This window comes from Ferrovibrio sp. GW821-FHT12E11 (assembly GCF_058806975.1).
The window spans coordinates 3,452,367-3,507,836 of sequence record NZ_JBXAQG010000001.1 but is presented as its reverse complement, the minus strand read 5'-3'; the positions used below and the strand labels follow the sequence as shown (position 1 = coordinate 3,507,836).

58 protein-coding genes (2 of these 58 running past the window's edge) are annotated in these 55,470 nt (G+C 62.9%); 32 read left to right on the top strand and 26 right to left on the bottom strand.

The genetic code is table 11. The annotated features are described in order from the left end of the window. Both AC1ROT_RS17435 and AC1ROT_RS17430 read left to right on the top strand, forming a co-directional pair. Positions 1-663, top strand: the 3' portion of a protein-coding gene (locus AC1ROT_RS17435) for an SDR family oxidoreductase (RefSeq protein WP_493000507.1). 18 nt of this gene lie to the left of the window's left edge; the window shows 663 of its 681 coding nt (coding positions 19-681); its start codon lies off the left edge, out of view; its stop codon occupies positions 661-663. Then, the gene (locus AC1ROT_RS17430; RefSeq protein WP_493000506.1) at positions 657-1,412 is read left to right on the top strand and encodes an SDR family oxidoreductase; all 756 of its coding nucleotides are present in this window, start codon (positions 657-659) and stop codon (positions 1,410-1,412) included. The genes AC1ROT_RS17435 and AC1ROT_RS17430 overlap by 7 nt, the downstream gene beginning before the upstream one ends. Before the next feature lie 6 nt (positions 1,413-1,418). Here AC1ROT_RS17430 and AC1ROT_RS17425 read toward each other — a convergent pair whose 3' ends face one another. Genes AC1ROT_RS17425 through AC1ROT_RS17400 form a run of 6 tightly spaced genes read right to left on the bottom strand, consistent with a single transcriptional unit; the run spans position 1,419 to position 8,219 of the window. Next, positions 1,419-2,060, bottom strand: a complete 642-nt coding sequence (locus AC1ROT_RS17425) for a class I SAM-dependent methyltransferase (RefSeq protein ID WP_492971289.1) — start codon at positions 2,058-2,060, stop codon at positions 1,419-1,421. A gap of 4 nt (positions 2,061-2,064) precedes the next feature. Further along, positions 2,065-2,523: a GNAT family N-acetyltransferase gene (locus AC1ROT_RS17420; RefSeq protein WP_493000504.1), complete on the bottom strand. Its 459-nt coding sequence runs from the start codon at positions 2,521-2,523 to the stop codon at positions 2,065-2,067. Next, positions 2,520-5,234, bottom strand: coding sequence for a methionine synthase (gene metH, locus AC1ROT_RS17415; protein WP_493000503.1), 2,715 nt, complete (start codon positions 5,232-5,234; stop codon positions 2,520-2,522). Before metH ends, AC1ROT_RS17420 begins: the two co-directional genes overlap by 4 nt. Next, positions 5,231-6,313: a homocysteine S-methyltransferase family protein gene (locus AC1ROT_RS17410; RefSeq protein WP_492971292.1), complete on the bottom strand. Its 1,083-nt coding sequence runs from the start codon at positions 6,311-6,313 to the stop codon at positions 5,231-5,233. Before AC1ROT_RS17410 ends, metH begins: the two co-directional genes overlap by 4 nt. Beyond that, positions 6,313-7,227 (bottom strand): methylenetetrahydrofolate reductase [NAD(P)H], encoded by a 915-nt coding sequence (metF, locus tag AC1ROT_RS17405; protein WP_493000501.1) that lies wholly within the window; start codon positions 7,225-7,227, stop codon positions 6,313-6,315. The genes AC1ROT_RS17410 and metF overlap by 1 nt, the downstream gene beginning before the upstream one ends. Beyond that, positions 7,224-8,219 (bottom strand): ArsR/SmtB family transcription factor, encoded by a 996-nt coding sequence (locus AC1ROT_RS17400; RefSeq protein ID WP_493000500.1) that lies wholly within the window; start codon positions 8,217-8,219, stop codon positions 7,224-7,226. The genes metF and AC1ROT_RS17400 overlap by 4 nt, the downstream gene beginning before the upstream one ends. 163 nt (positions 8,220-8,382) lie before the next feature. Here AC1ROT_RS17400 and AC1ROT_RS17395 point away from each other — a divergent pair, with 163 nt between their 5' ends. Next, on the top strand, positions 8,383-9,000 hold the full coding sequence (locus AC1ROT_RS17395; RefSeq protein WP_493000498.1) for an MlaC/ttg2D family ABC transporter substrate-binding protein: 618 nt from the start codon (positions 8,383-8,385) through the stop codon (positions 8,998-9,000). Between the two features lie 73 nt (positions 9,001-9,073). Here AC1ROT_RS17395 and phoB read toward each other — a convergent pair whose 3' ends face one another. The 8 genes from phoB to hutG form a co-directional block, all read right to left on the bottom strand. Next, positions 9,074-9,796, bottom strand: coding sequence for a phosphate regulon transcriptional regulator PhoB (gene phoB, locus AC1ROT_RS17390; RefSeq protein ID WP_492971296.1), 723 nt, complete (start codon positions 9,794-9,796; stop codon positions 9,074-9,076). After that, entirely contained in the window at positions 9,793-10,512 is a 720-nt protein-coding gene (gene phoU / locus AC1ROT_RS17385) for a phosphate signaling complex protein PhoU (protein WP_493000496.1), read from the bottom strand. The genes phoB and phoU overlap by 4 nt, the downstream gene beginning before the upstream one ends. 20 nt (positions 10,513-10,532) lie before the next feature. Continuing rightward, positions 10,533-11,330, bottom strand: coding sequence for a phosphate ABC transporter ATP-binding protein PstB (gene pstB, locus AC1ROT_RS17380; RefSeq protein WP_493000495.1), 798 nt, complete (start codon positions 11,328-11,330; stop codon positions 10,533-10,535). A gap of 48 nt (positions 11,331-11,378) precedes the next feature. Then, positions 11,379-12,713, bottom strand: coding sequence for a phosphate ABC transporter permease PstA (gene pstA / locus AC1ROT_RS17375; RefSeq protein WP_493000494.1), 1,335 nt, complete (start codon positions 12,711-12,713; stop codon positions 11,379-11,381). Continuing rightward, entirely contained in the window at positions 12,706-14,088 is a 1,383-nt protein-coding gene (pstC, locus tag AC1ROT_RS17370; RefSeq protein ID WP_493000493.1) for a phosphate ABC transporter permease subunit PstC, read from the bottom strand. Before pstC ends, pstA begins: the two co-directional genes overlap by 8 nt. A gap of 92 nt (positions 14,089-14,180) precedes the next feature. Continuing rightward, a complete protein-coding gene (locus AC1ROT_RS17365; protein WP_492971301.1) occupies positions 14,181-15,224 on the bottom strand; it encodes a PstS family phosphate ABC transporter substrate-binding protein in 1,044 nt (347 codons plus the stop codon). A 149-nt stretch (positions 15,225-15,373) separates the two neighbouring features. Next, the gene (locus AC1ROT_RS17360; RefSeq protein WP_493000491.1) at positions 15,374-16,792 is read right to left on the bottom strand and encodes an ATP-binding protein; all 1,419 of its coding nucleotides are present in this window, start codon (positions 16,790-16,792) and stop codon (positions 15,374-15,376) included. Continuing rightward, entirely contained in the window at positions 16,789-17,595 is an 807-nt protein-coding gene (gene hutG, locus AC1ROT_RS17355) for an N-formylglutamate deformylase (RefSeq protein WP_493000490.1), read from the bottom strand. Before hutG ends, AC1ROT_RS17360 begins: the two co-directional genes overlap by 4 nt. A 160-nt stretch (positions 17,596-17,755) precedes the next feature. Between hutG and AC1ROT_RS17350 the strand changes: the two genes are divergently transcribed. From AC1ROT_RS17350 to soxZ, 3 genes are all read left to right on the top strand, one after another. Next, on the top strand, positions 17,756-18,406 hold the full coding sequence (locus tag AC1ROT_RS17350; protein WP_492971304.1) for a TerC family protein: 651 nt from the start codon (positions 17,756-17,758) through the stop codon (positions 18,404-18,406). A gap of 88 nt (positions 18,407-18,494) precedes the next feature. Then, positions 18,495-18,953 carry a thiosulfate oxidation carrier protein SoxY gene (locus AC1ROT_RS17345; protein WP_493000488.1) on the top strand — a complete coding sequence of 153 codons (459 nt, stop codon included), beginning with the start codon at positions 18,495-18,497 and terminating at the stop codon, positions 18,951-18,953. Between the two features lie 2 nt (positions 18,954-18,955). Continuing rightward, positions 18,956-19,285, top strand: a complete 330-nt coding sequence (gene soxZ, locus AC1ROT_RS17340) for a thiosulfate oxidation carrier complex protein SoxZ (RefSeq protein ID WP_493000486.1) — start codon at positions 18,956-18,958, stop codon at positions 19,283-19,285. Here soxZ and AC1ROT_RS17335 read toward each other — a convergent pair whose 3' ends face one another. Beyond that, the gene (locus AC1ROT_RS17335; RefSeq protein ID WP_493000485.1) at positions 19,286-20,278 is read right to left on the bottom strand and encodes a response regulator transcription factor; all 993 of its coding nucleotides are present in this window, start codon (positions 20,276-20,278) and stop codon (positions 19,286-19,288) included. Positions 20,279-20,334: 56 nt separating this feature from the next. Continuing rightward, complete coding sequence (gene hrpB / locus AC1ROT_RS17330) at positions 20,335-22,869, bottom strand: ATP-dependent helicase HrpB (protein ID WP_493000483.1); 2,535 nt, start codon at positions 22,867-22,869, stop codon at positions 20,335-20,337. A 54-nt stretch (positions 22,870-22,923) separates the two neighbouring features. Here hrpB and AC1ROT_RS17325 point away from each other — a divergent pair, with 54 nt between their 5' ends. The 6 genes from AC1ROT_RS17325 to AC1ROT_RS17300 all read left to right on the top strand — a co-directional run bounded on the left by AC1ROT_RS17325 (position 22,924) and on the right by AC1ROT_RS17300 (position 28,645). Beyond that, positions 22,924-23,871, top strand: a complete 948-nt coding sequence (locus AC1ROT_RS17325; protein ID WP_492971309.1) for a DMT family transporter — start codon at positions 22,924-22,926, stop codon at positions 23,869-23,871. 136 nt (positions 23,872-24,007) lie between these two features. Then, complete coding sequence (locus AC1ROT_RS17320; protein ID WP_493000482.1) at positions 24,008-24,763, top strand: ABC transporter ATP-binding protein; 756 nt, start codon at positions 24,008-24,010, stop codon at positions 24,761-24,763. Further along, complete coding sequence (locus AC1ROT_RS17315) at positions 24,756-25,466, top strand: ABC transporter ATP-binding protein (RefSeq protein ID WP_492971311.1); 711 nt, start codon at positions 24,756-24,758, stop codon at positions 25,464-25,466. Before AC1ROT_RS17320 ends, AC1ROT_RS17315 begins: the two co-directional genes overlap by 8 nt. A 27-nt stretch (positions 25,467-25,493) precedes the next feature. Next, on the top strand, positions 25,494-26,705 hold the full coding sequence (locus AC1ROT_RS17310) for an ABC transporter substrate-binding protein (protein WP_492971312.1): 1,212 nt from the start codon (positions 25,494-25,496) through the stop codon (positions 26,703-26,705). Positions 26,706-26,769: 64 nt separating this feature from the next. After that, positions 26,770-27,651: a branched-chain amino acid ABC transporter permease gene (locus AC1ROT_RS17305; protein ID WP_492971313.1), complete on the top strand. Its 882-nt coding sequence runs from the start codon at positions 26,770-26,772 to the stop codon at positions 27,649-27,651. 10 nt (positions 27,652-27,661) lie between these two features. Continuing rightward, the gene (locus AC1ROT_RS17300) at positions 27,662-28,645 is read left to right on the top strand and encodes a branched-chain amino acid ABC transporter permease (protein ID WP_493000481.1); all 984 of its coding nucleotides are present in this window, start codon (positions 27,662-27,664) and stop codon (positions 28,643-28,645) included. 66 nt (positions 28,646-28,711) lie between these two features. Here AC1ROT_RS17300 and rfbA read toward each other — a convergent pair whose 3' ends face one another. Next, positions 28,712-29,581 carry a glucose-1-phosphate thymidylyltransferase RfbA gene (gene rfbA, locus AC1ROT_RS17295; RefSeq protein ID WP_493000479.1) on the bottom strand — a complete coding sequence of 290 codons (870 nt, stop codon included), beginning with the start codon at positions 29,579-29,581 and terminating at the stop codon, positions 28,712-28,714. After that, a complete protein-coding gene (rfbB, locus tag AC1ROT_RS17290; protein ID WP_493000477.1) occupies positions 29,578-30,648 on the bottom strand; it encodes a dTDP-glucose 4,6-dehydratase in 1,071 nt (356 codons plus the stop codon). The genes rfbA and rfbB overlap by 4 nt, the downstream gene beginning before the upstream one ends. A gap of 123 nt (positions 30,649-30,771) precedes the next feature. Here rfbB and uvrB point away from each other — a divergent pair, with 123 nt between their 5' ends. The 8 genes from uvrB to AC1ROT_RS17250 all read left to right on the top strand — a co-directional run bounded on the left by uvrB (position 30,772) and on the right by AC1ROT_RS17250 (position 38,562). Then, positions 30,772-33,009, top strand: coding sequence for an excinuclease ABC subunit UvrB (gene uvrB, locus AC1ROT_RS17285; RefSeq protein WP_493000475.1), 2,238 nt, complete (start codon positions 30,772-30,774; stop codon positions 33,007-33,009). Further along, positions 33,009-33,800: an SDR family oxidoreductase gene (locus AC1ROT_RS17280; protein WP_493000473.1), complete on the top strand. Its 792-nt coding sequence runs from the start codon at positions 33,009-33,011 to the stop codon at positions 33,798-33,800. Before uvrB ends, AC1ROT_RS17280 begins: the two co-directional genes overlap by 1 nt. A gap of 1 nt (position 33,801) precedes the next feature. Beyond that, complete coding sequence (gene folB, locus AC1ROT_RS17275) at positions 33,802-34,230, top strand: dihydroneopterin aldolase (RefSeq protein ID WP_492971319.1); 429 nt, start codon at positions 33,802-33,804, stop codon at positions 34,228-34,230. A gap of 321 nt (positions 34,231-34,551) precedes the next feature. Continuing rightward, positions 34,552-36,459, top strand: coding sequence for an excinuclease ABC subunit UvrC (gene uvrC / locus AC1ROT_RS17270; protein WP_493000471.1), 1,908 nt, complete (start codon positions 34,552-34,554; stop codon positions 36,457-36,459). Between the two features lie 63 nt (positions 36,460-36,522). Next, positions 36,523-37,104 carry a CDP-diacylglycerol--glycerol-3-phosphate 3-phosphatidyltransferase gene (gene pgsA, locus AC1ROT_RS17265; RefSeq protein WP_492971321.1) on the top strand — a complete coding sequence of 194 codons (582 nt, stop codon included), beginning with the start codon at positions 36,523-36,525 and terminating at the stop codon, positions 37,102-37,104. Position 37,105: 1 nt separating this feature from the next. Next, on the top strand, positions 37,106-37,357 hold the full coding sequence (gene moaD / locus AC1ROT_RS17260) for a molybdopterin converting factor subunit 1 (RefSeq protein ID WP_492971322.1): 252 nt from the start codon (positions 37,106-37,108) through the stop codon (positions 37,355-37,357). Positions 37,358-37,361: 4 nt separating this feature from the next. Further along, positions 37,362-37,826 (top strand): molybdenum cofactor biosynthesis protein MoaE, encoded by a 465-nt coding sequence (locus AC1ROT_RS17255; RefSeq protein ID WP_493000469.1) that lies wholly within the window; start codon positions 37,362-37,364, stop codon positions 37,824-37,826. A gap of 169 nt (positions 37,827-37,995) precedes the next feature. Further along, the gene (locus AC1ROT_RS17250; RefSeq protein ID WP_493000466.1) at positions 37,996-38,562 is read left to right on the top strand and encodes a PAS domain-containing protein; all 567 of its coding nucleotides are present in this window, start codon (positions 37,996-37,998) and stop codon (positions 38,560-38,562) included. 73 nt (positions 38,563-38,635) lie between these two features. Here the strand turns inward: AC1ROT_RS17250 and AC1ROT_RS17245 are convergent, their stop codons facing one another. Beyond that, on the bottom strand, positions 38,636-39,520 hold the full coding sequence (locus tag AC1ROT_RS17245; protein WP_493000464.1) for a branched-chain amino acid aminotransferase: 885 nt from the start codon (positions 39,518-39,520) through the stop codon (positions 38,636-38,638). Between the two features lie 175 nt (positions 39,521-39,695). Here AC1ROT_RS17245 and AC1ROT_RS17240 point away from each other — a divergent pair, with 175 nt between their 5' ends. The 3 genes from AC1ROT_RS17240 to AC1ROT_RS17230 are packed head-to-tail and all read left to right on the top strand — an operon-like array spanning position 39,696 to position 42,218. Beyond that, positions 39,696-40,190: a MarR family winged helix-turn-helix transcriptional regulator gene (locus AC1ROT_RS17240; RefSeq protein ID WP_492971326.1), complete on the top strand. Its 495-nt coding sequence runs from the start codon at positions 39,696-39,698 to the stop codon at positions 40,188-40,190. Positions 40,191-40,204: 14 nt separating this feature from the next. Beyond that, positions 40,205-40,888: a response regulator gene (locus AC1ROT_RS17235; RefSeq protein WP_493000463.1), complete on the top strand. Its 684-nt coding sequence runs from the start codon at positions 40,205-40,207 to the stop codon at positions 40,886-40,888. Between the two features lie 16 nt (positions 40,889-40,904). Beyond that, positions 40,905-42,218 (top strand): ATP-binding protein, encoded by a 1,314-nt coding sequence (locus AC1ROT_RS17230; RefSeq protein ID WP_493000462.1) that lies wholly within the window; start codon positions 40,905-40,907, stop codon positions 42,216-42,218. Between the two features lie 11 nt (positions 42,219-42,229). Here the strand turns inward: AC1ROT_RS17230 and AC1ROT_RS17225 are convergent, their stop codons facing one another. The 5 genes from AC1ROT_RS17225 to proC all read right to left on the bottom strand — a co-directional run bounded on the left by AC1ROT_RS17225 (position 42,230) and on the right by proC (position 45,193). After that, the gene (locus AC1ROT_RS17225; RefSeq protein ID WP_493000460.1) at positions 42,230-42,664 is read right to left on the bottom strand and encodes a DUF2914 domain-containing protein; all 435 of its coding nucleotides are present in this window, start codon (positions 42,662-42,664) and stop codon (positions 42,230-42,232) included. A 44-nt stretch (positions 42,665-42,708) separates the two neighbouring features. After that, on the bottom strand, positions 42,709-43,047 hold the full coding sequence (locus AC1ROT_RS17220) for a tRNA-binding protein (RefSeq protein ID WP_493000458.1): 339 nt from the start codon (positions 43,045-43,047) through the stop codon (positions 42,709-42,711). An 87-nt stretch (positions 43,048-43,134) separates the two neighbouring features. Then, positions 43,135-43,560 (bottom strand): phasin family protein, encoded by a 426-nt coding sequence (locus AC1ROT_RS17215; RefSeq protein ID WP_492971331.1) that lies wholly within the window; start codon positions 43,558-43,560, stop codon positions 43,135-43,137. A 116-nt stretch (positions 43,561-43,676) separates the two neighbouring features. Further along, complete coding sequence (locus AC1ROT_RS17210) at positions 43,677-44,333, bottom strand: TetR family transcriptional regulator (RefSeq protein ID WP_493000456.1); 657 nt, start codon at positions 44,331-44,333, stop codon at positions 43,677-43,679. Positions 44,334-44,389: 56 nt separating this feature from the next. Continuing rightward, positions 44,390-45,193 carry a pyrroline-5-carboxylate reductase gene (gene proC / locus AC1ROT_RS17205; protein WP_493000453.1) on the bottom strand — a complete coding sequence of 268 codons (804 nt, stop codon included), beginning with the start codon at positions 45,191-45,193 and terminating at the stop codon, positions 44,390-44,392. 129 nt (positions 45,194-45,322) lie between these two features. Between proC and AC1ROT_RS17200 the strand changes: the two genes are divergently transcribed. Then, complete coding sequence (locus tag AC1ROT_RS17200) at positions 45,323-46,837, top strand: glycosyltransferase family 39 protein (protein WP_493000451.1); 1,515 nt, start codon at positions 45,323-45,325, stop codon at positions 46,835-46,837. Positions 46,838-46,870: 33 nt separating this feature from the next. Here AC1ROT_RS17200 and AC1ROT_RS17195 read toward each other — a convergent pair whose 3' ends face one another. Further along, complete coding sequence (locus AC1ROT_RS17195; RefSeq protein WP_492971335.1) at positions 46,871-47,374, bottom strand: type III secretion system chaperone family protein; 504 nt, start codon at positions 47,372-47,374, stop codon at positions 46,871-46,873. 278 nt (positions 47,375-47,652) lie between these two features. Further along, the gene (locus AC1ROT_RS17190) at positions 47,653-47,919 is read right to left on the bottom strand and encodes an accessory factor UbiK family protein (RefSeq protein ID WP_492971336.1); all 267 of its coding nucleotides are present in this window, start codon (positions 47,917-47,919) and stop codon (positions 47,653-47,655) included. A 192-nt stretch (positions 47,920-48,111) separates the two neighbouring features. Here AC1ROT_RS17190 and lysS point away from each other — a divergent pair, with 192 nt between their 5' ends. The 8 genes from lysS to pth form a co-directional block, all read left to right on the top strand. Continuing rightward, positions 48,112-49,632, top strand: a complete 1,521-nt coding sequence (lysS, locus tag AC1ROT_RS17185; RefSeq protein WP_493000449.1) for a lysine--tRNA ligase — start codon at positions 48,112-48,114, stop codon at positions 49,630-49,632. Next, on the top strand, positions 49,632-50,435 hold the full coding sequence (gene lgt, locus AC1ROT_RS17180) for a prolipoprotein diacylglyceryl transferase (protein WP_493000447.1): 804 nt from the start codon (positions 49,632-49,634) through the stop codon (positions 50,433-50,435). The genes lysS and lgt overlap by 1 nt, the downstream gene beginning before the upstream one ends. Continuing rightward, positions 50,432-51,520, top strand: coding sequence for a class I SAM-dependent methyltransferase (locus AC1ROT_RS17175; protein WP_493000445.1), 1,089 nt, complete (start codon positions 50,432-50,434; stop codon positions 51,518-51,520). The genes lgt and AC1ROT_RS17175 overlap by 4 nt, the downstream gene beginning before the upstream one ends. After that, positions 51,517-52,308 (top strand): peptidoglycan editing factor PgeF, encoded by a 792-nt coding sequence (gene pgeF, locus AC1ROT_RS17170; protein WP_493000443.1) that lies wholly within the window; start codon positions 51,517-51,519, stop codon positions 52,306-52,308. Before AC1ROT_RS17175 ends, pgeF begins: the two co-directional genes overlap by 4 nt. A 63-nt stretch (positions 52,309-52,371) precedes the next feature. Then, positions 52,372-53,247, top strand: a complete 876-nt coding sequence (locus AC1ROT_RS17165) for a hypothetical protein (protein ID WP_493000441.1) — start codon at positions 52,372-52,374, stop codon at positions 53,245-53,247. A gap of 97 nt (positions 53,248-53,344) precedes the next feature. Next, a complete protein-coding gene (locus tag AC1ROT_RS17160; RefSeq protein WP_492971342.1) occupies positions 53,345-54,277 on the top strand; it encodes a ribose-phosphate pyrophosphokinase in 933 nt (310 codons plus the stop codon). A gap of 93 nt (positions 54,278-54,370) precedes the next feature. After that, a complete protein-coding gene (locus AC1ROT_RS17155) occupies positions 54,371-55,084 on the top strand; it encodes a 50S ribosomal protein L25/general stress protein Ctc (RefSeq protein WP_493000439.1) in 714 nt (237 codons plus the stop codon). A 73-nt stretch (positions 55,085-55,157) separates the two neighbouring features. After that, positions 55,158-55,470 carry the 5' portion of an aminoacyl-tRNA hydrolase gene (gene pth / locus AC1ROT_RS17150; protein WP_493000437.1) on the top strand. The gene runs 341 nt beyond the window's last position, so the window shows 313 of its 654 coding nt (coding positions 1-313); it begins with the start codon at positions 55,158-55,160; its stop codon lies beyond the right edge, outside the window.

The window sequence follows — 55,470 nt, the reverse complement described above, 5'->3', positions numbered from 1 at the left end:
ACCGGCGCCAATCGTGGCATCGGCCTGGAACTGACCAAGCGTTACGCAGCAGCCGGCTGGACGGTGATCGCCGCCTGCCGCGATCCGCAGGCCGCGACTGCGCTGAAAGCCGTGCCGGGCGTGACCGTCGAGGCGCTGGATGTCACCGATTACAAGGCGGTGGATGCGCTGGCGCAGAAATACGCCGGCACCGCCATCGACCTGCTGCTCAACAATGCCGGCATCTACGGCCATCGCGACGGCGCGCTGACGGTGAGCGACTTCGACACCTACCTTCAGGTGCTGCAGGTCAACAGCGTGGCGCCGATGAAAACTGCGCTGGCTTTCCTGCCGCATCTGAAAGCCGCGAAAGGCAGCGCGAAAATCGCCACGATTTCCAGCCGCATGGGCTCAATTTCACAGGCCGGCGGCGGTTCCTATGCCTATCGTGCGTCCAAGGCGGCAATCAATGCCGGCATGCACAGCCTGGCGATGGACCTGAAATCGGCCGGCATCACCGTGATCGTGCTGCATCCCGGCTGGGTGAAGACCGACATGGGCGGCGCCGGCGCCGATATCGATGTGACAACCAGTGCCACCAGCCTGCAGAAGACCATTGACGGCGCAGCCCTGAAAGACACCGGAAAATTCCTCAACTACGACGGTAGCGAAATCCCATGGTAAGCCCAGCAAAAAACATCCTGGTCACCGGCGGCAGTCGCGGCATCGGTCGCGCGGTCGCCATTCTGGCCGGCAAACGCGGCTGGTCGGTCGGCGTGAATTATGCCGGCAATGCGGCTGCGGCACAGGAAACGGTCAAAGCCGTGCAGGCTGCCGGCGGCAAGGCCGTGGCGATCCAGGGTGATGTTTCCCGTGAAACCGATGCCATCGCCATGGTGCAGGCCACGGTGAAGGCGTTTGGCCGGCTGGACGGGCTGGTGAACAATGCCGGCGTGGTGGCGCCGACTGCCGACCTGATGGACATGAGTGTTGAGCGCCTGCAGCACGTCTTCGACATCAACATCCTGGGCAGCTTCATGGTCGCCCGTGAGGCTGCCAGGACGATGGCGAAAAGCAAGGGTGGCAAAGGCGGCGCCATCGTCAATCTCTCGTCGGTCGCAGCCCGGCTTGGTTCGCCCAACCTGTTCCTCGATTATGCGGCCTCGAAAGGCGCCATCGACACCTTCACGCTCGGACTGTCCAGGGAACTGGCGCCCGAAGGCATTCGCGTGAACGCAGTACGGCCCGGCATCATCGAAACCGAAATCCATGCCAGCGCCGGCGAGCCCGATCGTGCCGAACGTCTGGGCAAGACCGTACCGCTGGGCCGTGCCGGCACGGCGGAGGAAGTGGCAGAGTCGATCATCTGGTTGCTGGACGATGCCTCGTCCTATGTCACCGGCGCGCTGCTGGATGTCGCCGGCGGACGCTGAGCCGCGTCAGCCGAAGGAGACGGCGCGCTCCGGGTTTTCGTCGCCGTAGATACGTTCGACGATCACCACGAATTCGGCTGGCGACTGACGCTGCGCGCGAACGCGGCGGAACAACGCATCCCACCAGGCGGTAGGCCGCAAGGTGACATGGGCGTTCATGCCATTGGGCAGGGTTTTGCCGGCGGGATAGGTGGCGACGCCGGCATAGACAAAGTGACGGGCGTAATCGAACAGCTCGCCCACCACCCAGTCCATATCCTCTTCCGGGATATGCTCCAGCACATCGGTGCAGATCACCGCATCGAATGTCCCCTCCGGCAGCGCCGCATAGGGCGCATAACCCGGATCGTAGAGCCGGACCGCGTCCAGGCCCCACAAGGCCTTCAGCCCCTTTACCTCGCGGCTCGGCAGCTTGAACACCGTGTCCTCGTAATGCTTGGCCTTGCCGGCCCCGTAATCGAGCAGCGTTTTCGATCCGAACTTTTTGACTAGCGAGCGTATGGTGCTGATATGCACCGACAGGCTGCGGCCATCGAACATTTCATCCGCATCCACATCCAGCTTGGCATCGCCTTCGTCATGCAGCTGACCGTAATAACCGAGAAGTTCGGTAAAGCGCGGGCTGGGCGACTGGCGGCTGTAGGTCATGCGGTCAGGCCAGGTACAGTTTCATGCCGACATGGCTGGCCTTGAAGCCGAGCCGCTCATAAAGTCGATGCGCATCCTGGCGGCTGTTGTCAGAGGTCAGCTGCACCATCTTGCACCCCTTCTCTTTTGCGCGTGCAACGGCATAGCCGATCAGCTCCGAGCCGAGCCCCTTGCCGCGCAGCTTGGATTCAATGCGCACCGCCTCGATCTGGGCGCGCTGCTTGCCCAGGCTGCCAAGGCCGGGAAGAATCAATAACTGAAGACAGCCGATCACCGCGCCACCTTCATCCAGCGCCAGGATCACTTCGGCGCCGATCTTCTGCAACCCGGCAAAGGCAATGCCATACTCCGCCGGCAGCGGATCGGTATAACGCTCACGGCCGCCGCCCAGATGGTCGTCGGCCAACAGGCGCACGATCTCGGGGAGGTCAGCCGCGGTGGCAAGGCGAAAGCCGAGGCTCACTCCGCCGCCTCGGCCGCATCGCGCGCCGGATCATAGGCGAGATTGGGCGCCAGCCAGCGCTCCATCCGGGCCAGATCCATGCCCTTGCGTTTGGCATAATCGGCCACCTGGTCGCGTTCGATGCGACCGACGCCGAAGTAGCGCGCCTCGGGGTGGCTGAAATACCAGCCGCTGACCGCTGCCGAAGGCCACATGGCAAAGCTTTCGGTCAGCGTGATGCCGATGGTCTCGGTCGGCTTGAGCAGACCGAACAGCGTGGCCTTCTCGGTATGGTCGGGACAGGCCGGATAGCCGGGCGCCGGACGGATGCCGCGATACTTCTCGGCGATCATGTCTTCGTTGCTCAAGGCCTCATCGCCGGCATAGCCCCAGAATTCCTTGCGCACGCGCTCGTGCACATGCTCGGCAAAGGCTTCGGCCAGACGGTCGGCCAGGGCCTGGGCCAGGATACCGGAATAATCGTCCTGCTTGGCCGTGAACTCGCGCTTGATCCAGTCATCCAGCCCGATGCCGGCAGTGACGGCGAAGGCGCCGACATAATCGGTGATGCCGCTGTCCTGCGGCGCGACAAAATCGGCCAGGCAATGATTGGCGCGATCACGGTCGCGCTTCATCTGCTGGCGCAGCATATGCAGCCGCGCCACCTCGGCGGGTTGCCCGGGTTCCGCATAGAGCGCGATGTCGTCGTCATCGACCTGGTTGGCCGGCCAGAAACCGATCACGGCGCTGGCCTTGATCGGCTTTTCCTCAACGATGCGCTTCAGCATGGCCCGCGCATCTTTGAACAGATTGGTGGCCGCTTCGCCCACCACCGGGTCTTTCAGGATATCGGGATACTTGCCGCGCAATTCCCAGGACGCGAAGAACGGCGACCAGTCGATGCGGTCGATCAGCGTCGCAATCGGATAATCCTCGAATACGCGGGTGCCGAGGAATTTCGGCTGCGGCGGCTGGTAGCCGGCCCAGTCGATCTTCGCCTTGTTGCGACGGACATCGGCGATCTTCTGGCGCGGACCGGTATTGCGCTCGCGTGCGTGAATCTCGCGGATCTTTTCGTATTCGCTGGAAATCTCGCCGGCATAGACCGGGCTGTCATTGGCCGAAACCAGACGGCCGGCGACGCCCACCGCGCGCGAGGCATCGGTGACATAGACCACCGGACCCTTGTAGTTCGGCGCGATCTTGACGGCCGTGTGGACCTTCGACGTCGTTGCGCCGCCGATCAGCAGCGGCAGGGCAAAGCCCTCGCGTTGCATCTCACTGGCGACATAGCACATCTCGTCCAGGCTCGGCGTGATCAGCCCGCTGAGGCCGATGATGTCGACCTTCTGCTTCTTTGCCTCTTCCAGGATGCGGGCGCAGGACACCATGACGCCAAGGTCGATGACTTCATAATTGTTGCACTGGAGCACGACGCCGACGATGTTCTTGCCGATATCGTGCACGTCACCCTTCACCGTGGCCATCAGCACCTTGCCATTGGTCTTGACCGGGCCGCTGTTCTTCTCAGCTTCGATGAACGGCAGCAGATAGGCCACGGCTTTTTTCATCACGCGGGCGGATTTCACCACCTGGGGCAGAAACATCTTGCCGGCACCGAACAGGTCGCCGACCACGTTCATGCCATCCATCAGCGGACCTTCGATCACCTCCAGCGGCTTGGACACCGTATGGCGGGCTTCCTCCGTGTCCTCATCGATGAAATCAGCGATGCCATGCACCAGGGCATGGGTCAGGCGGGCGCGCACATCCTTCTGCCGCCAGGACATGTCGATTTCCTGGGTCCGGCCGCCGCCCTTGAAGCGTTCGGCGATTTCCAGCATGCGTTCGGTCGCATCGGGCCGGCGGTTGAGCAGCACATCTTCCACGCGCTCACGCAGTTCGGCAGGTATGTCTTCATAAACCGGCAACTGGCCGGCATTGACGATACCCATGTCCATGCCGTTCTGCATGCCGTAATACAGGAACACGGCGTGCATTGCCTCCCGCACCTGCTCGTTGCCGCGGAAGGAGAAGGACACGTTCGAGACGCCGCCCGAGATATGGCAATGCGGCAGGTTCTCGCGAATGCGCCTGGCGCCCTCGAAGAATTCGACCGCATAGTTGTTGTGCTCCTCGATGCCGGTGGCAACCGCGAAGATATTCGGATCGAAAATGATGTCTTCCGGCGGGAATCCGATCTCTTCCGTCAGCAGCTTGTAGGCCCGGGCACAGATTTCGTATTTGCGATCGGCCGTATCGGCCTGGCCCTGTTCGTCGAAAGCCATGACCACGACGGCGGCGCCATAACGCCGCACCTTGCGGGCATGCATCAGGAAAGCCTCTTCGCCCTCCTTCATGCTGATCGAATTGACGATGGCCTTGCCCTGCACGCATTTCAGGCCAGCCTCGATCACATCCCATTTGGAACTGTCGATCATGATCGGCACGCGCGAGATATCGGGTTCGGAGGCGATCAGGTTCAGGTATTTGATCATCGCCGCCTTGGAGTCGAGCATGCCCTCGTCCATGTTGATGTCGATGATCTGGGCGCCATTCTCGACCTGCTGACGCGCAACCGTCAGCGCCGCATCGTAATCGTCGCTCAGGATCAGCTTGCGGAATTTCGCCGATCCGGTGACGTTGGTGCGTTCGCCGATATTGATGAAGACCGGGCCATTGAAGCCACGGTTTTCAGACTCGGGGGAAAAAGACTCGTCGATATCGGTCATGCGGCAGGCACGGCAAAGGGTTCAAGGCCGCTGAGGCGAAGCTGCGGCGGGATGGTCGGGATGCGGCGCGGCTTCACGCCCTTCACACTGTCGGCGATCGCCTTGATATGGTCCGGCGTGGTGCCACAGCACCCACCGACGATGTTCACCAGGCCATGCTCGGCCCATTCGCGCAGATGCTCGGCCGTCTCATGCGGCGGCTCGTCATATTCGCCAAACTGGTTGGGCAGGCCGGCATTGGGATAGGCGCTGACCGGCACATCGGCGACACGGCTCAACTCGGCGATATAGGCGCGCATCTGCTGGGCGCCGAAAGCACAGTTGAGGCCGACCGAAAACGGCTTGGTATGCCGTAGCGAATTCCAGAAGGCTTCCGTGGTCTGGCCCGAGAGCGTGCGACCGGAAAGATCCGTAATGGTGCCCGAGATCATGATGGGCCATTCCTCGCCCAACTCGTCGAAAAGCTCATAGACGCCAAAGGCCGCGGCCTTGGCATTCAGCGTGTCGAATACCGTTTCGATCAACAGCAGATCGGCGCCGCCTTCGACCAGGCCACGCGCCTGTTCCTTATAGGCGTCCTTCAGTTCATCAAACGAGATATTACGGAAATCCGGACGGTTCACGTCGGGCGACAGCGAGGCCGTGCGGTTGGTCGGCCCGATTGCGCCGGCGACAAAACGCGGCTTCGAAGGATCCTTCGCCGTATATTCATCGGCGGCCTGGCGCGCCAGCCGCGCGCCTTCCAGGTTGATGTCGTGGACAGCAGCCTCCAGGTGGTAATCGCCCTGGCTGATCCAGGTGCCGCTGAAGGTATTGGTCTCGATGAGGTCAGCACCGGCGTCCAGGTATTCCCTGTGTACGGCCAGGATCACATCGGGCCGCGTGATGTTCAGCACATCGTGATTGCCCTTGAGGTCGCTGTTCGAACCCTTGAAGCGATCGCCGCGATAATCCTCCTCGGTCAGCTTGCGCCGTTGCAGCATGGTGCCCATGGCGCCATCCAGCACCAGGATACGCTCCTTGGCGGTCTTGCTCAGCAGGGCGCGGCGGGCCTTGCGGATTTCGGCGGTGTCGAACATCAGGCGGCCGCCTCTCCGGCAATGGCCGGCTTCGGCCGCACGCCAAGCACATGGCAGATCGCATAGGTGAGATCGGCGCGGTTCAGCGTATAGAAATGGAATTCGTCGATGCCGGCTGTCAGCAGGCGGCGGCACTGTTCGGCGGCCAGATGCGCCGCCACCATGCGGCGGGTCTCCGGGTCTTCGTCCAGGCCATCGAACTGGTCGGCCATCCAGGCCGGGACGCTGGCGCCGCAGGCGGCCGAGAATTTCACCACCTGGCGGAAATTGGTGACCGGCAGGATGCCCGGCACGATCGGCACGGTGATGCCGGCCGAGCGCGCCCGGTCGAGAAAGCGGAAATACACATCCGTGTCGAAGAAATACTGCGTGATGCAGCGGGTGGCACCGGCATCGACCTTGCGCTTGAGATGCTCCAACTCGACGCGCGGCGAGGCGGTATCGGGATGGCCTTCCGGATAACAGCCGACGCTGATCTCGAAATCGCCGATCTTCTTCAGGCCGGCAATCAGGTCAGTGGAATTGGCATAGCCCTGCGGATGCGGTGCAAAACCGCCGGTGCCCTCCTGCGGATCGCCGCGCAGCGCCACGATATGGCGGATGCCAGCCTGCCAGTAATGCTGAGCGACTTCATCGACCTCGCCCTTGGAAGCGCCGACGCAGGTGAGATGCGCCGCCGGCCTGAGGCCGGTTTCCTTCAGGATACGCACGACGGTGTTATGGGTACGCTCGCGCGTGGAACCGCCAGCGCCATAGGTGACCGAGACGAAGCGCGGATCAAGCGGCGCCAGGCGGGTGACACTGCGCCACAGGCTCTCTTCCATCTCCGCGGTCTTCGGCGGGAAGAATTCGAACGAGACCTTCAGCGGACCAGACCGGCGGGCGGCATGGGCATTGGGTTCAGGGATGCTCATTCTGCAGCACTCTTCTGCGAAGGGGAGAGAACGCCGGCACCGCGCTTGACCGCGTGCCAGACATGAACGGTGAGCGATTGTCCGGGCAAGGCGATGGCCGGTTCGACATCGAGGCCGGCATGGACGCACCAGCCGCGCAATTCGGCATCGGCGAAACCCAGCCGGCGATGCGCATGGCGGTTGCGCAGGTCTTCCAGATCGTGTGGCGCAAAATCGACGATCACCAGACGGCCGCCGGGACGCAGCACGCGCACGGCCTCCTGGATCGCTTTTTGCGGCTCGTCGGCGAAATGCAGCACCTGATGGATCACGGCGGCATCCACGCTGGCATTGTCCAGCGGCAGGGCATACATGTCGGCCTGGCGCACCTGGCAATTTTTGATCCCGGCGCGCTCCAGATTGGCACGGGCGATACTCAGCATGTCGCGGCTCAGATCGACGCCCAGGCCGCGCTTGACCTTGCGGCCGAGAATTTCCAGCAGCCGGCCGGTGCCGGTGCCGATATCCAGCAGGTCTTCTATGGCTCCGCCCTGGGCCAGCAGACGCAGCACGGCCGCCTCGACCTGGGCTTCATCCACATGCAGCGAGCGGATCGCCGACCAATGAGCGGCGTTGTCGCGGAAATAGCGCTCGGCGGCCTCGGCACGGGCCCGCTTCACGGCAGCAAGACGTTCGGCATCGCGCGCCAGCGTGGCATCATAGGGCGGCAACAGGCCGCTCACAGCACGCACCAGCGGCGCACCGGGCAGCCGGTCGCCAACACGGTAGAAGGCCCAGGTGCCTTCCGGCACGCGTTCCAGCAAGCCCGCCTCGCAAAGCAGCTTCAGATGGCGCGAGACACGCGGCTGGCTCTGGCCCAGGATCTGGGTCAGTTCAGAAACGGTGAGTTCGCCCTGGGCGCAAAGCGCCAGCAGGCGCAGGCGTGTGGGTTCGGCCGCGGCGCGCAACGCGGCCATCAGAATATCGAGGGTCAGGGGCGACTCCATAGTCATGCGAATTATATAAACATATCTTTATGTATTTGTGTAGAGCTAACTACCCTGTAAAAAAAGAATCATCGCCTTCCCGCCCCCGTCAGGCTATGGTTCGGCCGCTTTAATGCCGCATTTACCAGCGAAAAAACTATTCCCTTCCGCCTCTTAGCCGGGATTCCCCATGCCGACCGCCCTGCTTTCCCGTCGTTTCGCGATCCTTGCCGGTGCCATCCTGGCGCTGGCCACCCTCCTGCCCGCTGCCCCAGTCCGGGCAGCAGCGGCCGATCAATTCATTCGCGAGACCGGCGGCGACACCATGAAGGCGCTGGGCGATCGCTCTTTAACGACGGAAAAGCGTGAAGCGCTGGTTCGCACCCTGCTGAGCACCCATCTCGATCTTGAGGCGGTCGGTCAGTTCTGCCTCGGCCGCTACAACCGCGGCCTGACCGATGCGCAGCGCCAAGAATACAACAGCCTGTTCGAAGATTACCTGGTGAAGGTCTATTCCCAGCTGCTGTCGCAATATAACGGCGAGACCCTCGATGTCCGCGATGGTGTCAAATCTGCCGGCAGTGAACAGGTGGTGGAGTCCGTGATCGTCCGCCCGAACGGCCCGCCGATCCGTGTCGAATGGAAGACGCACGAGAAGAACGGCAAACCGCTGGTGACCGATGTGGTGGTGGAAGGCGTGTCGATGGCCTTCACCCAGCGCCAGCAGTTCGAATCCGTCATTCAGAATAACGGCGGCAAGGTGGACGCCCTGTTTGCCGCCATGAAGAAGCAGATCGGCCGCCGCTAAAACGCGCCGCGGCAGAGACAAAAAAGCCGGCCGTTGCGAAGCGGCCGGCTTTTTCTTTGCCCATGAGATCTTGTCAGGCCATGGCGGCCGCGGTGGCAGAGGATAGTTCAAGCGCATAGCCGGCCGACCGGACGGTGCGGATCACGTCGCTTTCGCCATTCCCGTTCAACGCCTTGCGCAGTCGGCGGATATGCACGTCGACGGTACGCTGTTCGACATAGATGTCGCGCCCCCAGACTGCATCCAGCAGCTGGTCGCGCGACAGCACGCGGCCGGGATGCTCCAGGAAATAGCGCAGCAGGCGGAATTCCGTCGGGCCAAGATGCACGTCGCGGCTGTTGCGCGTGACCTTGTGGGTGGCGATATCCATCACCAGGCCGCCATAGGTCAGCACCTCCTCTGCCAGCGCCGGCCGGATGCGACGCAGCACTGCGCGGATGCGGGCCAGCAACTCGCTCGGCGAGAATGGCTTGGCGATATAATCGTCGGCCCCGGCATCCAGGCCACGCACGCGGTCGGCCTCCTCGCCCCGCGCCGTCAGCATGATGATCGGTACGTTGCGGGCATTGGGATCGCGGCGCAGTTGGCGGCAGACTTCCAGGCCGGACAGACGCGGCAGCATCCAGTCCAGCAGAATCAGGTCCGGCATATGCTCGGCCACCTTCAGCAGAGCCTGTTCGCCGTCCATCGCCTCGTCGACGGTGTAATTTTCCTTTTCGAGGTTATAGCGCAGCAGTGCCAGCAGCGCGGCTTCATCCTCGATGACAAGGACGCGCGGCTTGATTGCAATATTCATCGCTGGCCTCCCGGCGCATTCACCACGGCATAAGCCGTATCGTCGCCCTTCGGACGGTCTTCCTTCTGCATTTCGCCCGTCACCGTGTAATGGATCAGCTCCGCGATATTGGTGGCGTGATCACCGATGCGCTCGATATTCTTGGCAATAAACAGAAGATGTGTGCTGCTGGTAATCGAACGCGGATCTTCCATCATATAGGTCAGCAGCTCGCGGAACAGGCTGGTGTAAAGCTCGTCCACCTCCTCATCACGGGCCCAGACCGCATCGGCCTTGGCTGCATCCGCCGTGATATAGGCGTCCAGCACGTCCTTGATCAGCGCCTGGACCAACGCCGCCATGCGCGGGATGGCGTGTACCGGACGCACCAGGGGCGCCTGGTTCAGCGCCACAGCGCGTTTGGCGACATTCTTGGCATAGTCGCCGATACGCTCGATCTCCGAGGAAATCCGCAGCGCAGAAACAATCACCCGCAGGTCATTGGCCAGCGGCTGGCGCCGGGCCAGCAGCTCAACGGCGAAATCGTCGACCTGATTGCGCAGAAGATCGATCTTGGCGTCATTGAGCACGACGGCGTTGGCCAGTTCGCTGTCGCGTTTCACCACAGCCTCGACGGCGCTGGACAGCTGCGACTCAGCCTGCCCACCCATCTGCACGATGAGGGTGGAGAGCTTTTTCAGCTCTTCGTCATAGCTCTGGACGATATGTTGCGGCATTGGACTGTCCTCTTTCGCGATCAGCCGAAGCGGCCGGTAATATACCCCTGGGTGCGTTCATCCTTGGGGTTCGTGAAAATCACTTTGGTATCGTCGGTCTCGACCAGATTGCCCAGATGGAAGAAGGCAGTCTTCTGCGAGACGCGGGCTGCCTGCTGCATCGAATGGGTGACGATGACGATGGTGTACTGCTCACGCAGTTCGTCCATCAGCTCTTCGATATGTGCGGTAGCGATCGGATCCAGCGCCGAACAGGGCTCATCCATCAGGATCACCTCTGGCGCCACGGCAATGGCGCGCGCGATGCATAGGCGCTGCTGCTGGCCGCCCGACAGGCTGGTACCCGATTCCTGCAGGCGATTGCCGACTTCCTTCCACAGGCCGGCCTGTTTCAGCGAAGTCTCGACGATATGGTCGAGATGTTCGCTGCTTTCAGCCAGGCCGTGAATGCGCGGCCCGTAGGCGACGTTTTCATAGATCGTCTTCGGGAAGGGATTCGGCTTCTGAAAGACCATGCCGACCCGGGCGCGCAGCTGTACCACATCGACCTTGTTGTCGTAGACATCCAGCCTGTCGAGGCGGATATCGCCAACCACGCGGCAGTCGCGGATGGTGTCGTTCATACGGTTGAGGCAACGCAGGAAGGTCGACTTGCCGCAGCCCGACGGGCCGATCAGCGCCGTGACCGCGCGGGCCGGGATATTGAGGTCGACGTCGCGCAGCGCCTGCTTCTCGCCATAGAAGACGCCGACTTTCTGCGCCACCATCTTGATTTCGATCTCGGACTGGCGGAGATCGACGCCATTACCGTTCTGCATGAAAAATCCTTATGGCTCCGAATTGGGGTGTGGCTTCACGCGTCAGGCCTACCAGCGGCGTTCGAATTTCTTGCGCAGCAAAATGGCGGCCAGGTTCATCAGCAACAGGAAGACCAGCAGGACGATGATGGCTGCCGAAGTCTTTTCGACAAAGCCACGCTCCGAACTGTCAGCCCACATGAAAATCTGCACCGGCAGCACGGTGGCGGCATCGACCGGTGTGGCCGGGATATCGACGATGAAGGCGACCATGCCGATCATCAGCAGCGGCGCGGTCTCGCCCAGCGCATGGGCCATGGCAATGATCGTGCCGGTCAGAATGCCCGGCATGGCCAGCGGCAGCACATGATGCAGCACCACCTGCAGCGGCGAGGCGCCAAGGCCCATGGCGGCCTGGCGGATCGAGGGCGGTACGGCACGCAGGGCGGCACGGGAGGCGATGATGATCACCGGCAGGCTCATCAGCGCCAGCACCAGGCCACCGACCAGCGGCGCCGATCGCGGCATACCGAAGAACCCGATGAAGACGGCCAGGCCAAGCAGGCCGTAAACGATGGATGGCACGGCAGCCAAGTTATTGATGTTGACCTCGATGACTTCGGTCCAACGGTTCTTCGGGGCAAATTCTTCCAGATAGATCGCCGCCATGATGCCCAGCGGGAAAGCGACCACCAGGGTTACGATCAGGGTGAAGAACGATCCCACCACGCCGCCCCAGACACCGACCAGTTCAGGTTCGCGACTGTCGGCGCCGGTGAAGAAGCGGGTGTTGAACTGCAGTTCCAGATCGCCGGTCGACCGCAGGGTTTCGATCCAGCGGACCTGGTTGTCCTTGACCCGGCGCTGGTCTTCCGGTGCGTTGACATCGACCTGCTTCTTGACGAAGACATCGATATCCGAGGAGGTCGGCAGCCAGACCTTGATGGTCTGACCGATCAGGGTCGGATCGGCAACCACCATGCGGGCAACCTGCGGCTCTGCGCCGGAGCTGACCAAGGCCTGCAGACGGCGGCGGTCGCCGCGAGACTGCGCCTCAGGAAACTTCTTCTGCAGCGTCTCCAGGATGATGCCGCCGTAATTGCCCTGCATGATCTTGCGGGTATCGGTGGTACCAACCGGCGCGATCTGTTCGGCACTCAGCTGCAGATCCAGCCGGATATGGGTCTGCTGAAACGCGGTGAAGCCGTTCGAGGCGATGGTGACGAGCAGGACCACCAGCGCCGCCAGCGAGAACAGGATGGCGGCCAGACCGATCAGCTTGAAGCGGCGCTCAGAGGCATAACGGGCCTTGAGGCGGCTTCTGGCCTCTTCGGTCATGTGTATGCCGGGCGACACGGCAGTCGGCGCCGCATTCGGAACAGTATCGGCGAGAATATCAGTCATATTGTTCCCGGTATTTCTTGACGATGCGCAGGGCAACGATGTTCAGGCTGAGCGTGACGATGAACAGCACCAGACCCAGGGCGAAGGCGGCCAGTGTCTTGGGGCTGTCGAATTCCTGGTCGCCAACCAGCAGCGAGGCGATATGCACGGTTACCGTGGTGACGGCTGCCAGCGGATTCGCCGTCAGGTTGGCAGCCAGGCCGGCCGCCATCACCACGATCATGGTTTCGCCGAGCGCACGGCTGAAGGCAAGGATGACCGACGCCGCGATGCCCGGCAGCGCGGCAGGCAGAATAACCCGCTTGATCGTTTCCGACTGCGTGGCGCCGAGTCCGTAAGAACCATCGCGCAGGCTCTGCGGCACGGCGTTGATCACGTCGTCCGACAGCGAGGAAACGAACGGGATAATCATGATGCCCATGACGAGGCCGGCGGCGAGCGCCGACTGCGAGGCGACCGCCAGGCCGATATTCTCACCTATATCCCGAATGAACGGCGCCACCGTGAGGGCGGCGAAGAAGCCGTAGACCACGGTGGGAATGCCGGCCAGCACTTCCAGGGCAGGCTTGGCAAAGGCGCGCACCCTGGGTGCAGCATATTCCGCCATATAGACGGCGGCCATCAGGCCGACCGGCACCGCGACGATCATGGCGATGGCGGCGATCAACAGGGTACCGGCAAACAGCGGCACCGCGCCGAAAGCACCCGACGAACCGACCTGGTCAGCACGGATCGCCATCTGCGGCGACCAGGTGAGACCGAACAGGAATTCGAAAGGATTAACCGCCGCGAAGAACCGCATCGCTTCGAAGACCAGCGAGAGCACAATGCCCACCGTTGTCATGACCGCCAGGGTCGAGCTGACGATCAGCAGCACATTGGCCACCTGCTCGACGCGGTTGCGTGCCCGGAAACCGGCCGCGATACGGCTGCGGCCGAACAGCAGGCCGGCAATGCCCAATGCGAGAACGATCACCCACAGAGCCGTAGTGCCGATCTGGCGCAGGCTGATGTAATGCTCAACCACCGGGCGGATCGTTGCATCGGCCTTGTCCAGCGGAATGTTGCCATAGGCCATGTTGCGAATGTCGGAGATCACCAGGCCGAGCTGGTCGACTGGCAGGCGGCGAACCGCCTCGGGCAGTTCGGCAACCACCAGCTGGCGCACCAGCGTATCTTCGAACGAAATCCAGATGCCGAACAGCAGCAGCGCCGGCAGGCCGCACCAGATCACGACATACCAGCCGTAGAACATCGGCAGGGAGTGCAGGTTGCGGATTTTACCGCCGGCCGCAGCCAGCGCGCGGGACTTGCCCAGATAATAACCGGCGACAGTCAGGCCGATGAGAACCACGAACAGCAACGACAGCGACATCGTATTCCCCGGCGAAAAATTCAGTAAATGCGATAAGAAATTCAGTCGATCGAAAGAACCGGCGGCCGGAAACCCGGCCGCCGGAGCCGTCTTTACATGGACAGGTTGGTCAGGCCGGTCACCTGCGAGCGGACACTGTCCAGCTCCTTCTTCGGCATGGCGACAAGGCCCTTCTTCTCCAGGTAGCCGCCCTGCGCCATGGCGCGGTCGCTGACATACTCGGCGAGGAATTCCTTGATGCCCGGCACGACGCCGATATGGGCCTTCTTCGCATAGACGAAGAGCGGGCGTGACACCGGATACTTGCCATCCGAAATGGTGTCGAAGGTCGGGTCAATACCGTCGACCTTGGCGCCATGCAGCTTGTCCATGTTCTCTTCCAGGAAGGAGAAGCCGAACACACCCATCAGGCCCGGCTGACCCGAGGCCAGACGCTGCACGATCAGGTTGTCATTCTCGCCAGCCTCGATGAAGGCGCCGTCTTCACGGATCTTGCCGCAGGCCGTAGCCTTCGCCTTCGCATCGGCGATGGCATTCACTTCCGGGAACTTCTTGCAGCCGACATCCAGAACCAGTTCGACGAAGCTGTCGCGGGTGCCGGAGGTGGGCGGCGGGCCCATTACTTCGATCTTCCAATCCGGCAGGCTGGCATTGACCTGCTTCCAGGTCTTGTAGGGGTTCGGCGCCATCTGGCCGTTCACCGGTACCTGGGCGGCGAGCGCCAGCCAGATGTCTTCGCGCTTCAGGTTGATGTCCGGCGTGCCCTTCTTCAGGGCGACGGCGATGCCGTCAAAGCCGACCTTCATTTCCACGATGTCCTTCACGCCGTTGGTGGCGCAGGCATCGAACTCGGCCTTGGTCATGCGGCGCGAGGCATTGGTCATGTCGGGATGCTGGGTGCCGACGCCGCCGCAGAACAGCTTCATACCGCCGCCGGTGCCGGTGCTTTCCACGATCGGGGCCTTGAAGCCGCCCGACTGGGCAAAGCGCTCGGCCACCGTGGTGGTGAAGGGATAAACGGTCGAGGAGCCGACAACACGGATTTGATCGCGCGCCTGCTGCGCAGCGGCCGGTTCGGCGAGGCCGAGAGACGCCAGTGCGGCGAGCCCGGCGAGAAGGAGAGCCTTGTTGGTCACGGTATACCTCATCGTGGTTGGCATGGCGCAGGTCTGCGCCGCGGATCACCGAATGAGGGGCCTCAGAACGTGTCTCATCCGGTGGCCGCGACTCCTAAGGCGACCGGGTGACATGGTTATTTCAGTTATATTGCACTCGTGTGACAGTGCTAGACCGGTTTGGCGCTTGTCTCAGATGAATAGGGAACAGATGGCAGACGAATGATGAATTCGCTGCCTTTCCCGAGTTCGGATTCAATGACAAGCCGGCCCCGATGGCGGTTCACAATGTGCTTCACGATCGCCAGCCCGAGGCCGGTTCCGCCGAGATCCCGGCTGCGGGCCGAGTCGACCCGGTAGAATCGCTCGGTCAGGCGCGGCAGATGTTCGCGCGGGATGCCCTCACCCTCGTCGCGGATTCCCGCCTCGATCCCTTCACCGCTCGCCGCCCGGGCCAGACGAACCGTCACGGCGCTGTCGGGTCGGCCGTATTTGATCGCGTTGTCGATCAGATTCTGGAACACCTGCATCAGCTCGTCGCGCGCGCCCCGCACAGGCGGCAGACCATCGTCCAGCTGCAGAGCGATACGAATATTCTTCGCCCTGGCCTGCGGCTCCAGTGCGGCCGCGGCATCGCGCAGCAACGGCGCCAGGGCAACCGGTTCGGATGGATGATCGTGTTCGCGCATCTCGATCTGCGACAGCGACAGCAGATCCTGGATCAGGCGCGACATGCGGCCGGCTTGGTCGCGCATGATTCCGAGGAAGCGGACGCGCGCCGGTTCGTCATCCTTGGCCGGGCCCTGCAGGGTTTCGATGAAACCGACCAGCGAGGCCAGCGGCGTGCGCAACTCGTGGCTGGCATTGGCGACGAAATCGGCCCGCATCTTCTCGGCTTTGCGCAGGGCCGTCAGGTCATGCATCACCAGCACGGCCACCGCATCCTCGCGCGCTGCCGGCAGGGCCACGACGCGCAGCGAGAAGCTGCGGCCATCCGGCACCGGCAGCGTCAGGTCGGCCGATGCCATGCCGGTCTCGCCGCCCAGCACCGCATCGGCTGCCTGCAGCACCATCGGATGACGCAGGGCCACGGTGAGGTCGTTCCCCACGATATCGTTACCAAAGAATTTGCGGGCAGCGAAGTTGGCGCGTGCAATGCTGCGGCTACCGTCAAGCAACAGCACCGGATCGGGCAGCGCGTTGAGGATGGCATCGGCAGTGGTGCTCTGCAGTGCCACCTGGCCCTGTTCGTCAAGCAGCGTGTGGCGCAGGCGTTCGACGGTGACGCCGAGTTCACCGATCATGGTCAGCGCGCCCCAGTCGCTGCCGGTACGGGTCTCCACGCCGACAATCTCGTCGGTGCTGCGCAGCACCCGCCAGGCAGCAATGGTATGCCAGCCGGCAAAGATCGCCATGATGCCGAGCAGCGCCAGCAGCAGAGCCCAGAAGCCCAGCGGCGAGACGGCATCGTTCAGCCGGCCAAGCAGCAGCACCGCCGTCACTGGCACGCCGAGCATCAGGAACAGGCTGAGCCAGCGCATCAGCGGATAGCGCATCTTCGGCAGTTGCTTGTCGCCGCTTCCACTCATGTTGCGGGCCGCCAGCGCAGCAACGTATCCACTAGCCCCTGCAGTACGGCGATTAACGGTGCCGCGCGCTTGGCATCCCAGCGCTCCAGATCCGCCTCGTCCATGTAGCAGCTCTGCGCCATTTCCAGCTGCAGCGCATGCAGGCCGTTCGCGGGCTGGCCGTATTGCCGCGTGATATAGCCGCCCTTGAAGCGGCCGTTATGGATATGGGTGAAACCGGCGGCATCGCTCAACACGCCATAGGCGGCAGCGGCGAGGTCGGGCGCACAGCTGCGGCCTTCGTTGGTGCCGAGATTGAGGTCGGGCAGCTTACCCTGGAAGAAGCGCGGTGCTTCGCTGACGATGCTGTGGCCATCGAGCAGGATGGCGTAACCGTGACGCGTCCGGATCGCCGCCAGCTCCGCCGCAAGCCGGGCATGGTAGGGCCGCCAGTAGGCATCGGCGCGTTCTGCGATCTCGGCCGCGGCCGGCGCCTGGCCGTCCCGGTAAAGCGGCGCGCCATCGAAACCGCCGGTCGGGCAGAGTTCCGTATTGTCGGCACCGGGATACAACGCCCGCCCATCCGGGTCTCGATTGAGATCGACCACGTAGCGCGAATGGGTCGCTACCATCAGCCCTGCCCCTGCTGCAGCTGCGAAGGCATACAGTTTCTCCACATGCCAGTCGGTGTCGGCCAGACGACGGGCCGATGGCGTCAGACGTCCGGCCAGACCGGGGCTGAGCTGCAGCCCGGCATGGGGAATATTGACCAGTAACGGGGTCTGGCCGGGGATCATATCGTACAGAGCGCTGTTTTCGGTCATAGCAGGACTGGAAATGAGGGGCAGACATAGGTAACAAAGCGCCACGGGCGCGCCAAGGCACCATCCGGCTGACATGGAGAATTCATGTTTGAGCCGGACATGGGATTCCCCTAGAGTGCGCCGCTTCGTTCTTACCCGCCAGGCAAATCAAGGCAGTTCGATGGATATCACCCTCCTGGGCTTCACGATCACGGCAGCCGAAATCAGCGCCTTCGCGCAAGTCATCCTGATCGACGTCATCCTGTCCGGCGATAACGCCATCGTCATCGGCATGGCTGTCGCCGGCCTACCGGCCGAGCTGCGCAACAAGATCATCGTTTACGGCATTCTCGCCGCCACCCTGCTGCGCATCCTGTTCGCTAGCGTGGCCGTGCAGCTGCTGCAGATCATCGGCCTCACTCTGGCCGGCGGCATCCTGCTGCTCTGGGTAGCCTGGAAGATGTGGCGCGAGCTGCGCGCCCAGGCCAAGGCCGCCAAGGAAGGCAGCCACGAGGAGAAAGCCGAGAAGCCGGCGCCAAAGACCCAGCGCGAAGCGGTCATCCAGATCATCGTCGCCGATCTGTCGATGTCGATCGACAACGTGCTGGCGGTGGCCGGTGCGGCGCGCGAGCATCCCTACATCCTCGGCTTCGGCTTGGTCCTGTCGATCGCGCTGATGGCCGTGGCGTCCAAGTTCATTGCCCGTCTGCTCGACCGGTACCACTGGATCGCCTATGTCGGCCTGATCATCATCGCCTATGTGGCGCTCAAGATGATCTGGGACGGCGGTTTGCAGGTCGCGCCTTTCGTTCCCGGCCTGACTGGCGGCTGAGGCAGCACCAGCCGTTTCACACACAATCCGCACCGTTTAACGACGGTGCGGATTTTTTTATGCATGATTGGCGCTATATACTGAAGCCATGACCGATCCGCAGACCCTCAGCCGGCGTCAGGCCGTCACCACTCTTGGCCTCGGCACCCTGGGCATCACCATGTTGCCGCAGGAAGCCGCCGCTACACCGGACAGCGCCCGCAAGCTGCTGTCCGACCTGGTGAAGACCGAGCCCAAACCCGGCCGCGTGCGTATCAGCACGCCCGAGGTGGCCGAGAACGGCAATACCGTGCCGCTGACGGTGAGCATCGACAGCCCGATGACCGAGACTGATCATGTCACGGCTATTCATGTGCTGGCTGATCGCAATCCACTACCGGGCGTGATCAGTATGGCGCTCAGCCCCCTGAGCGGCAAGGCGGAGGTGTATCTGCGCATCAGGCTGTCGGAAAGCCAGACGGTGATTGCGGTGGCACAGATGAGCGATGGCAGCGCCTGGATTGCGACGCGCCAGGTGATCGTCACCATCGGCGGCTGCGGGAGCTGAGCATGGCCACCGATATCAAACCGCGCATACGCGTGCCGCAGACGGCAAAGAAGGGCGAGATCATCGAGATCAAGACTCTGGTCTCGCATCCGATGGAATCCGGCCAGCGCAAGGACGAGCAGAGCCGCCTGGTCCCGCGCAATATCGTCAACCGCATGATCGTCACCTTCAACGGCAAGCCGGTATTTGATGCCAGGCTGGAGGGCGCTGTGGCCGCCAATCCGGCAATCAATTTCCATCTGCGCTGCATGGAAAGCGGCCGGCTGGACTTTGCCTGGATCGATGACGACGGCGCCACGCACCGCGCCAGCCAGACCATCACCGTCGGCTGATTATTGCGCCGATGGCGCTTCGCCGACCTCCCGGGCCGCCTTGCGGGCACGGAAGCGGTCGATGGCAATAGCCACTTCGCCCGCCAGTGCCGACGCATCCCGATCGGGATTGAAGAAGGCCAGCACCGCATCAGCCAGCGTCTTCAGCAGGTCGAAAGATTTCTGCCACTCGAACGAAAACACGAAATCCTCGCCCTGCTGCAGCATCTGGCGCGACGGCAGCAACAGGCGATCACAGATTTGCGCCACATGGGCATATTCGGTATCGGCGACACGGCGTCGGATCTCCTCGGCCGAAACGATGAGATCCGCCAGCATGGTCAGTGTGGCGTCATCGGGCATCACCTGCTGCTTGTATAGCGGCACGATCTGCTCCGCGACGAAGGAGATGCGGAAAGCCGAGGCGCGCAGGCGCTGATGATTGACCTGATTGTTGGTCGCCATGATCGCCTGCTGCAGCAATCGCGCATCGATCGGTTCGCCGCGCAGCTTGGCGCGAATCGGATTGGGCACCTCGATCAGCGGCACTGTGCTGTCGCGGGCCGCCGCCTTGCGCCGGTCGGGCCCGATGTAATCGGAGGTCACGACGAAGGGCTTGCGGTTCATGCCCACCGTCTCGATGCGCTCGAGCAGCGCGCGGATCGACAGCGGCTTGATCAGCAGGTCGTCGGCGCCTGAATCGACGATCTTCCGCACAATCGACTGCTCGGCTTCCCAGGTCGTCAGGATCACCGGCATATAGGGATTGACGCCCAGGCGGCCGAGCCGCAGGTCGCGCACAAGCTGTATGGGATTGCCGCCCGGCAGGGCGATATCCATGAAAATGAGATCGGGATGCGCCACCGCCAGCAGGTCGGTGAAGCCTTCGAGGCTGTCGAATTCGCGCATATTGTTATAGCCGGCGCTGAACAGCGCCTGACGGTACAGCGACCGCGTGCCCGGGGCGGGATCGCCATATAGTATACGTACCTCGTTGCGCGGATCCGCAGGCATGGCGCGATCCTACGGAGAGGTTGTGACAACAACAAGCGTCTGCCTGCGTGCGAGGATCAGCGCGGCCTGGGCTTGGCCCGCGCTGTCGGCTGGGCCGCCAGCGGATTTTCCGGCCAGTCATGTTTGGGGTATTGGCCGCGCATCTCTGCCCGCACAGCGCGATAGCTCGACTGCCAGAAACCGGCGAGGTCGCTGGTCACCTGCAATGGCCGCCGCGCGGGCGACAACAGATGCAGCAACAGCTTCACCTTGCCCCCGGCAATCGCCGGCGTATCGGCATGGCCGAACATTTCCTGCAGGCGCACGGCCAGGACCGGCACCGCGCCCGATGTATAGTCCAGCGGGATATTCGAGCCGGACGGCACGCGCCAGTGGGTAGGCGCCTCGGCATCCAGCCGTTTCTGCTGCGTGTAGTCCAGTTGTGCGGTCAGGGCCGCGTGCAGATCGATCCCGGACAGCTGGGACAGCTTGGTCAGGCCTTCGATATACGGCGCCAGCCAGCCATCCAACCGTTCGGCCAGGGCTTCGTCGCTCATATCGGGCCAGTCGGCCGCCGTTGCCAGGGACTGGCGCAGCAAAGCAATGCGGGCCTGCCACTGCCGCAGGCCATCAGTCCACGGCAATGTCGCGGCAAGGCCTTTGCGACGGATCGCCTCCAGCAGGGCTGCACGAATCGCCTCGGCCGGAGGATCGCGCAGCGGCTTTTCGCGTAGCACCAGTGCACCCAGCCGGCGTTGCTGTCGCGCCAGCACTGCTTCGCTGCGCTCATCCCAGTCCACGGTTTCCCGCGTGACGATGGCGGCGCCCAGCTGACCCTCGATTTCGGCCTCGCTCAGCGGCGCGGCCAGGAAAACGCGCGCATCGGCCTGGGCACCATCGACCTCGGCAATCGCGAGATAGTCCTGGCTGCTCAGGCCATCCAGCGGATCGAGCCTGGCGCCACGGCCACCGCTGAGCAGAAAGCTGCCGGGCGCACGACGCTTGGCAATACGATCCGGATAAGCCAGCGCAACCAGCAGACCCGCCTCTTCCGTTGATCCGCTATGGGCCGGCGCCTTGATCTGACGGCGCCAGTCCGATGCCAGCCGGCGGATCTGGCGCACGGCATTCATATCGACGCGCAAACCATGCGGCGTCGTATCGCGTTCGGACTCGCCGGCAATAATCTCCAGCCGCCAGCGCAGGTCGGCATCGCGCGGTGCGCCCTTCGGGACCTTGGCGATGTCACGTTCGCCGAGCAGGGCCGCCAGCGCGCAGGCCAGACCGCCCAGCCCCATCTCGTGACCGCGGATCACCATATGCGCCAGCCGCGGATGCAGGGGCAGCTCGGCCATCGCCTTGCCATGAGGCGTGATCGCACCGGCCGTATCCAGCGCGCCCAGATCGCGCAGCAGGGCCTGGGCATACTGCATGGCGGCGGCCGGCGGTGCATCCAGCCAGGGCAAGGCATTGGCGTCGCGCACACCCCAGGCCGCCAGATCGAGCGCCAGTGGCGTCAGGTCGGTGACGGCGATTTCCGGGGCGGTGAATTTGGCCAGCCCGCCATGGGCTGCCTCGGCCCAGAGACGATAGGCAATGCCGGGGCCCAGGCGGCCGGCACGGCCACGGCGCTGGTCCGCCGAGGCCTGGCTGACGCGCAGGGTTTCCAGCTTCGCCATGCCGGTGCTGGGCGAGAACCGCGGTTGCCGCATATAGCCGCCATCGACCACCACCCGCACGCCTTCAATGGTCAGTGAACTTTCGGCAATCGAGGTCGAGAGCACGATCTTGCGCTGACCCGACGGGCTGGGCTGCAGGGCCCGGTCCTGCTGCTCGCCCGGCAGATCGCCATACAGCGGCTGTACCTGGACGTTGGCCGGCAGGCGCGCCTCTGTCAGCAGGGTTTCGACCCGCCGGATTTCAGCGACGCCCGGCAGGAAGACCAGCATGTCGCCATCGGTCTCATCCAGCGCCTGGCGCACCGTATCGGCCACAGCGAAGTCCTGGCGGGCCTGCGGTGCCGGCGGCCGCCAGCGGGTCTCGACCGGGAAGCTCTGGCCTTCGCCGGTCACCACCGGGCAGCCGCCCATCAGTTTGGCAAACGGCGCAGCATCAAGGGTCGCCGACATGGCGATCAGTTTGAGATCGGGTCGCAACGCCGCCTGCGCTTCCAGGCAGAGCGCCAGGGCCACGTCGGATTCCAGGCCGCGTTCGTGGCATTCGTCGAACAGCACGGCCGCCACGCCCTGCAGTTCCGGATCGCGCTGCAGCCGGCGCAGGAACACGCCGTCGGTGTTCAGCTCCAGGCGGGTATTCGGCCCGACCTTGCTGTCCAGCCGCACACGATAGCCGACCGTCTCGCCCACGGCCTCGCCCAGCAGATCCGCCATGCGCTTCGCCGCCATGCGAGCAGCCAGGCGGCGCGGCTCCAGCACGATGATGCGGCCGGCCTGCGCCCAACGCTCCTCCAGCAGGGCGAGCGGCAACACTGTCGTCTTGCCCGACCCTGGTGGCGCCTGCACGACCAGATTGGCCGATTGCGCCAAAGCCGCGGAAACAGCGGGCAAAACCGCATGAATCGGCAGCGCATGGGAGAGTTGCGTTTTTTGCAATGTTCGCGTGTCCAACAACCTGAAATGTTAATGCTTTAGAGCTACACCGAGCTGATGTCCGAAGTTCCCCTCGCCGCCACGCCGACCACCGCATCCCCCCTGATCAAGGCGATGGCGATGATGATCGGCTCAACGCTGTGCTTTACCGCCATGCATGCCTTGGTCGCCAAGGTGTCGCAAGGCCTACCACCCATCGAAGTGGCGTTTTTCCGCAACCTGTTTGGCTTCGTGGTCCTGTTCCCGGCCATCGTCAGCAGCCGCTTCCAGGCCTTCAGGACCACAAAGATTCACCTGCATGCCATCCGCGGGGCGCTGAACAGCACATCGATGATGATGTTCTTCACCGCCCTGGCAATTACGCCGCTGGCTGAAGCCACGGCATTGTCCTACACGGCGCCGCTGTTCATGACCATCGGCGCCGTGCTGGTGCTGCGCGAGAAGCTGCATGCCCGCCGCATTGCCGCTCTGGCGATCGGCTTCCTCGGCGCCCTGGTCGTGCTACGCCCCGGCGTCGTGCCGATCGGACTAGGCCCCCTGCTGGTTATTGGCTCGACCGTGCTCTGGGCCGGATCGATGATCGACATCAAGATCCTGGCCCGTACCGATTCCAGCCTGACCATTGCCACCTACATGGTGGTCTTCCTCATACCGATCACTTTCGTGGCCGCGCTGTTCGTCTGGCAGTGGCCGACCTGGGAACAACTACTCCTGCTGTTCATCCTGGGCGCCTGCGGCTCGGCCGGCCATATGCTGTTCACCGAGGCCTTCAAGCATGGGGACACGACCATGCTTATGCCTCTCGATTTCACCAAGCTGATCTGGGCCGCCATGCTTGGCTTCTTCTTCTTCGGCCAGGTGCCCGATCTCTGGACCTGGATCGGCGGCTCGGTGATTTTCGCCTGCGCCACCTATATTACCTATCGCGAGCACCAACTCGCCCGCCGGGCTGCCCGGGAAGCGGCCACCACTCCCCCGGCGGAAACTGTCCTGCCGCGAAGTTAGGCACAATATTCCTTAATTCCCGACACAACGCTTTGTAGCCCCGAGGCTATTTACAAGTACGGTCGAATCCCGTTTGATTTGCGCCGCGTCCGGAATACCGGCGCCAGGGAGCAAAAATCAAACAGCGTCTGGGATAATGACCGACGATTACATTCTCGCGACTTCAGGTCTGACCAAGGAATTCGCCGGCTTCATTGCGGTGAAGGACGTCAACCTGAATGTAAAACGCCACACCATCCATGCGCTGATCGGTCCGAACGGGGCCGGCAAGACGACGTTTTTCAACCTTCTGACCAAGTTCCTGAGCCCGAGCCGCGGGACGATCACCTATAACGGGCGAGATATCACTAGCCAGAAGCCGGCAGATATCGCGCGCAGCGGGATGGTGCGGTCGTTCCAGATCTCGGCGGTGTTTCCGCATCTGAGCCTGCTGGAAAACGTGCGCGTGGCACTGCAGCGTCCGCTGGGGACGAGCTTCCATTTCTGGAAGTCGGAAAGCAGCCTGAACGCGCTGAACGACCGCGCGGAAGAACTGCTGGAAGCTGTCGGTCTGATCGAGTATCGCAAGCACACCGCTGTCGAACTGCCCTACGGGCGCAAGCGGGCTCTGGAAATCGCCACGACGCTGGCGCTCGAGCCGGAGATGATGCTGCTGGACGAACCGATGGCCGGCATGGGCCACGAGGATATCAACAAGATTTCCGACCTGATCAAGAAAGTGGCGCAGAACCGTACGGTTCTGATGGTCGAGCACAATCTCAGTGTCGTCGCCAAGCTCAGCGACACCATCACGGTGCTGCGCCGGGGCGAGATCTTGGCGGAAGGCAACTACGACACCGTGTCGAAGAACCCGGAAGTGATCGAAGCGTATATGGGGACCGGCCATGCATAACGGTAAGGCAGAGCTGGCAGTATCCGGTCTGAACGCTTGGTATGGCGAGAGCCACATCCTGCATGGCATGCAGTTCGAGGTGAACAAGGGCGAGGTCGTGACCCTGCTGGGACGCAATGGCGCCGGCAAGACCACGACCATGAAGGCCGTGATGGGGATGATCCCGGCGCGCAAGGGCTCGGTAAGCTTCGAGGGGCAGGAACTGATCCAGCTGCCGTCGAACAAGATCGCCAAGCTCGGGCTGGCCTTCTGTCCGGAAGAGCGCGGCATCTTCTCGAGCCTGAACGTCTACGAGAACCTGACGCTGCCGCCAGTGGTCAAGGCTGGCGGCATGAGCCTGGAGGAGATTTACCAGATCTTCCCCAACCTCAAGGAACGGCTGAAAAGCCAGGGCACCAAGCTCAGTGGCGGCGAGCAGCAGATGCTGGCGATCGGCCGCATCCTGCGCACCGGCGCGAACCTGTTGCTGCTGGACGAGCCGACCGAAGGTCTGGCGCCCGTCATCGTGCAGCAGATCGGCGCGATGATCCGTCTGCTGAAATCCAAGGGCTACACGATTTTGCTGGTCGAGCAGAACTTCCGCTTCGCCAGCACGGTGGCCGACCGCCACTACGTCGTCGAACACGGCAAGGTCATCGACATGATCCCGAACGACCAGGTCGCAACATCAACCAAGAAGCTTGAAACATATCTCGGTGTTTAACAGGCAGGTTTAACCAAGGAGGAAACGATGCGTTTAAAAACTTTGGCTGTTTCTGCGGCAGCTTTGCTCGCCGCCGGCAGTGCCAACGCCCAGTTTAGTGATGGCGTCATCAAGATCGGCGTGCTGAACGACCAGTCGGGCCTCTATGCCGATCTGTCGGGTCAGGGTTCGGTCTGGGCCGCCCGCAAGGCGGTGGAAGATTTCGGTGCCGCCGCCAAGGGCCTGAAGGTCGAGGTGGTCTTCGCCGATCACCAGAACAAGCCTGATATCGGCTCGAACATCGTCCGCCAGTGGTATGATGTCGACAAGGTCGATGTTGTCGCCGACGTTCCCACCTCCTCGGTGGCGCTCGCCGTCAACCAGATCAGCCGCGAGAAGAACAAGGTCTTCCTCGGTTCGGGCCCGGCAACGTCTGATCTGACCGGCAAGGTCTGCTCGCCCAACACCGTGCACTGGACCTATGACACCTGGGCTCTGGCCAACGGCACCGGCAAGGCGCTGGTGAAGACCGGCGGCGACAGCTGGTTCTTCCTCACCGCCGACTATGCCTTCGGCCATGCGCTGGAGCGCGATACCAGCGAGTTGGTGAAGAACACCGGCGGCAAAGTGCTTGGCGCCGTGCGTCATCCCTTCCCGGGCACCGACTTCTCGTCCTTCCTGCTGCAGGCGCAGGCCTCGAAGGCGAAGGTCATCGGCCTGGCCAATGCCGGCGGCGATACCATCAACTCGATCAAGCAGGCGGCTGAATTCGGCATCACCGAAGGCGGTCAGAAGCTGGCGGCGATGCTGATGTTCATCACCGACGTTCATGCGCTCGGTCTGAAGACCGCTCAGGGCCTGACCTTCACCGAAGCCTGGTACTGGGATCTGAACGACTCCAACCGCGCCTTCGCCAAGGAATTCGCCGCCGCCAACAAGGGGCTCTATCCCTCGATGGTGCAGGCCGGTGTGTATTCCTCGGTGTTCCATTACCTGAAGGCCGTGGAAGCGCTGAAGAGCGATGCCGATGGTGTCAAGGTTGTGGAGAAGATGAAGGAACTGCCGACCGACGACAAACTGTTCGGCAAGGGCAGCATCCGTGTCGACGGCCGCCACGTCCATCCGATGTATCTCTTTGAAGCCAAGAAGCCGTCGGAGTCGAAGGGTCCGTGGGATTACGTGCATCTGCGCGCCACGATCCCCGCCGAAGAAGCCTTCCGTCCGCTTAAGGACGGCGGCTGCGAGCTGGTAAAGAGCTAAGTCTGCTAGCGGCGCCGGTAGCATCGACTACCGGCGCCGTACTTTTCCTCCCGGGGGACTTTCGATGTTCGAGTTGTTGGGCATTGCGCCGCAAATGCTGTTCGGCCAGCTGCTGCTGGGCCTGATCAATGGCGCCTTCTACGCCATGATGAGCCTGGGCCTGGCCGTGATCTTCGGCCTGCTCAACGTGATCAATTTCACCCACGGCGCCCAGTATATGATGGGCGCCTTCGTGGCCTGGATGCTGCTCAACTGGCTTGGCATTCCCTACTGGGGTGCGCTGGTCCTGGCGCCGGTGATCGTCGCCGCCAGCGGCATCCTGCTGGAAAAGCTGTTCCTGAAGCGCCTGTATCACCTGGACCATCTGTATGGCCTGCTGCTGACCTTCGGCCTCGCCCTGATGATCGAGGGCTTTTTCCGCAAGCAGTTCGGCTCAAGCGGCCTGCCTTACGCCAATCCGCTGCCCGGCGGCATGCGGCTCGACTTCATGTTCCTGCCCAACTACCGCGCCTGGGTCGTGGTGGCGTCTCTCGTGATCTGCTTCGGCACCTGGTTCATGATCGAGCGCACCAAGCTGGGCTCCTACCTGCGCGCCGCCACCGAGCGTCCCGACCTGGTCCAGGCCTTCGGCATCAACGTGCCGCGCATGATCACGCTCACCTACGGTTTCGGCGTCGGTCTGGCCGCCCTGGCTGGCGTGCTGGCCGCACCGGCCTATAACGTCAGCCCGGTGATGGGGTCCAACCTCATCATCATCGTCTTCGCCGTGGTCGTCATCGGCGGCATGGGCTCGATCCTGGGCGCCATCATCACCGGCTTCGCGCTAGGCATCATCGAGGGCCTGACCAAGGTCTTCTACCCCGAAGCCTCCAACACCGTGATCTTCATCATCATGGCCATCGTGCTGATGGTGAAGCCCGCCGGCCTGTTCGGCACCCAGAAGTAAGGGACCAGCCATGACTGCTGCCGCATCCGTCGCCGCCACTGCCGCCAAGCCCGGCACCGCCCGCAAGAACCGCGACCTGGCGATCTTCGCCGGCTTCATCGCACTCGCCCTGGTCGCGCCGGCCATGGTCTATCCGGTCTTCCTGATGAAGGTGCTGTGCTTTGCGCTCTTCGCGCTCGCCTTCAACCTGCTCATCGGCTATGTCGGCCTGCTGTCGTTCGGGCACGCCATGTTCTTCGGCTTCGCCGCCTATATCAGCGGCCATACCGTCAAGACGCTGGGCTGGTCGCCAGAACTCGGCATTCTGGCCGCCACCGCCTGTGCCGCTATCCTCGGCCTGGTCACCGGGCTGCTCGCCATTCGCCGCCAGGGCATTTATTTCGCCATGGTGACGCTGGCCCTCTCGCAGATGGTGTTCTTCTACTGCGTGCAGGCCAAGTTCACCGGCGGCGAAGACGGCATCCAGGCCATTCCGCGCCGCGCCCTCTTTGGCCTGATCGACACCAAGAACGATCTCGCCTTCTACTATGTCGTGCTGGCGATCTTCGCCTTCGGTTTCCTGGTGATCTGGCGCACCATCCATTCGCCGTTTGGCCAGGTGCTGAAAGCCATCCGCGAGAACGAGCCGCGTGCCATCTCGCTGGGCTATCGCGTCGATCATTACAAGCTGGTCGCCTTCGTGCTCTCGGCCGCCCTCGCCGGCCTTGCCGGTGCGACCAAGGCGCTGGTCTTCCAGCTCGCTTCGCTCACCGACGTCACCTGGCAGATGTCGGGTGAGGTCGTGCTGATGACGCTGGTCGGCGGCATGGGCACCGTCTTCGGGCCGATCGTCGGCGCCGGCATCATCATCACCATGCAGAACTATCTCGCCGGCTTCGGCGAGTGGGTGCTGGTCATCCAGGGCTTCATCTTCGTCGTCGTCGTGCTGGCCTTCCGCAAAGGCATCGTCGGTGAAATCGCAGCCTGGTGGCAGCGTCGCGAGGATCGCGCCTGATCGCAAAGCGCACATGAATCGAAAAGGCCCGGGTTTTCCCGGGCCTTTTTCTTTCTGCGGGTTTGTTCAGCCCTGCTTGAGGATCAGCCGCAGATACTGCCCGTAGGCATTCTTGCCATAAGCCGCCGCGATCTTTTCCACCTGGGCGGCATCGATATAGCCCTGCCGCCAGGCGATCTCTTCAGGCGCGGCGATCTTCAGACCCTGGCGTTTTTCCACTGTGGCGATGAAATTTCCGGCATCCAGCAGGCTGTCGGGCGTACCGGTATCCAACCAGGCAAAACCGCGGCCGAACAACTCGACGCTCAGATCGCCGCGCTGCAGATAGACGTTGTTGAGGTCGGTGATTTCCAGCTCGCCGCGCTTCGACGGCTTGAGATCGGCCGCGATATCGCAGACCGTGCGGTCATAGAAATACAGCCCCGTCACCGCCCAGTTGCTGGGCGCCGGATCGGGCTTTTCGATGATGGCTTTCACGTTTTTGTCGGCGCCGAGTTCCAGGACACCGTAGCGTTCCGGATCGGCAACCCAGTAGCCGAACACGGTGGCGCCGGTCTCGCGTTCAGCAGCCCGCTGCAGGATGGCGCCAAAGCCTTCGCCGTAGAAGATATTGTCGCCCAGCACCAGGGCGCAGCGGTCGCCGGCGATGAAATCGCGGCCGATGATGAAGGCCTGCGAGATGCCCTTGGGTTCGGGCTGCACGGCATAGGAGATCGACAGGCCCCACTGGCTGCCATCATGCAGCAGGCTGCTGAAGGCTTCGGCGTCGCGCGGCGTGGTGATCACTAGGATGTCGCGAATGCCGGCCAGCATCAGGGTGCTGAGCGGGTAGTAGATCATCGGCTTGTCATAGACCGGCAGCAGCTGTTTGCTGGTCACCGTGGTGGCCGGATGCAGCCGGCTGCCGGTGCCGCCGGCGAGAATGATGCCCTTCATGCCTTCGCCCCCGCCTTGTCCGATCCCAGGCCGATACGGCCGCGGTCATAGGCCTGGCCGGCATTGCGGCACCAGGCCGAATTGTCGAGATACCACTGCACCGTCGCCGTCAGGCCTGCCTGCAGGTCATAAGACGGTTTCCAGCCCAGCTCGCGCTCGGCCTTGCTCGGATCGATGGCATAGCGCGCATCATGGCCCGGCCGGTCGGTGACATAGGTGATCAGCGAGGCGTAGCCCTTGCGATCCTGCCGCGGCACCAGCGTGTCGAGGATGGCACAGAGCCGATTGACCAGGTCGATGTTGCGCTGCTCGCCCTTGGCGCCGACCAGATAGGTCTCGCCCGGGCGGCCCTTCTCCACCGCCAGCTGCAGGGCAGCAGCATGGTCCTCGGCATGGATCCAGTCGCGTACCTGCTGGCCCTTGCCATAGATCGGCAGTGGCTTGCCTTCCAGAGCATTCAGCACGGTGAGTGGGATCAGCTTTTCCGGGAACTGATACGGGCCGTAATTGTTGCCGCAATTGGTGATCAGGATCGGCAGGCCATAGGTGCGACCGAAGGCGCGCACCAGATGGTCGGCGGCCGCCTTGCTCGCGGCATAAGGCGAGTTCGGCTGGTAGGGGCTGTGCTCGTCGAACAGGCCGGTCTCGCCCAGCTCGCCGTAGACCTCGTCGGTGGACACCTGCAGGTGACGGAACTGCTGCTTCGCCGTACCATCCAGTCCACGCCAGTGTTCCAGCCCGGCTTCCAGCAGCACCAGGCTGCCGGTCACATTGGTTTCGATAAACGGTGCCGGACTGTCGATCGAACGGTCGACATGGCTTTCGGCCGCCAGGTGATAAACCGCCTGCGGCTTTACCTCGGCGTAGATGCGCCGGATCGCCGCGCGATCGCAGATATCGACCTGCTCAAAACGATGCAGGTCCGGATGCGGCAGGCCCGCCAGATTGTCCGGGTTGCCGGCATAGGTCAGCTTGTCGATGGTGACGACAGGACGCTTCTGGGCATTCAGGCGGCGGACAAGGGCGGAGCCGATAAACCCGGCGCCGCCGGTAACGATCACGGTCATGACAGGTCTCCCTGTGGAAATGTATACCGGAGCCCCTTCCGGGCTGAAAGACTTGGCCGGAATACCTGACAGCTTCTAACCTGCGGGTTGGCGACAGGCGGCAGACGCACCATATTGGCAGCCATGAGCCAGACCTCCAGCACCCCGTCCCAGAGCATGGAACGCGAAATCGAGGATCCGGACCGTTTCGCCGATGCGAACTTCCCGGATTTCGTGCCGCACCGCCCGCCGCGCCCCGACAAGAGCGAGGGCGGCATTGCCTATGACCTGCAGGCCCCCTACGAGCCCAAAGGCGACCAGCCGACCGCCATCGCGGAACTGACCGACGGCATCCTGAAGGATGAGCGCGACCAGGTGCTGCTTGGCGTCACCGGTTCGGGCAAGACCTTCACCATGGCGCAGATCATTGCCCGCACCGGCCGGCCGGCCCTGATCCTGGCGCCGAACAAGACATTAGCCGCACAGCTTTATGGCGAGATGAAGGCCTTCTTCCCCAACAACGCGGTGGAATACTTCGTTTCCTATTACGACTACTACCAGCCGGAAGCCTATGTCGCCCGCAGCGACACCTATATCGAAAAGGATTCTTCCGTAAACGAGCAGATCGACCGCATGCGCCATTCGGCCACGCGCGCCCTGCTCGAGCGGGACGACGTCATCATCGTGGCCTCGGTCTCCTGCATCTACGGTATCGGCTCGGTCGAAACCTATTCGGAGATGACGCTGAACCTGAAGGCCGGCGACCGTCTCGATCGCGATACGCTGCTGCGCCGTCTGGTCGACCTGCAGTATCGGCGCAACGACACCGCTTTTGCCCGTGGTGCCTTCCGCGTGCGGGGCGATGGCGTGGAGATCTTCCCTTCCCATATGGAAGACCGTGCCTGGCGTCTGTCGTTGTTCGGCGACGAACTGGAAAGCATCGTCGAGTTCGATCCGCTGACCGGCCACAAGACCGGCAGCATGGAGGCTGTGAAGCTCTACGCCAACAGTCACTATGTGACGCCGAAGCCAACGCTCAATCAGGCCATCGAGCAGATCAAGATCGACCTGCGCCTGCGGCTGGACCAGCTCAACAAAATGGGTCGCCTGGTGGAAGCGCAGCGGCTGGAGCAGCGCACCAGCTTCGACCTGGAAATGATGGTAGCCACCGGCGCCTGCGCCGGCATCGAAAACTATTCCCGTTACCTCACCGGCCGCGGCCCCGGCGCGCCGCCGCCCACGCTGTTCGAATACCTGCCCGACAACGCCCTGCTGTTCGTCGACGAAAGCCATGTCACGGTGCCGCAGATCGGCGGCATGTTCCGCGGCGACTTCCGGCGCAAGGCAACACTGGCCGAATACGGCTTCCGCCTGCCCTCCTGCATCGACAACCGGCCGCTGCGTTTCCGCGAATGGGAACAGTTGCGGCCCCAGAGCGTGTTCGTCTCGGCCACGCCGGGCAAATGGGAGATGGAACGCACTGGCGGCGCCTTCTCCGAGCAGGTGATCCGCCCCACCGGCCTGATCGATCCGGTGACTGAAATCCGCCCTGTCGAGCATCAGGTCGATGACCTGCTGGCCGAATGCAAGGAGATGGTTCGCAAAGGCCACCGCGTGCTGGTCACCACCCTGACCAAACGCATGTCGGAAGACCTGACCGAATACATGACCGAAGTCGGCCTGAAGGTGCGCTACCTGCATTCGGACATCGAAACGCTGGAGCGTATCGAAATCCTGCGCGACCTGCGGCTCGGCGTCTTCGATATCCTGATCGGCATCAACCTGCTGCGCGAGGGCCTGGATATTCCCGAATGCGCCTTGGTCGCTATCCTGGATGCCGACAAGGAAGGCTTCCTGCGCTCGGAAACCTCACTGGTGCAGACCATTGGCCGCGCCGCCCGCAACGTCGAGGGCCGCGCCATCCTCTATGCCGACAAGATCACCAACAGCATGAAGCGCGCGCTGGACGAGACCGCCCGGCGCCGCGCCAAGCAGCAGGCCTATAACGAAGCCAATGGCATCACCCCGGAAAGCATCCGCAAGCAGATCGGCGATATCCTGCAGTCGGTCTACGAACAGGACCACTTCACTGTCGATGCCGGCGATGCGGCCGGCGGCCATCTGGTGGGCAACAACCTGAAGGCCCATCTGGCCGAACTGGAAAAGCGCATGCAGGATGCGGCCGGCAACCTGGAATTCGAGGAAGCCGCCCGCCTGCGCGACGAAATCAAGCGGCTGGAGATGAATGAGCTGGAAATCGGCATCCTGAACCGCAAGCCGCTCGGCCTGTCCGAGGAAGCCGCTGCCGCGCCACGCCCTGCCGGTCGCTCGACGGCCGGCCGCGCCGGCTCGCGGCGCGCCTATCGCGGCAGCAAACGCTGATGGCCGCCGTTTCCCCTCTGGCGCCCACCGCGCTGGTCACCGGCGCCGGCCGTCGCATCGGCCGGGCTATCGCCCTGTATCTGGCCGGGCGCGGCTATCACCTTGCCGTTCACTGCAACGCCTCGCGCGACGAAGCCGAAACGCTGGTTGCCGAGATAATGCGGTCCGGTGGCAAGGCTGCCGTCGTGCAGGCCGATCTGGCAGACCATCAGGCGGTTGCCGGCCTGACAGACCAGGCCGCCATGGCTCTGGGTCCGCTGTCGCTGCTGGTCAACAATGCCTCGATCTTCGATTACGACCATGTCGAGACGGCAACGGAAGCCGGCTGGGACAGCCATCTCGATATCAACCTGAAAGCGCCCTTCTTCCTGGCGCAGGCCTTCGCCCGCCAGCTGCCGGATGGCATTGCTGGGAATATCGTCAATCTGGTCGATATGCGGGTCTGGCGCCTGACGCCGCACTTTGCCTCCTACACCGTCTCCAAGGCCGGTCTGTGGAGCCTGACCCAGACCCTGGCCATGGCCCTGGCGCCCCGAATCCGGGTCAATGCCATCGGCCCGGGCCCGGTGCTGCCCAGTCCGCGCCAGTCGGATGCGCAGTTCCGCAAGCAATGGGACGCCACGCCGCTGAAACGGGGTGCCGAACCGGGCGAGATTGCCGCAGCCATCGGATTCCTGCTTGACGCCCCGGCCGTCACGGGCCAGATGATCGCCCTGGATGGCGGCCAGCATCTGCCCTGGCAACAGGGTGGGGCGCCGCTCACAGGAAGTCCCGGCGAGCCGGAGGAATGAGATGACGATCCATGCTCGTGCCCGGGCTGCCTGGGCCGAAATCCCGGTCCCGGCGATTGCCGAAGCCAGCCAGCCGGCGCGACGCGTCTTCGTCCGTGACCTGCTGCTAGACGCCCTGATCGGGATTTACCCGGAAGAACGGACCAAGCCTCAGAAACTGTTGGTCAATCTCGAGCTGTGGGTGGCCGAGACCCCGGGCGAGCCGCCGCGCTCCTACGCCGAGGTCGTCTGCTACGAGCAGCTGGTCAAGCGCACCAAGGCATTGCTGGCCGAGGGCCATGTCGATCTTGTCGAAACCCTGGCCGAGCGGCTGGCGGCGATCTGCCTGGAAGACGAGCGGGTCTTTCGCACACGCGTGAGGGTGGAAAAGCCTGACGCCATTACGGAAGCCGCCGGTGTCGGCGTCGAGATCGAACGCCGCCGCGCCTGACGCAAAATAAACTGCGCATAACAGACTGGTGTTAGAGCTTGACTCTGCGCGGCATTTCATATCCCAGGCTGTCTTATACACAGGCCCTTTGGGGTTATTACTGACGGATCGGTCAGCCTCCTGCGATTCGGATTGCATGTGGATAACTGATAATAGACACGGCACTACAATAATTTAAAGGAGATGCCTGCAACGCCTTCCCAACGGCACTGGTGCATTGGTATCGCGGGAATTGAAAAACCAGGCAACTTTCCCCACAAATTTATCCACAGGCTTGGGACGATTTCGTCAACGCTGTGTAATCATTGGGTTTTTGGCATTATGGTAACGGGTATGACTGAGCCAGAGCCTGTGTCCCCGCCGCAACCGGAGGCTTTGCTGCCGACAGAGATCGGCGCCACAGTGATCGCGCGGCATCTGCCGCTGCTGCCGACCGGGCCCGGCATTTACCGCATGCTGGATGCCAGGGGCGAGGTCCTCTACGTCGGCAAGGCACGCTCGCTCAAGAAGCGTGTTGCCAACTACACCAAGCTGCCGACCCTCAGCATCCGCATCCAGCGCATGGTCCGGCAGGTCCATGCCGTCGAGGTGACCAGCACCCATACCGAGGCCGAAGCCCTGCTGCTTGAGGCCAATATGGTCAAACAGCTGCAGCCCCCCTTCAATGTGCTGCTGAAGGACGACAAATCCTTCCCTTACATTCTGGTGGCCCGCGACCATCCCTATCCGAGCATCAACAAGCATCGAGGATCGCGCGATATCAAAGGCGACTATTTCGGCCCCTTTGCCTCCACCGGTGCCGTCCATGTCACCCTCAACGCCATTTCGCGCGCCTTTCCGCTGCGCAGTTGCACCGACAGCGAGTTCGCCGGTCGCACCCGCCCCTGCCTGCAGTACCAGATCAAACGCTGCACCGCGCCCTGCGTGAACCGCATCAGCGAGGTGGACTACGGCGCCATCGTGAACGAAGCCCGTGATTTTCTTGGCGGCCGGAACCGCAACATCCTGGACAAATGGCAGGCCCGCATGCAGCAGGCCGCCGATGAGCGGGATTACGAGACCGCCGCCGAATTGCGCGACCGCATTCGTGCCCTGGCCCATATCAGCCAGAAGCAAGATATCAATCTCGTCGATGTCGAGAATGCCGATGTGATCGCCGTGCATGCCGAGGGCGGCTTGGTTTGCATCCAGATCTTCTTCTTCCGTGCCGGCCAGAATTTCGGCAACCGCGCCTATTTCCCCGCCCATACCCGCGATGTGGAAATCAGCGAGGTGCTGGACGCCTTCATCGGGCAGTTTTATGCCCAGCGCGACGCGCCCCGCCTGATCCTGCTCAGCGACCCGGTCGAGAACGCCCCGCTCATCGAGGAAGCCCTGAGCCAGCATAGCGGCCACAAGGTCGAGCTGCTGGTCCCGCAGCGCGGCACCAAGCGCGACCTGGTGCAGGGCGCCATCACCAATGCCCGCGATGCGCTGCACCGACGCCTGGCCGAGGCCGCGTCGCAGCAGAAGCTGCTGGCTGGCGTCGCCGAGCTGTTCGGACTGGATGCTCCGCCGCAGCGAATCGAGGTTTACGACAACAGCCACATCATGGGCCGTCATGCGGTCGGCGCCATGATCGTCACTGGCCCCGAAGGCATGCGCAAGAATGCCTACCGCAAGTTCAATATCAAGGGCGAGGAGATCGAGCCGGGCGACGACTATGCGATGATGAAGGAAGTGCTCAGTCGTCGATTCAAACGCCTGCTAAAGGAAGACAGCGAAGAGGACAATGCCGCCGACTGGCCGGACCTGCTGCTGATCGACGGCGGCAAGGGTCAGTTGAGCGCCGTGATGCAGGTGATGGAGGAGCTGGGCGTCTCTGACGTGCCGGTGGTCGGCATCGCCAAGGGACCGGATCGCAATGCCGGGCGCGAGCAGTTCTTCCTGCCCGGCCGCGAGCCCTTCATGCTGGAGCCGCGCCATCCCGTGCTGTTTTTCCTTCAGCGCCTGCGCGACGAGGCGCATCGCTTTGCCATCGGTACCCATCGCGCCAAACGTGCCAAGGACCAGGTAAAATCCCCGCTGGACGAGATTGCCGGCATCGGGGCAGCGCGCAAGAAGGCGTTGCTCCTGCATTTCGGTTCGGCCAAAGCCGTTTCCCGGGCCGGCCTTGCCGATCTTGAAGCTGTGCCGGGCGTCAGCAAGGCCGTGGCCAAACGTGTCTACGATCACTTCCATGGGGCCTGACACCGGGCCTGCGGCCGGGCCGGCACTGGCCCCGTTTGGCCACCCATGCGATACTGCGGCGTCATGCTGAACAGCCTGCCCAATATCCTGACCGTCTCGCGCATCCTGGCGATTCCGGCGATCTGCGCGGCCTTCTTCCTGCCCGGCGCCTGGAGCGCCTGGGTGCCCCTTGGTCTCTTCGCGGCTGCCGGCATCACCGACTGGTTCGACGGTTATCTGGCCCGCAAATGGGGCCAGATGTCAGACCTCGGCCGCTTCCTCGATCCGGTCGCCGACAAGCTGCTGGTCGCCGCCGTCATTATGATGCTGATCGCCTTCGATCGCATCGACCGCATTACATGCGTGGCCGCCGTGGTCATCATGTGCCGCGAGATCACCGTGACCGGCCTGCGCGAATTTCTCGCCGAACTGCGCGTGAAGGTGCCTGTCTCACGCTTGGCAAAATGGAAAACCACCGTGCAGCTCATCGCACTCGGATTCCTGATCGTCGGCGATCATGGACCTGACATTCTGCATGTACGCTTCACTGGTGAGGTCGGTCTGTGGATCGCTGCCGTGCTGACGCTCTATACCGGCTGGGATTACCTGCAGACCGGTCTGCGGCATATGGCGCTCGAACCCGATGAATCCAAAGGCTCGGACTGAGATGCGGGTCCTGTATTTTGCCCTGCTGCGTGAGCGGGTCGGTGTCGCAGAAGAAACCATCTCTCCACCCGACAGCGTGCGCACGGTCGCCGATCTGCTCGTCTGGCTGCGTGGACAAAGCGCTGGCCACGAAGCCGCGCTGTCCAACCCCGCCCTCGTGCGCGTTGCGGTGAACCAGGATTATGCCGGACCAGAGCAGGCCGTCGCGGCTGGCGACGAGATCGCCATCTTCCCGCCGGTAACCGGAGGCTGACGCCATGACGGTGCGGGTCCAGCGCGAGGATTTCGATACGGCCGCGGAACTGGAGCGCATGACCGCCGGGCGAACGCATATCGGCGCTGCCGTCACCTTCAGCGGCCTGGTCCGGGATTTCAGTCCAGCCGGCAGTGATTCCCCCGGCCCCCAGACCATGACCCTGGAACACTATCCGGGCATGACCGAGCGACAACTGGAGGCCATCGTCAGTGAAGCCGAGCAACGCTGGCCGCTGGACGGCTGTCTGGTCGTCCACCGGTATGGTGAACTCGCCCCTGGGGACCGGATAGTCCTGGTCATCACAACCTCCGCGCACCGCCAGGCCGCTTTTGAAGCCAGCGCCTTCCTGGTCGACTGGCTGAAAACCCGGGCTCCGTTCTGGAAACTGGAAGAAACCGGCGCCGGCCGCCGCTGGGTCGAGGCCAAGACTAGCGATGACGAGGCGGCCGCGCGCTGGCGCCGCTGACATACAGTGGTACTATTTTCCCCATGTGAAATTGCGGTTTACTGAGGCCCGCTCCTATGGCATGTCCTAGGCATACGGACGGCAACTTTACCGTTCCGCAGCGACCCGCATGCGTCATATGCTGGCAGTCGCGCAGGCGCTTTCACAGCTCAAGAGTTATTACCCGCTCATGTCTTCAACAGATCCGAATGTGCCAAAAACCGAAGTGATCGCTTCGGTGACTGCGGATCGCATTCGAAGCAAATCGCTGCGCAATCTGCTGAACTACTGGGAAGCCAAGGAGGGCTATCTGGGCCGGCTGCCGGCCCGAGCCGACCTGCAACCCGACGAAATGGTGCCGTTCCTGCCCTTCGTTGCCCTGATCAATGTGCAGCACAGCGCCACTCCCCGTTTCCAGTTCCGTCTCGTCGGTACCGGCATTGTCGGATCGATGGGCCGCGAGACCACCAACCGCACCGTTGACGAAACCCTGTTCGGGGCCAACGCCGTGGTGGTGGAAGCCTTCTTCAATATTCCGCTCGAAACCCACGGGCCGGCCTATGCCGCCGGCAAATATACTGTGGCGCCAAGCGGCCGCATGCTGGGCTTTGAGACGCTGCTGCTGCCGCTCTCTGGCGATGGCCAGGCGATCGACATGCTACTGGGCGGCCTGGTCGGCGAACGCATCCAGCGCGATGAACAGATCTGCGGGTTCCAGTACGATTATTATTGTCCGGTGTTGCAGACCGCCCGCTGATACCAGCAGCCCGCCCGAAAACGAAAACGGCCGCGTATCGCTACGCGGCCGTTCGTTGTTTCAGCCTGGCCAATCAGGCCGCAGCCTTGCCGCGCGTGGCGAGGTCGAATTCGCCCAGCAGAGTCTGGCAGATCTTGCCCGGCGTGAACTTGTAGGGCCCGATCTCGCTGACCGGCGTCACTTCAGCCGCCGTGCCGGTGAGGAAACACTCATCGAAGCCAGCCATTTCTTCCGGCTGGATGGGACGCTCGATCACTTCGATCCCGCGGCCCTTGGCCATGGCGATCACGGCACGACGCGTGATGCCATCCAGGAAGCAGTCCGGCGTCGGCGTATGCAGCTTGCCGTCCTTGGCAAAGAAGACATTGGCCCCCGTCGCTTCAGCGACCTGACCGCGCCAATCCAGCATCAGGGCATCCTGATAACCATCGCGCTCGGCCTTATGCTTGGACAGCGTGCAGATCATATACAGGCCGGCCGCCTTCGCCTGGGTCGGCGCGGTGTTAGGGGCCGGTCGCCGCCAGTCGCTGATCTGCAGACGCAGCCCCTTCATCTTGGCTTCCGGCGAGAAGTAGCTCGGCCACTCCCACACCGCGATGGCGACATGAATCTTGTTCTGCTGGGCGGCGACGCCCATCATTTCAGAACCGCGCCAGGCGACCGGGCGGACATAGCAGTTCGGCATCTTGTTGGCGGCGATGGTCTCGCAGGTGGCGCGGTCAATCTCTTCGACCGAATAGGGCAGCGTGAAATCCATCAGCTTGGCCGAATCGATCAGACGCTGGCTGTGCTCCGTCAGGTGAAACACATTGCCATCATAGGCCCGCTCGCCTTCGAAGACGCAGGACGCATAATGCAGGCCATGGCTGAGGACATGCAGCTTGGCGTCCCGGAAGGGGATCAGCTTGCCGTCGAACCAGATCGAACCATCGCGATCATCATACGGAATAAGAGACATAGGACTGCTCCTTGGCGATACCGGTAAGTATTATTATTACGCTGTTCTGGTCCCAAAAGTAACAATCTAAGCAAATTACGTCAACACTGCTGACATAATTTTCCTCCAGGTAGTTTAATCTACCCCCGCACGGCCACCTTGTGGCCAGCTATGTCTTTGCGCCATATAGAAGATCATGACTGATTTGAAATCGCTGGCCAACCCCTTGTTCCTGCGCGAAGACGAGCTTCGCCAGGCGGTGGAGCTGCTGTTCTACGCCTACCGGGATTTCACCCGCGGACCGGATGAAATTCTGGAACGCTATGGTTTCGGCCGCGCGCATCACCGTGCGTTGCATTTCATCAGCGGCAACCCGGGCATCACCGTGGCAGAGCTGCTGGCCATTCTACGCATCACCAAACAGAGCCTGTCGCGGGTCCTCTCCGCCCTGATCGAAGGCGGCTTCGTCCGCCAGCAGCAGGGTACGCGGGACCGCCGGCAGCGCCAGCTGTTCCTGACTGATCAGGGCAAGCATCTGGAACGCCAGATCAGCACGGTTCAGCAGGCCAAGGTGGCCCAGGCCTATCGCGAGGCGGGCGCCGAAGCGGTGGCGGGCTATCGCAAGGTTCTGGCAGGCCTGATCGACGAGGCCGAGCGCGCCGGCATCCTGCGCGCCATCCAGCGTCGCTGACCGCCGCGATGGAGATGGCTGAACCGCATATCCTGGTTGTTGATGACGACGAGCGCATCCGCACCCTGCTGTCGCGTTACCTCGCGGGCCAGAATTTTCGCGTCACCAGCGCCGAAGATGCCGCCGACGCCGCCGCCAAGCTGACCTCGGTCAGCTTCGACCTGCTAATCGTCGATGTGATGATGCCCGGGCAGAACGGGTTTGAATTCGTCCGCGAATTGCGCAGCCGCAATAACACGGTTCCCGTCATTCTGCTCACAGCCCGGGGCGAAGCCGAAGACCGTATCCAGGGTCTGGAAACCGGGGCCGACGACTATCTGCCCAAACCCTTCGAGCCCCGCGAGTTGACCCTGAGAATCAATGCCATTCTCAAACGCGCGGTACGGCCGACGGCTGTCGCGGCCACTGCGCCGGTGCGGTTCGGCGACTTTGCCTTCGACGCCGTACGCGGCGACCTGAAGCGTGGCGAGGAAACCGTGCCGCTGACCACGGGCGAGGCCCAGTTGCTGCGCATCCTTGCTCGCGCCCCGGGGCAAACCGTGCCACGCGCCGCGCTGGCCGATCCCAGCACGCCGGGCGAAAGCCGGGCGGTGGATGTGCAGATCACCCGCCTGCGCCGCAAGATCGAGGCCGATCCGCGCAATCCGCGTTTCCTCCAGACGGTGTGGGGCGAAGGCTATGTGCTCTGGACCGAATAGTCCGCGGTAGGTCGGCATGATGCTGCTCAAGCGCCTGTTGCCCCGCAGCCTGTTCGGTCGCTGGCTGCTGCTGCTGGTCGCCCCCATTGTCGTATTGCAGGCGCTGCTGACCTATATCTTCTACGAACGCCACTGGGACAGCGTGACGCGCCGGCTCGGACTGGCCGTCGCCGGCGAAATCGCCGTGCTGATCGATACCCGTGAAAGCCAGGCGAATCCAGCCGTTCTGAGTGCCCTGATGGAGCGACTGAACACCTCGCTCGATATACATGTCGTCTTTCAGGTCGGCGCGGATTTTCCACTGAACATTCCGGCGCCGCGGCGGTACTCGATCCTGGACCGCATGCTGATCCAGGCACTCAGCGAGCGCGTGCAACAGCCCTATCACATCGATACCCAGCGCAACGACCGCACCATCGTGATCTACGTCAAGCTGCCTGATGCGCTGCTCGTCGCCACCATTCCGGAAAGCCGGGTCTTTTCCACCAGCACGTATGCTTTCGTGATCTGGATGGCGGCCGCTTCAGTGGTGCTGCTCGGGATTGCGGTGCTGTTCCTGCGCAACCAGATCAAGCCGATCCGACGCCTGGCAGAAGCCGCCGACGCTTTCGGCAAAGGACGCGAGATCACCGAATTCCGGCCTGCCGGCGCCGAGGAAGTGCGCGCCGCCGCGCGCGCCTTCCTGGCCATGCGCGATCGCATTCGCCGTCATATCCGCGAGCGTACCGACATGCTGGCTGGCGTCAGCCACGATCTGCGTACGCCACTGACCCGCATGAAACTGCAGCTTTCGCTGATGCCGGCCGATTCTGAAGTCGACGAATTGCGGCGCGACGTCGACGAGATGGAAAAGATGGTCGGAGCCTATCTGGCCTTTGCTCGCGGCCAGAGCGAGCAACCGGCCGAACCCACCGATCTGGGCAACCTGATCAGCGAACTGGCCGACGATGTACGGCGGCGCGGCCGAGAATTACAGGTCGAGATGCCGCAAGGCCTGACGCTGCCGCTGCGGCGCCTGAGCTTCAAGCGCGCGCTTTCCAATCTGGTGGAGAATGCCCTGCGGTTCGGGCGCAACGTGCGGCTCAGCGTGTCGCATCACGCCAAGGGGGTCGAACTTCGCATAGAGGACGATGGCCCGGGTCTGCCGGAGAAGGAACGTCACAAGGTTTTCCGCCCGTTCTACCGACTGGATCAGGCTCGCCATGGCAGCGGCAATGTTGGCCTCGGCCTGACCATCGCGCGGGATGCCGTGCTTGCTCATGGCGGGGAAATCACGTTGGGCCAGTCTGCGCTGGGCGGCCTGCTCGTAACGATCCGCTTGCCAATCTGACCGCCGGAAATTCAGTCTGCCGGCTTGGGCTCCGGCTCGGCAACCGTGAAGCGGCGCTCGGCCTGCAGGCGGCCATCGCTATCCTTCAGCAGCACGGCCCATTCCCCCGGAAAAATGCGCGATTGCGACCAGATGCGCCAGTTCCGGCTGACATCGACGCGCGCCTTCGAGCGGCCGACCTCCTGGTCATTGCGCATCCAGTAAAACCAGAAGGTTTCTCCCGAGCCCACTTGCGTGCAGTCGAGGCGGGCGAAGGCATAGCCGCGCTCGGTACCGAGCGGATAATTCGCTTCGATCACGCCCTGCGGCTCCAGATTCTGGACATTGCGTGTGAGCGCAAACTGACGCACGACGCAATCATGATCCTGCGCGGCAGCGGGCCGGCCAAGAACAACGAGCGTGGCAATCAGGGCAAGGGTGAAGATCAGACTGGTCTTTTTTAACATTGGGCTGTCCGTAGACCGGATTGTCGGTCGAGGCCTGATTCGGGTCAATACATCCGTCCGCCATTCGGCACCGGATGGCCCGGCCCAATCAGCACGACTTCATTATCAGGATCAGGCAGGCCGAGCACCAGAATCTCAGACATGAACGCGCCAATCTGGCGGGGCGGAAAATTCACCACAGCGAGGACCTGACGGCCGACTAGCCCATCAGGCTTATAATGGCGGGTGATCTGGGCAGAAGACTTCTTCACGCCAATCGGCTCACCGAAATCGACCCAGACCTTGATCGCCGGCTTGCGGGCCTCGGGAAAGGCCTCGGCCCGGACAATGGTACCGACACGGATATCGACCTTCTGGAAGTCGTCGGAGCTGATGATGCTCATCGCGGTTCTCACGGCCCAGAAACAGGAACGGGCGGGATTTGTACCCCGCCCGTCGACTGTCTGGCAAATCGCCCGGCCGCGAGGCCGTTACTTCTTCGGCTTGGCAAAAGCCTTCTTGAACTCTTCGAGGTTTTCATTCATGCGCTGATTGATCAGCTCGAACGCCTCGGTGTTGGTCTTCGACAGCATGTCGGCCAGCTCACGCAGATTGCCGACCGCTTTGTCCACGGCGGCCTTGGCCGTAGCCGCATCCGGAACCGAGGCAACGCCGCCCTTCAGGGTGGTGGTGGCATCGGCAACGGCTTCCTGGAAAATTTCGGCCTGGCGCTTGGCCAGGGCCTGATAGCCTTCATAGGCACGCTTGTTCGCCGCCGTCAGGGCTTCGATATTCTTTTGCTGCGCGGCGGCCAGAGCGGTCGGATCGACCCCCGGCACCTTCAGCTCGGAAAACATCTTGCTGACATCGAAACTGGCGAACGGATTGGCAAAAAGATTGTCTGTGGGCTTGGTCATTTTTCGCTCCCGGGCGTTTGGCGCAACATTAGGCCGCGCCGAAAATATAGGCAGGCGACTCAGCGGTCAATGGAATATTGTGCACTGCACAATATTATTTGCAGGAGTATAACCAGCTAGTTACCGAGTTTATCTCGCAACCGCGAGGTAAAGGATCGCCCCGTCAGCCAGCTCAGGGTCTGTCCCAGCCGCTTGTCGAGATGGGCCATGGTGGCCGCCAGATCAGGGCTGTCATCCTTAAGCCAAACCCGCAGCGTGTCGAGATAGATTCCGCCCAGCAGCTTGCGCCGCATCGACCCGGCCAAACCGCCAGAATCGAGGCCGGCAGCCGCCAGGGTCCAGTCCAGCCCGCGCCGCAGGCCGCCATGCAGAAAGATCGCCAGGGCCGCCGGGTCGCTGGGCAGTTCGCGTGCCAGGATACGGATCGCCGGCTTATGGGGCGCCAGGGCATCAAACCGGGCCATAACCGCTTCAAACAGCCGGTCCTTGGCCCCATCGGTGTCGCCCGGGGCCATCGTAGAGCCATCCACAGCAGCCAGCATAGCTGCGTCGATACGCCGGGCATATGCCACCAGTAGATCCGTCTTGGTGCCGTGATGACGATACAGATCGCCCAGCGACACGCCGCTGGCTTCTGCCACCTGGGCCAGCGTCACACTGCGCCAGCCATGGTCGGCAACCAGAGCCAGCAGGGTATCGACCGGATCTTTGCTGCCGATGCCCGTGCTCTTGCGCTTTCCAGCGGTTTTCGCTGCCTTCGCCGACTGGGCCATCGCCGCCTCCTTCGTTGCCTGTCTTTATCTGGTAGGCGCCCGGGCCAGCGGCAAGCTCAGCCCGCCAGTTCTTTCGAGCGCCGGGTCGCGGCTGCGACCGCCCGCCGCATCATCGGCTCAAGCCCGTCTGGCGCCATCAGCACATCTAGCGCCGCCTGGGTGGTGCCGTTCGGGCTGGTGACGTTCTTTCGCAACTGATCTGGCGTCTCGCTGCTTTGCCGCATCAGCAGACCGGCACCGCAGACCGTTGCCTTTGCCAGCCGGGCAGCCAGATCTGCCGGAATACCGGCGGCTTTCCCGGCTTCCGCCATGCATTCGGTCAGCCAGAAGACATAGGCCGGACCGGAGCCGGATACGGCTGTCACCGCATCGATCAGGTCTTCATCCTCCACCCAGCCGACCTCACCTACCGCCGACAACAGCGCTTCGCAGAAGTTACGTTGCGTCTCGCTGACAGACGGATTGGCGGTGCAAACCGTGATTCCGGCACCAACAGCCGCCGGCGTATTGGGAATACTGCGCACGATCGCCGCAGCACCGCCGAGCAGCTGGTTCAGCCCGGCAATCGTCTTGCCGGCCGCAATCGAAAGAAAACAGGCGCCTTGCCCAGCATAAGTGGCATAAGCCGGGGCCACATCATCCATGACCTGCGGCTTTACCGCGAGGATCACCAGTGCCGGCTGAAAATCTGCGGGAACCGTAGCGGCAGACTGCGCTCTGCGTATCCCAGCAGGTAAATCCGCAACCGCAGTCGGTTCCACAACCACAACATCGTTTGCAGCGATGCCTTGGCGCAACCAGCCGGCGAGCAACGCGCCGCCCATTTTTCCACAGCCAACCAGAAGTATGCGCTTCGACATGCTGTTCTCCGGACCTATCCGTTTATTTATTTAAAATTGAAACATTTCAGTTGCCGTGCAGTTCAAGACCCGCCAATAGTCCGCAGCCCAATAATAATCAGCCCTGCACCCAGAAAGTATACGGACGTCGTGGACGATAAAAAATACACAGGGCTTTTTGTCGGCGTCCTATTCTTGCAGGCCCTGGCTTGGATTTTAGTGCCCTATCTGACCCTGCCCAACCCGCCATTGGACGTGCTGGAAGGCGTGGCCTGGAGCCGGCATCTGGACTGGGGCTACCATAAGGGGCCGCCGCTCTTTGCCTGGCTGCTCGGCCTCGGCACGACACTGATGCCTGGCAGCATGTTGCCGCCTCTGATCCTGAGTCAGCTATCGATTGCTGTAACCTACTGGGCGATCTGGCGACTGGCGAAATACCTTCTGGGCCCGCGCGACGCTCTGGTCACCATTTGCCTCACCACACTGATCTATTACTTCAATTACCCCTCGCCGGAATTCAACCCGATCATCCTCCAGCTCGCGTTCTCGGCTCTGGCCGGATCGTTCTTTTATACCGCCCTGATCGAGAACCGGTTGCGAGACTGGGTTATTGTCGGACTCGCTGTCGGCTTCGGCCTCTTGGCACGCTATTCCATCCTGCTGCATCTGGCGCCGATGGCTGTGTTTGCCTTCCTGAACAAGGAGACTCGCGGATTCATGCTGCGACCCGGTTTCATGCTTGGCTCGGCAATCGGGCTGATCATTATCGCGCCGCATGTTTACTGGGTTTTGGACAACGACTTCTCGCCGTTGCACTATATCGACCGTCGCGCCGGCGTGACCGAAGGCTTTGAACGCATTTCCCAGCCGATCCGCTTTCTCGGCGCACAATTCACCGCCGTGGCGCTCTCCCTGATCGTGCTTGGCTTTGCCGTGCTGCCATTCGGCCGCAACTACGAACCGATGGTCGGGCTGCTGCGCCATGGAACGCTGTCACGCAACTATCTGATTGCCATCGGCCTAGCGCCGGCTCTGATCGTTGTGGTCGTCGCCATCGTGATTGGCCGCGGCCCGCGCGCCATGTGGGGCGCTCCGCTCTGGGTCTTTACCCCGCTGATGGCGGTCGCGTTGCTGCGCGACCTCGCCTTGCCACTCTATCGGCGGCGCCTTGTGACGATCTGGGCCGTCACCTTTACGCTGCCAGTCATCATTTTTGCCTTCTCCATGACACTGTGGCCAACCATGCCGCCGTTGAAGGGGCGCAATAAGCGCACGCATTTCCCAGGTCACGAATTGTCCATGCGGGTGACCGAGGGCTGGCGCAGCCAGACCGATAATCGACGCCTCAATTATGTGATTGGCTCAATGTGGACGGCCGGCAGCGTGGGCTACTACTCGCCCGATCGACCCAAGGTTTTCCAGGATGGCGATGTGAACCAGACTCCATGGATCAACCTGCAGGACGTCCGGCACTGCGGCGCAGTCGTAATCTGGCAAACGCAGGAAGAGGAAAACGGCTTGTCAGCCGTGGTTGCCAACCTGAAGCGGCCGCTGCTCGTACAGTCCGAACTCAAACTGGCAGCGCCGCGCTTCGCCCAGCCGACCTCACGCTTTACCCTCGGTTGGGGAATTATGCCGCCCGAGCCCGATACCGAATGTATCTGACTGTTGGCTGCTGATGCGACGGCAGCAAATCGCTCAGGCTTCGCCGACGCACTCGAACATGGCTGCCGCGACGGCGTCTTCCGGCGTACGCCCACCCCAGACCAGGAACTGGAAAGCCGGGTAGAAGCGCTCGCATTCCGACAGGCCGATTTCCATCAGGTCCTCGATCTGCTCAGTCGTCGCGCCCAAGCCGCCGCGCAGCAACAAGGCCTGGCGGAAGACCACCATGCCTTCCTCGACCCAGTAATCGAAATGGCCGATCAGGGCCTTCTCGTTCACATAGGCGAGCAGGGAATGCAGATCGCGCCGGCGGTTGGCCGGCACTTTCATGTCGAACGCGCAGGTGAAACTGAGGGCGCCCAACTCGTCGCGCCAGGAGAACCACATCTGATGTTCGCAGTAGCGGCCGGACACCCCGACGGTCAGCTCGTCCTGACCCTGACGGTCGAACGGCCATTCGTGCTCGCCAACGATCTGCTCGACCAGATCGAGCGGATTGAGACGGCTGGAGGTTTCGGTTTCGATCAGAGTCCGCATGCGCTAGCGCTCCCCCTGTGCGGCGGGCCGGTTCTCGGCAAAAAGTCCGGAATGGCTCATCGATATTGACTGGCGGCTGAGAGTGGAAATGATGGGATTTTGGCCCCATCCGGAGACGGCTTCAGCCTTTGCCGAGTATGCCCCCATACCCTCGGCTGACCATAGATATAGGTGTCGCGACACAGAACACACCATAGATTTAGAATATGCGGGGCAAGGAGGGGGTGCAACAGCAGATTTACGAAAAATTCATGAAATTCGCCTGATCCGGACTGAGGTTAGGCAGGATCGACGAATCCGACATTCTGCTTGGATTCGAGCGCGGCAAGACGCTCCGACAGCCGGATATTTTCTTCCCGGGCCGCCGCCGCCATGGCCTTCACGGCCTCAAATTCCTCGCGGGAGACCAGATCCATTTCGGTCAGGGCGCGTTCCAGCCGCTGACGGAACGCCTGTTCCACCTCGCCTTTTACGCCCTGCAGCGTACCGAGCGCGCCAGTGGCGATACGGCTGAGATCATCGAGCAGGCGATTATCGGTCTGCATGGCGCGACTCCGAAGGGGAAACCCTCATTCCGATATGGCCGCCCCGGCCCGGCATCGCAAGCGCCCGGCCTGTGCATTACTTGGTTTTCCACAGCTATTCTGTCCCCGATTCCACTCTGGCCGAGCGGTTGGAAAGACAGGGGGCGGGTGGTAGTTTCGCCGCCCACGCCAAGACTTACCGGCAGATTCATCGTGACCGAGCAGACCACCACCGATACCGCCGTTTCCGGCGAGCGCGCCAACCGCGAAGCCAAGCTGCAGCAGCTGCGCCAGCTTGGCCTCGACCCGTATCTGGCGCCGAAATTCCCGAAATCGCACAAGAACACGGCGGTACATGAGGCCTTTGCGCACCTTCAGCCCGATGAACGGGCCGATGAGAGCGTTGCAGTGGCCGGGCGCGTGATGGCGATCCGCAACAGCGGCATGTTCATCGATCTGGTCGACGATACCGTGAAGCTGCAGATTTATACGGGCAAGGAGGATGTGCAGGGTCGCTTTGCCCCCGTCATGAAGGCGCTGGATCTCGGCGACATCATCGGCGTGCGTGGCAAGGTCCGCCGCACCAAGCGCGGCGAGATCACGGTCGACACCGACGAGATCGTGGTGCTGGCCAAGGCGCTGGAACCGCCGCCGGAGAAGTGGCACGGCCTGAAGAATGTCGAGCAGCGTTATCGCCACCGCGAATATGACCTGATCGGCAACGAGGAAAGCCGCGCCACGCTGCGCACCCGTTTCCGTGTGATCCAGACCGTGCGCCAGTTTCTGAACGGCGAAGGCTTCCTGGAAGTCGAGACGCCGATGCTGCACAGCATCCCCGGCGGCGCCATTGCCAAGCCGTTCGAGACCCATCACAACGCGCTGGATATCCCGCTCTACATGCGCATCGCGCCCGAACTGCATCTCAAGCGCCTGGTAATCGGCGGCCTGAGCGAGAAGGTGTTCGAGATCAACCGATGCTTCCGCAACGAAGGCATCTCGCCGCGCCACAATCCCGAATTCACCACCATGGAACTCTATCAGGCCTACGCCGATTACGAGGACATGATGGATATCGCTGAGCGTACCATCGCGCAGGCGGCGATCACGGCCACCGGCAGCACCAAGGTGAAATTCGGCGAGCATGAGATCGATTTCACCCCGCCGTTCCGCCGTGGCACCATGCTCGGTCTGATCGAAGAGCACGGCAAGGTGAAACTCGACGGCCTGGACGATGCCCAGGCGCGCGACGCGGCGAAGCAGGCCGGCGTCGAGATCGCGCCGACGGCCAGCTGGGGCAAGGTGGTGGAAGCCTGCTTCGAGCATTTCGTCGAGCCCAACCTGATCCAGCCGACCCATGTGGTGGCCCTGCCCAAGGCGATCTCGCCCCTAGCCAAGGCCAATCACGCCAATCCGACGATCGCCGAGCGTTTCGAGACCTTCTGCAACACCTGGGAAATCGCCAACGCGTTTTCCGAGCTGGCCGACCCGCAGGAACAGCGCGCCCGCTTCGAGGACCAGCAGAGCCAGCGCGATGGCGGCGACGACGAAGCGCATCGTATCGACGAGGATTTCCTGAAAGCCCAGTCCGCCGGCATGATGCCGATGGGCGGCCTTGGCATCGGCATCGACCGCCTGGTCATGCTGCTGACCAATTCGCAAACGATCCGCGAAGTGATCGCCTTCCCGACGCTGCGCCCGCGCACTGAAGGCGCGGGCGAAACCCCGGACGAGTGATGCTGTTCACGCTGGCCTTCCCGGTCATCGACCCGGTGATCTTCGCCATCGGGCCGTTTGCCGTGCGTTGGTATGCCCTCTCCTACATCGTTGGCCTGATTGCCGGCTGGCGCATCGCCATGCGCCTCGCTGCCAAACCCGAAAGTGAAGTAACGCCGGAACAGATCGACGGCTTCCTGCTTTGGGCCACGCTGGGTGTCGTGCTCGGCGGTCGCCTGGGTTACGTGCTGTTCTACAATCTCGGGCATTACCTTCAGAATCCGGCCGAGATTTTCGCTGTCTGGCAGGGCGGCATGTCTTTCCATGGCGGCATGCTGGGTGTCATCGGCGCAATGGCTGTTTATTGCCGCCTCGCCAAAGTGCCATTCCTCGCCTTCACCGACATCATCGCCTGCGTGGCACCGATCGGGCTGTTCTTCGGCCGCATCGCCAATTTTATCAACGGCGAACTCTGGGGTCGCGTGGCGCCTGATTTTGCCTGGGCCATGGTGTTTCCCACCGGCGGAGATCTGCCGCGCCATCCGAGCCAGCTGTACCAGGCCGTGATGGAGGGCCTGATCCTGTGGATCGTGATCAACGGCCTGCGGTGGAAGACCGATGCGATGAAGCATCCGGGCCAACTATCGGGCGTGTTCCTTATCGGTTATGGCATGGCGCGCATCATCGGCGAGTTGTTCCGTGAACCGGATCGGCAGATCGGCTATCTGATCGCCGGCACAACCATGGGCCAGTGGCTGTCGCTGCCGATGGTACTGTTTGGCATAGGCGTCGTGTGGTGGGCGCGGCGACGGCCGACGGCGTGAGCGCCGCACCGCTTCACGATATCCTGCGCCGCCGCATCGCTGCGGAAGGGCCGATCACCGTTGCGGCCTGGATGGCCGACTGCCTGCTGCATCCCGACCATGGCTATTACCGGAGCCAGGAGGCGATCGGGGTAAGCGGCGATTTCACCACGGCACCGGAAATCAGCCAGATGTTCGGCGAATTGCTCGGCCTGTGGGCCGCCGACTGCTGGCAGAAGCTCGGTACGCCGGAACGCTGCTATCTGGTCGAACTCGGCCCCGGCCGCGGCACGCTGATGCGCGATGCCCTGCGGGCGGCGCGCGCCCTGCCCGCCTTCCGCGCCGCCATCACACCGGTCCTGATCGAGGCTTCGGCTCGCATGCGCGGTCAGCAGGAAGCCACCCTCGCCGCAGAGCAGGCCATCTGGCATGAACAGATCGGCGCAATTCCCAGGGATGCGCCAATCATCCTGCTGGCCAATGAATTTCTCGACGCCCTGCCGGTACGACAGTTCCAGCGCGATGACGATCGCACATGGCACGAGCGCTGCGTCGGTCTGGACGATGATGGCGGCTTCCGGTTCCTGCTCGATCCGCGCGCCCTGCCGTTCGACGATCTGTTGCCGGCGGTGCTGCGCGAAGCACCGCCTGGCGCCCTGCTGGAATCGAGCCCGCCGGTTCGTGCCGTGGCTGTCGAAACCGCGGCGCGGCTGAAGCAACAGGGGGGAGCGGCCCTGTTCATCGATTACGGCTATGCCAAACCTGATTTCGGGGAAACCCTGCAGGCCGTCTATCGCCATACCTATGCCGATCCCTTGCAGAATCCCGGCCTGGCCGACCTGACCGCCCATGTCGATTTCGCCTCATTCGCGCTCGCAGCCAGCCGTGCCGGCGCCGAGGCGCATGGACCGCTGGGCCAGGGCGATTTCCTGCTGCGTCTGGGGATTACAACCCGCGCCGACAAACTCAAGCAATCCAATCCTTCGCAGGCCGGCGATCTGGATCGTGCTGTGCACCGGTTGACCGCGCCCGAAGCGATGGGCACCCTGTTCAAGGTGGTGGCGCTGAGCGCCCCGGATTCGTTCATTCCGGCAGGATTTGCATGACTGTCGCCCATTTAGATATCTCGGCCGATATTGCGCCCGTTACGGCTCCGCTGCTGGCCGGTGTTGCCCATGGCTTTTTCACCCGCCGTGGCGGCGTTTCGCAGGGCCTCTATGCTTCGCTGAACTGCGGCCCGGGGTCTTCGGACGACCCGGATAATGTGATCGCCAATCGCAGCCGCGTGGCAAAAATCCTGCAGGCCCCGCATGGGCTGGCTTCGCTGTATCAGGTCCATGGGCGCGAGGTCGTCGTGGTCGGTGGCAGCTACGATCCTGCGGCACGTCCCAAGGCCGATGGCCTGGTGACGGCGCGACGCGGCGTGGCGCTGGGCGTGCTGTCGGCCGATTGTGCGCCGGTATTGTTTTCCGATGCAGACGCCGGCGTGATCGGCGCCTGTCATGCCGGATGGCGCGGCGCACTGGCCGGCATCACTGATGCCACCATCGAGGCGATGGAAAAATTGGGGGCTGCACGTGCACGCATCCGCGCCGCCATCGGCCCCTGCATCGGCCAGAGATCCTATGAAGTCAGCGATCCCTTCCGTACCGAATTCCTGAACGCGGATACCGGGAATGCCGTCTTTTTCGGCGAGGGCCGGCGCCCCGGGCATTGGCAGTTCGATCTGCCGCGCTATCTGCTGCAACGGCTGCAGCGCAGCCGTGTGACAGCCGAAGATCTTGGCCTCGATACCTGCAGCGATCCGGTACGCTTTTACAGTTATCGCCGCATGACCCTGGCCGGTGAAGCCGATTACGGGCGGCAAGTCTCGGCGATTGCCCTGCCGGTGTGATCCCGGCCATGCCGCATCTGTTTTTCTTTATGGTCCTGTGTCTTCTCGGTCTGATGGTGAGCTGTGTTATCGGTTAGGTCTCTTTCCCTTCTGCTCGTTGTCGCCAGCCTGGCGGCCTGCCAGCCACTGCCGCAGCCGTTCCAGGCGGACCGCCGCGCCAAGGCCACCAATACCCTGCTGCGCCCTGTTGGCGAGACCAGCGTCTTTGTCACGCCGGTTGCCGGCCTGCCCGAACCCGACGGCCGGGCCATGGCCGAGGCGCTGGCGACAGCTCTGGCGGAAAAGGACATCCCGGCCAGCGCCACGGCCCGCAACCGCCTGTCATCTGTGCTCAGTGTGACCCTGGAGCCACGCGGCAACGATACGGCCTGGCGCTGGAGCGAACGCCTGTCCGACAACAGCGAGGTGAGCGAGCCGGCCCAGCCGCTCGGCATCGGCCTGGCCCGATTAAACGATCCGGCCGCAATCAAACAGGCGGCGAAGACCATGGCGACCGGCATTGCCGGCCGCCTGAACGAGGCGCTGGCCGCTACGGCCCCGGTCGACACCGGGCCGGCTAAGTTAGCTGTGAAGGATTGCACCGGTGCGCCCGGCGACGGCAACCGCGCCCTGCGCCAGGCGATGCGCGAGCTTTTGATCCTGGGCGGCCAGGCGCCCCTGCCGGGACCGGAAGGTGCCGACTACATCATCAGTTGCGACGTGAAAGTCTGGGAAGACAGCCCGGGTTCCGAACGTGTGGCCATTGAATGGGTGCTGCAGGCTGCCGATGGCAGCCGTCTGGGCGAGGTGAAACAGGGGAATCGCATCCCCCGCGGCCAGCTGGCGCAGGCCTGGGGCAACACCGCCCATATAATCGCCCAGGGCGGCTGGCAGGGCCTGAGCGAGATCATCGAGACCCAGCGTCGCGGAAAACCGGCCCTTCGCCCCTTAAAATCCTGAAATATCTGGATTTTTGCCGGTTTACAGGCTGCCCCACGGCGGGTATAGTCCGCGCGATTTTTCCCCCCGGATTCCGGTCCATCCACAGAGCGCAGTCATGAAGGTTTTGGCGGGTAACTCCAATCGTCCGCTTGCGGAAGCCATTGCGGCGTATCTGTCGGTTCCGCTCGCCAAGGCCAGCGTCCGCCGGTTCTCCGACATGGAGGTCTTTGTCGAGATCCACGAGAACGTCCGCGGTGAGGATGTCTTCGTGATCCAGTCGACCTCGTATCCGGCAAACGACCATCTGATGGAACTGCTGGTCTGCATCGATGCGCTCAAGCGCTCGTCGGCCCGCCGCATCACCGCTGTGCTGCCCTATTTCGGCTATGCCCGCCAGGATCGCAAGCCCGGCCCGCGCACCCCGATCTCGGCCAAGCTGGTGGCCAACCTGATCACCGCTGCCGGCGCCAACCGCGTGCTGACGCTGGATCTCCATGCCGGCCAGATCCAGGGTTTCTTCGATATCCCGACCGACAACCTGATGGGCGGTCCGGTCCTGACCGCCGACATCAAGCAGCATCTGCAGGGCGATGACCTGATGGTCGTGTCGCCCGACGTGGGCGGCGTGGTGCGCGCGCGCAATATCGCCAAGCGCCTGGATGCCGACCTCGCCATCGTCGACAAGCGCCGCGAAAAGGCCGGCGTGTCGGAAGTCATGAACATCATCGGCGACGTCGAAGGCCGCCGCTGCATCCTGGTCGACGATATCGTCGACTCCGCCGGCACGCTCTGCAACGCCGCCGAGGCGCTGAAGAAGCATGGCGCCAAGTCGGTCTTCGCTTATGTGACCCACGGCGTGCTGTCGGGCGGTGCGGTCGCCCGCGTCACCGCCAGCCAGCTGGAAGGCCTGGTCATCACCGATTCAATTCTGGCCACCGAAGCGGTGCGCCTGGCCCGCAATATCCGTCAGGTCTCGATCGCGCCGCTGATCGGCGAGGCGATGCGGCGGATCAGCGAGGAGACTTCGGTCTCCAGCCTGTTCGATTAAAGTTTCAGAGTTTCGGCGCGCGGCACCCCTGGAGGCCGGCGTCGGAAACGGACCGGCATGGTGCCGGCACCGTATCTAAGCAAGGAGCGCATTATGCGTGACGTAACCACCATCGCCGCCGAGGCGAGGTCGAGGGCCGGCAAGGGGACCGCCCGTGCAACGCGACTGAAGGGTCGTGTGCCGGGGGTCATCTATGGCGAAAAGCAGACCCCGGAGCTCATCTCGGTTGAAAGTCGTGAACTGCTGAAGGAGCTGCACAAGGGCAACTTCTTCTCGCGTCTGTTCACTGTTGATATTGCTGGCAAGACCGAACGGGTCCTCGCCCGCGACGTGCAGCTCGACCCGGTCACCGACCGGCCGATCCATGTCGACTTCCAGCGCATTGGCAAGGACTCGAAGGTCCGCATCTTCATTCCGGTGCACTTCGAGAACCAGGACCAGTCCCCGGGCATCAAGAAGGGCGGCGTGCTGAACATCGTGCGCCACGAAGTCGAATTCTTCGTCCAGCCCGACAACATCCCCGAGAGCCTGACGATCAGCCTGGCGGGCATGGATATCGGTCATTCGATCCATATCTCGGCCTTCACCCTGCCTGCCGGCGTCAAGGCGGTGATCCAGGATCGCGACTTCACCGTTGCGACCATCGCCGCCCCGACCAAGGAAGAAGAAGCTGCACCGAAGGCGGAAGCTGCTGCTGCCGCTCCGGCTGCTGCTGCAGGCGCCAAGGCTGCCGCTCCGGCTGCCGGTGCCAAGGCCGCCCCGGCCGCTGCCGCCAAGCCGGCGGCGAAGCCGGCTGCCAAGAAGTAAGCCTGACGCGGGCGGCGCATCGCTGGTGCGCCGCCCGCTCCTCTCTCTTCTCTCTGCCGGACGCTGAACCGCCATGCTGCTTCTCGTCGGACTGGGCAACCCGGGCAGCGAACATAAGCGGCAACGCCACAATGTCGGTTTCATGGCCGTTGACGCCATCGCCGAACGCCATAATTTCCAGCCCTTCAGGAAGCGCTTCCAAGGCGAAATCGCCGAAGGCGTGCTGAACGGCACCAAGACCCTGCTGCTGAAGCCGCAGACCTTCATGAACCTCTCGGGCAAGTCGGTCGGCGAGGCGGCGCATTTTTACAAAATTCCGCCGCAGCAGATCGTGGTGGCGCATGATGAACTGGATCTCGCCGCCGGCAAGATCCGTATGAAAATCG

Coding starts and splice junctions, on each gene's coding strand:
- AC1ROT_RS17430 (WP_493000506.1), top strand. CDS start 657: ATGGTAAGCCCAGCAAAAAACATCCTGGTCACCGGCGGCAGTCGCGGC.
- AC1ROT_RS17225 (WP_493000460.1), bottom strand. CDS start 42,664: ATGTTAAAAAAGACCAGTCTGATCTTCACCCTTGCCCTGATTGCCACG.
- pgeF (WP_493000443.1), top strand. CDS start 51,517: ATGACTGTCGCCCATTTAGATATCTCGGCCGATATTGCGCCCGTTACG.
- AC1ROT_RS17235 (WP_493000463.1), top strand. CDS start 40,205: ATGGCTGAACCGCATATCCTGGTTGTTGATGACGACGAGCGCATCCGC.
- moaD (WP_492971322.1), top strand. CDS start 37,106: ATGCGGGTCCTGTATTTTGCCCTGCTGCGTGAGCGGGTCGGTGTCGCA.
- AC1ROT_RS17315 (WP_492971311.1), top strand. CDS start 24,756: ATGCATAACGGTAAGGCAGAGCTGGCAGTATCCGGTCTGAACGCTTGG.
- AC1ROT_RS17300 (WP_493000481.1), top strand. CDS start 27,662: ATGACTGCTGCCGCATCCGTCGCCGCCACTGCCGCCAAGCCCGGCACC.
- uvrC (WP_493000471.1), top strand. CDS start 34,552: ATGGTAACGGGTATGACTGAGCCAGAGCCTGTGTCCCCGCCGCAACCG.
- hutG (WP_493000490.1), bottom strand. CDS start 17,595: ATGACCGAAAACAGCGCTCTGTACGATATGATCCCCGGCCAGACCCCG.
- AC1ROT_RS17155 (WP_493000439.1), top strand. CDS start 54,371: ATGCGTGACGTAACCACCATCGCCGCCGAGGCGAGGTCGAGGGCCGGC.
- AC1ROT_RS17215 (WP_492971331.1), bottom strand. CDS start 43,560: ATGACCAAGCCCACAGACAATCTTTTTGCCAATCCGTTCGCCAGTTTC.
- AC1ROT_RS17240 (WP_492971326.1), top strand. CDS start 39,696: ATGACTGATTTGAAATCGCTGGCCAACCCCTTGTTCCTGCGCGAAGAC.
- uvrB (WP_493000475.1), top strand. CDS start 30,772: ATGAGCCAGACCTCCAGCACCCCGTCCCAGAGCATGGAACGCGAAATC.
- AC1ROT_RS17220 (WP_493000458.1), bottom strand. CDS start 43,047: ATGAGCATCATCAGCTCCGACGACTTCCAGAAGGTCGATATCCGTGTC.
- AC1ROT_RS17195 (WP_492971335.1), bottom strand. CDS start 47,374: ATGCGGACTCTGATCGAAACCGAAACCTCCAGCCGTCTCAATCCGCTC.
- AC1ROT_RS17335 (WP_493000485.1), bottom strand. CDS start 20,278: ATGCCTGCGGATCCGCGCAACGAGGTACGTATACTATATGGCGATCCC.
- AC1ROT_RS17160 (WP_492971342.1), top strand. CDS start 53,345: ATGAAGGTTTTGGCGGGTAACTCCAATCGTCCGCTTGCGGAAGCCATT.
- phoU (WP_493000496.1), bottom strand. CDS start 10,512: ATGCCGCAACATATCGTCCAGAGCTATGACGAAGAGCTGAAAAAGCTC.
- pstC (WP_493000493.1), bottom strand. CDS start 14,088: ATGTCGCTGTCGTTGCTGTTCGTGGTTCTCATCGGCCTGACTGTCGCC.
- AC1ROT_RS17310 (WP_492971312.1), top strand. CDS start 25,494: ATGCGTTTAAAAACTTTGGCTGTTTCTGCGGCAGCTTTGCTCGCCGCC.
- AC1ROT_RS17350 (WP_492971304.1), top strand. CDS start 17,756: ATGGATATCACCCTCCTGGGCTTCACGATCACGGCAGCCGAAATCAGC.
- proC (WP_493000453.1), bottom strand. CDS start 45,193: ATGTCGAAGCGCATACTTCTGGTTGGCTGTGGAAAAATGGGCGGCGCG.
- AC1ROT_RS17320 (WP_493000482.1), top strand. CDS start 24,008: ATGACCGACGATTACATTCTCGCGACTTCAGGTCTGACCAAGGAATTC.
- AC1ROT_RS17210 (WP_493000456.1), bottom strand. CDS start 44,333: ATGGCCCAGTCGGCGAAGGCAGCGAAAACCGCTGGAAAGCGCAAGAGC.
- pstB (WP_493000495.1), bottom strand. CDS start 11,330: ATGCAGAACGGTAATGGCGTCGATCTCCGCCAGTCCGAGATCGAAATC.
- pgsA (WP_492971321.1), top strand. CDS start 36,523: ATGCTGAACAGCCTGCCCAATATCCTGACCGTCTCGCGCATCCTGGCG.
- AC1ROT_RS17395 (WP_493000498.1), top strand. CDS start 8,383: ATGCCGACCGCCCTGCTTTCCCGTCGTTTCGCGATCCTTGCCGGTGCC.
- AC1ROT_RS17425 (WP_492971289.1), bottom strand. CDS start 2,060: ATGACCTACAGCCGCCAGTCGCCCAGCCCGCGCTTTACCGAACTTCTC.
- folB (WP_492971319.1), top strand. CDS start 33,802: ATGACGATCCATGCTCGTGCCCGGGCTGCCTGGGCCGAAATCCCGGTC.
- rfbA (WP_493000479.1), bottom strand. CDS start 29,581: ATGAAGGGCATCATTCTCGCCGGCGGCACCGGCAGCCGGCTGCATCCG.
- AC1ROT_RS17280 (WP_493000473.1), top strand. CDS start 33,009: ATGGCCGCCGTTTCCCCTCTGGCGCCCACCGCGCTGGTCACCGGCGCC.
- AC1ROT_RS17410 (WP_492971292.1), bottom strand. CDS start 6,313: ATGTTCGACACCGCCGAAATCCGCAAGGCCCGCCGCGCCCTGCTGAGC.
- AC1ROT_RS17245 (WP_493000464.1), bottom strand. CDS start 39,520: ATGTCTCTTATTCCGTATGATGATCGCGATGGTTCGATCTGGTTCGAC.
- phoB (WP_492971296.1), bottom strand. CDS start 9,796: ATGAATATTGCAATCAAGCCGCGCGTCCTTGTCATCGAGGATGAAGCC.
- metH (WP_493000503.1), bottom strand. CDS start 5,234: ATGACCGATATCGACGAGTCTTTTTCCCCCGAGTCTGAAAACCGTGGC.
- metF (WP_493000501.1), bottom strand. CDS start 7,227: ATGAGCATCCCTGAACCCAATGCCCATGCCGCCCGCCGGTCTGGTCCG.
- AC1ROT_RS17305 (WP_492971313.1), top strand. CDS start 26,770: ATGTTCGAGTTGTTGGGCATTGCGCCGCAAATGCTGTTCGGCCAGCTG.
- soxZ (WP_493000486.1), top strand. CDS start 18,956: ATGGCCACCGATATCAAACCGCGCATACGCGTGCCGCAGACGGCAAAG.
- pstA (WP_493000494.1), bottom strand. CDS start 12,713: ATGACTGATATTCTCGCCGATACTGTTCCGAATGCGGCGCCGACTGCC.
- AC1ROT_RS17400 (WP_493000500.1), bottom strand. CDS start 8,219: ATGACTATGGAGTCGCCCCTGACCCTCGATATTCTGATGGCCGCGTTG.
- AC1ROT_RS17360 (WP_493000491.1), bottom strand. CDS start 16,792: ATGAGTGGAAGCGGCGACAAGCAACTGCCGAAGATGCGCTATCCGCTG.
- rfbB (WP_493000477.1), bottom strand. CDS start 30,648: ATGACCGTGATCGTTACCGGCGGCGCCGGGTTTATCGGCTCCGCCCTT.
- AC1ROT_RS17190 (WP_492971336.1), bottom strand. CDS start 47,919: ATGCAGACCGATAATCGCCTGCTCGATGATCTCAGCCGTATCGCCACT.
- AC1ROT_RS17250 (WP_493000466.1), top strand. CDS start 37,996: ATGTCTTCAACAGATCCGAATGTGCCAAAAACCGAAGTGATCGCTTCG.
- lgt (WP_493000447.1), top strand. CDS start 49,632: ATGCTGTTCACGCTGGCCTTCCCGGTCATCGACCCGGTGATCTTCGCC.
- AC1ROT_RS17345 (WP_493000488.1), top strand. CDS start 18,495: ATGACCGATCCGCAGACCCTCAGCCGGCGTCAGGCCGTCACCACTCTT.
- AC1ROT_RS17255 (WP_493000469.1), top strand. CDS start 37,362: ATGACGGTGCGGGTCCAGCGCGAGGATTTCGATACGGCCGCGGAACTG.
- AC1ROT_RS17230 (WP_493000462.1), top strand. CDS start 40,905: ATGATGCTGCTCAAGCGCCTGTTGCCCCGCAGCCTGTTCGGTCGCTGG.
- AC1ROT_RS17325 (WP_492971309.1), top strand. CDS start 22,924: ATGTCCGAAGTTCCCCTCGCCGCCACGCCGACCACCGCATCCCCCCTG.